Source organism: Nocardiopsis sp. M1B1 (assembly GCF_052466615.1).
The window spans coordinates 5,081,775-5,139,445 of sequence record NZ_CP196194.1; the positions used below are offsets into that span (position 1 = coordinate 5,081,775).

Genomic DNA, 57,671 nt, shown 5'->3' on the forward strand with positions numbered 1-57,671 from the left:
GAGCCGGTTGACCACGATGGCCTGGGCGAGGACGGCGACGGCCACCAGGACCAGGGTCGCTGCGTTCCTCATGAGCGTTCCCCCTTGTCGGGTCGGGGCGGGAGCACGGAGTCGCGCGGGTCCTCCTCGGGACCCCCGACCACGACGCCCACCACGTCCAGGGACGAGAAGTCCACGGCCGGGGCGATACGGGCGAGGCGGCTGAGCGCGCCGGGCGCCACCTGCACCTCCTCGACGGTGCCGACCGGCACGCCGGGCACGAAGGGCGCGCCCTCGTGCGAGCCGAGCGTGACCAGCCGGTCCCCGGCCTCGACCGGCGCCTGGAGGTCGAACAGCTCCAGGGTCAGTTCGGCGTCGGGGCCGCCGGGGACGGTGCCGCCCCGGACCACACCGATCTTGCGCGTGGCCTCCAGGCGGGCGCCGACGGCGGAGTTGACGTCGGTGGCGAGCATGACGGTGGCGGTGCTCGGACCGGCCTCGATCACCTTGCCCACCAGGCCGGAGCCGTTGACCACGGTCATGTCCGGGCGCACGCCGGAGTCGGTGCCGGCGTCGATGGTGACCGTGTCGGCGTAGCCGCGCGCGGTGACGTGGGTGACGGACTGGGCGGGGACGATCTCGTAGCCGCCCAGACCGGCCAGCCCCAGCATCGCGTCGAGCTGCTCGGCGCGCGCCTTGTCGATGCGGGCGGCCCGCAGGTCGTCCTCCAGCTCGGCGTTGGCCTGCTCCAGCTCGGCGACGCGCTCGGACTCGGGGCCGCTGACCAGTCCCTCGTAGAGGCCGGTCACGGGCCCGGTCGCCCAGGTGACGCCCGCGGCGGCGGGCGCGAAGACGAGTTCGCCGCCCGTGCGGGCCACGGAGGTGACGGGGTTGGCGCCGGGACGGGCGTCCAGGACGAGCAGGGCCACCGCCACGGCCACGAGTACGGCGAGGAGCACACGGGATCTGCGCGAGTCGCGGAACATGGGTCACCTCCGCCGTTCGGGGACGAGTACCTGGTGGAGCCGTTCGTAGTTCTCGACGCAGGTGCCCGAGCCGACGGCGACGGAGTCCAGCGCGTTGTCGGCGACGTGGATGGGCATCCCGGTCTCGTGCAGGAGCCTCTCGTCGATCCCGCGGAGCAGCGCTCCGCCGCCGGTGACGGCGATGCCGCGGTCCATGATGTCGCCCGACAGCTCCGGGGGGCACTTGTCCAGGCTGGTGCGGACCGCGTCGACGATGGCGGTGACCGGCTCCTCGATCGCCTGGCGGACGTCGCTCTCGGACAGGACGATGGTCTTGGGCAACCCGCTGACGAGGTCGCGCCCGCGCACCTCGGCGCGGATCTCCTCCGAGCCGGTCGGGTAGGCGGAGCCGATGGCCATCTTCAGCTCCTCGGCCGTGCGCTCCCCGATCATCAGCGAGAACTCCTTCTTGACGAAGGTCGCGATGGCCTGGTCGAGTTCGTCGCCGCCCACGCGGATGGACTGGGAGGTGACGATGCCGCCCATCGAGATCACGGCGACCTCGGTGGTGCCGCCGCCGATGTCCACGACCATGTTCCCGGTGGGCTCGTGGACGGGGAGCCCGGCGCCGATGGCGGCGGCCATGGGCTCCTCGATGATGTAGACCCTGCGCGCGCCGGCCTGGTAGCCCGCCTCCTTGACCGCGCGGTGCTCGACCGAGGTGATGCCGCTGGGCACCGCCACGATCAGGCGCGGCTTGGCGAAGTGGCGCCGACGGTGGATCTTCTGGATGAAGTAGCGCAGCATGCGCTCGGTGATCTCGAAGTCGGCGATGACCCCGTCCTTCAGGGGACGGATGGCCGTGATGTTGGTCGGTGTACGGCCGATCATCTGCTTGGCCTCGATGCCGACAGCGACGATCCGGCCCGTTGAGGTGTTGAGCGCGACCACCGACGGCTCGTTCAGAACGATGCCGCGTCCTCGCACGTACACGAGCGTGTTGGCGGTACCCAGGTCGACGGCCATGTCCCGGCCGAGAAAAGCAAGGTTGTTCGGCATGTAACGTCCTCAGAGGCGCCGTGTCGGACGTGGTTGCCCGGGGCGACCATACGTAGTCGTTCCGGCACGATAGGTGTTGAGTCCCCCGTATCGTAACGGTCAGCACTTAGTCCGTTACGCAAACACACCGAATTGTTGCCCCGTCGGCGGACGAACCGACCGAAGTCGCCCGTGGCCGCGGATCCCACATGCCGAGGGACCCGCGGCCGTGCCGTCTCCCCCTACAGGTCGGGGAAGAAGAGCTTGATCTCGCGCTCGGCGGAGTAGGTGGAGTCCGAGCCGTGCACGATGTTCTGCTGCACCTCCAGCGCGAAGTCGCCGCGGATGGTGCCGGGGGTGGCGGTCACCGGGTCGGTGGCGCCGGCCAGGGCGCGGAACGCCTCCACCGCGCGCTCGCCCTCGACCACCATGGCCACGAGCGGGCCACCGGTGATGAACTCGACGAGCGAGCCGAAGAACGGGCGCTCGGCGTGCTCCTCGTAGTGCGTCTTGGCGGTCTCGGCGTCGAGCGTGCGCAGCTCCATGGCGACCAGCTTCAGGCCCTTGCGCTCGATGCGCGAGATGACCTCGCCGACGATGTTGCGGCGGACGCCGTCCGGCTTGATGAGAACGAGAGTGCGCTCCACGTGCGTGTCAACTCCTCACTGGGGCTCCGCGTGGCGCACGTGGGCACCCGCCCACGGCAGCGGCCGCACGCGGAGGAATCGGGTGATGGGTCACAGGTGCGGGGGCCGCAGGAGGAGGGTTCTCCCCGGGCCGCCCGCCCGGACCTGCGTCACACTATCGCGTTTGGCGCGTGGGCGCGGAGGCCGCGGCGTCCTCGCCCCGCCCGGCGGCCTCCGCCTCGGCGCGGGCCAGGTGGGCGGCCTTCATCTCGTCGGTGCGGCGGCCCATGATGACGCCGGTCACCCACAGGGAGACGAACACCACGGCGATCAGCACCGCCCCGGAGACCAGGAAGGAGGTGAACAGGAAGGCGGCCTGCAGCGCCCAGGCCGCGTAGTGGGCCCAGCGGTGCTTCTGGAGCCCGGAGAGCACGAGGGCGGCGACGGCCATCCCTCCCCACAGGCTCCCGGCCAGGGCCGGGTCCATCCCCTCCAGGGAGATGGCGACGGGAATGAAGAGGCCGATCACGATGACCTCGAACACCAGGATGACGGCGCAGACTACACGCACGGCGGGTTCCCTTCGTAGTAGACCTGGCCCGTCACTCCTGCACACCGCGCAACAGGTGGACGGCGTCACCCGCGGTGACGACCGATCCGGTGACCAGTACACCGGTGCCGCCGAACTCCCCGCCTTCCTCGGCCAGGCCCACGGCCCGGTCGATGGCGTCGTCGAGTCGGGGCTCCACGTGCACGCGGTCCTCACCGAAGACGTGCTGGGCGACGTTGGACAGCCGCTCCGGGTCGAGGGAACGCGGGGAGGAGTTACGGGTGACGACGATCTCGTCGAGCAGTGGTTCGAGGGGTTCGAGAATCCCCTCGACGTCCTTGTCGGCCATGATCGCGACCACTCCGACCAGCCGGGAGAAGGTGAAGGCCTCCTCCACGGCCGCCGCGGTGGCGGTCATTCCGGCCGGGTTGTGCGCCGCGTCGGCGATGATGGTCGGGCTGGTGCGCACGACCTCCATGCGGCCCGGGGAGTCCACTCCCGCGAGGGCCTCGGCGACGATCGCGGGGTCCAGGCCCCCGGCGTCGTCGCCGGAGGAGGCGAACGCCTCGACCGCGGCCACGGCCACGGCGGCGTTCCCGGCCTGGTGCGCCCCGAACAGGGGCAGGAACAGGTTCTCGTAGCTGCCGGTGAGGCCCTTGAGGGCGATCTGCTGGCCGCCGACGGCGATCTCGCGGGAGGTGACGCCGAACTCCAGCCCCTCCCTGGCCACCCGGGCCCCGATCTCCGCGGCGTTGCGGACCAGGGCCTCGGCGGCGGGCAGCGGCTGCTGGGCCAGGACCGCCACGGAGTCGGGCTTGATGATGCCCGCCTTCTCCTCGGCGATGCCCTCCACCGTGTCGGGCAGGTACTCGGTGTGGTCGATCCCGATGGGGGTCACCACGGCGACGTCGCCGTCGATGACGTTGGTGGCGTCCCACCGGCCGCCCATGCCGACCTCGACGACGGCCACGTCCACGGGGGCGTCGGCGAAGACGGCGTAGGCCATCACCGTGAGGATCTCGAAGAACGACAGCGGCGCGTCGTTCATCGAGTCGGCCATCTCGATGTAGGGGCGGATGTCGTCGTAGGCCTCGACGAACCGCTCCTGGGATATGGGCTCCCCGTCGATGACGATGCGTTCGCGCACGGTGCGCAGGTGCGGGCTGGTGTAGCGGCCCACGCGCAGGCCCCGCCCGCGCATGAGCGCGTCGATCATGCGGGCGGTGGAGGTCTTGCCGTTGGTGCCGGTGACGTGGATGGCCCGGAAGTTGCGGTGCGGGTCGCCCAGGAGGTCCAGCAGGGTGCGGACCCGGTCCAGTCGAGGATCGATGTCGGACTCGGGCGCTCGGGAGAGGATCTCCGCGGTCACCTCGGCGTAGCGCCGCTCGGCGCTGGCTTCGCTCACGGTGTCTCGGTGTCTCGTGTGTTCGGGGTGTACACCCGCGCCAGTCTACGCGCCCCCACCTGGGCACGGTCCCCGGGTAAAGGAAGCGGCGGCCTGTGTCGCGCAGACCATACTGGTGCCATGCTCGAACTTGACCCCTTCTTCACCGAGTGGGCGCAGCGCCGCCCCGACCGCCCCCGCGACCGCACTGGAAGCCTGGAGCGTGCCACGGCGCTGATGCGCGTGCTCGGGCTGGACACGCGCCGCCCCCCGGTGCTGGGGGTGGTGGGGTCCAAGGGAAAGGGGAGCACGGCGACGACGGCCGCGGCGGCGCTGTCCTCGGCCGGGCTGCGCACGGTGCTGGTCACCGGGCCGAGCTTCCGCTCCTACCGCGAGCGCGTACGGGTGGACGGGACCTCGGTGTCCGACGCCGAACTGGACGTGTTGGGCGCCCGGATCGACGCCGCCCGACGGGAACTGCCGACGGTGGAGGAGTTCGGCGGCCACCTGGCACCGAGCGGGCTGTTCCTCGTGGCGGGGCTGCTGCGCGCCATCGAGGTGGGCGCCGACGTGTGCGTGCTGGAGGCCGGGATGGGCGGCCACCGCGACGAGCTGCGCCTGGTCGGCCCGGAGGTCGTCGCGCTGGGCAAGGTCTTCGCCGAGCACCTGGGGGTCCTCGGCGACACCGTGGCGCAGATCGCCCGGGAGAAGGCGCGGGTGGCCGGGGAGCGGACCCGCGCGCTGGTGCGGCTGCCGCAGACCGCGGAGGTGGCCGCCGAGGTCGACGCCGCGCTGACCGAGGCCACCGGGGGCCGGGTGCGGGCAGAGGTGGTCGACCCGGACATGCCGGGGGTGGAGCCGCCGCCCGGGCTGCGCCCGCCGGGGCTGTCCGCGGCCTCGGGGGTGCTGGGGGCGGCGGCGGCCGCGCGGATGCTGGACCACCTGGGCCGCCCGCCCCTGGACCGGGAGCGGCTGCACGCCGTGCTGGGTACCGTCCGGCTGCCGGGGAGGCTGTCCCGCCACGCCGTGCCCGCAGGGGCGGGAGGAGCGTCCGGCCGTGTCGGAGGGACGTCCGGCGGCGACCCGGTGGGGGGCGGTACCGTACCGGAGGCCGAGGTGGTCGTGGACTCGGCCATCGACCGCAACGGGGTCGCCGCTGCCCTGGCCCACGCCCGGGGGCTGTGGGGCGGGGTGGACCACGTGCTGCTGTGTCTGCCCGACCACAAGGACGTGTCGGGGGCGGTGGAGGTCCTGGGCGACCTGCCCGTGACCGCCGTGCGCCTGCCCGAGGCCCACCTGCGCTTCGAGCACGTCCTGCCGGGGCACTGGGGCCGCATGGACGCCGCGGACCTGTCCCCCGCGGCCCTGCGCGCGCTCGGCGGACGCGTACTGGCCCTGGGCACGGTCTACTTCACCGGCCGGGTCCTGGAGGCCGTGGACGCCCCCACCGACCGCCTCTTCGGCTGAGACCGCGCGGCCGCGTGGTCCCCGACCGCCCCCGACCGTCCACGTCGTCCACAGGACGGAGGAGGTTCTGGCGGCGCCGGGCGCCGGCGCGGGACACTCGGATACGGGGGGGCCGGGGTTCCCCGGCGCCGGGGCGCGGCTCCCCCGGAATCGAGCCTACGCCGCCGGGCCCCGGCCCGGAAGCGCCCTCCCGTAGCTGTGGAGAACTCCCCCGGATCCGCTCCGCCCCGGCATGCCCTCCCTTCGGGGCCGCCTCCGCCCCGGCGCGTACCTCCCCCGGGGCCCGCTCCGCCACAGCATGCCTTCGGACCCGCCCCGCCCCGGTGTGCACTCCCTTCGGGCCCCTCCGCCCGGCATGCCCTCCTCCATTCGGGGCGGTACGCGGGGCCATGGCACAGGAGACGGGGGCGGTGCCGCGGCACCGCCCCCGCCCGGGTCGCGGGCTCGGGAAGCCCGTCAGCTCCTACCCGCCGTCAGCGCCGTCCCGGCCGGTAGCTCTCCTGGCTCTGCGGGTTGAACTCCTCCATCCGCACCCGCTCGGCCGCGCGCACGCGCGGGTCGTCGATCCGCAGCACGTCCAGGCCGCGTTCGATGTCGGACGAGTACACGTAGCCGTTGTAGTAGTACGTCGACCAGGTGTCGTTGTCCTGCACGCCCTCCTCGACGCGGGAGTCCACGTCGAAGAAGCCGATCTCGCTCGGGGCGCCCGGGTCGTTGAAGTCGATCACCGAGACGCCGCCCTGGTACCACGACTGCACGAAGTAGTCCTGGCCGGGCACCGGGATCAGCGAGCCGTTGTGCGCCACGCACACCTGGTCGCCCTGGTGGCGGTCGATCTTGAAGTAGCTGGAGAACTCCAGCTCCGGCGAGTCGCCGCCGCCCACCTCGTAGATCGCGTTGGCGCCGCGCTGGGGACCGACCTCCTCGGTGCAGGTCGGAGCGCCGCCACCGCCGAGCTCGTCGGTGAACAGCACGGTGCGGGCGTCGTTGGTGAAGGTCGCCGAGTGCCAGAAGGCGAAGTTCTCGTCCTGGACCACCTCGGTGACGACCGGGTTCACCGGGTCGGAGATGTCCATCAGCACGCCGTCGCCCATGCAGGCGCCCGCGGCGATGTCGCGCTCGGCGTAGACGGTGATGTCGTGGCAGCCCTGGGTGGGCAGCAGCAGCCCGTCCTGCTCGTGGTTGCCGCCCTCGGGGAACAGGACCGGCTCGTTGACGACCGCGGCCTCCTCGGGCGCGTCGTGCGGCACCTCGATGACGGAGATCTTGTCGTGCGGGGGCTGGCAGTTCGGGAAGCGCTCCGAGGGCGAGTACGACGACACGTAGATCAGGTCGCTGTCACCGGTCTTGCTCGGCACCAGCGTGTTGGTGTGCGAACCGCAGTCGGTGCGCACCGCCGACACGTACTGCGGGTTGGCCTTGTCGGAGATGTCGAAGATCCGGATGCCCTCGAAACCGTCCGGGTCGGTCACCGGGACGGAGGGGGCGCCGCACTCGGTGCCCGCCCGGGGGTAGTCCACCGAGAAGTAGAGCAGGTCGCCGCTGACCGACACGTCGCCCTGGCCGCCCGGGCACAGGACCTCGGAGACGACCTGTGGCTCCTCCGGCTCGGAGATGTCGTAGATGACGAAGCCGTCGTAGTTGCCGCCGATGGCGTAGTCGCCGCTGAAGGCCAGGTCGGAGTTGACGTTGCGCACGGCCGAGGGCTTGGGCGTGTGGGCGACGTGGGTGATGTTGTCGCTGTGGATGTCTTCGGCTGGCGCCTCGTCCGCCTGGGCGGCGGCCGGGCCGAGGAGCCCGAGGAGCAGGGACGCGGCCGCGGCGGACGCGAGGGCCGCGGTGCGCCGCAGCGCCTTCCTGGCCCGTGGTGCTGCGGGAGGTGCGGGCATGGGTTCTCCTGTGTGCACTAGGGGGTGGGGGTGGACGCGCCGGGGCCGCGGCGTACACGGCCGCGGCCCGGTCGTTCGTCACCCGGCCACGGGCCGGGCGGCGTTGGGGAGGGCGCCCCGGTTCCCCTCGGGGCCCGGGGCGCCCGTGCGGTCAGCGGCCGTTGCCGCGGCCCGGCCGGTACTCGGGCTGGGACTGGGGGTTGAACTCGTCCATCCGCACCTGCTCGGCCACCCGGAACCGGGGGTCCTCCAGCTTCAGGACGTCGAGCCCGCGGGTGATGTCGGAGGAGTAGACGTAGCCGTTGTAGTAGTAGGCCGACCAGGAGCCGCCCAGGACGAGGTTGTCCTCGCTGATCGGGCCGCGGTCGAAGTGGCCGATCTCCCGGGGGTCGGCCGGGTCGTTGAAGTCGATCACCGAGACGCCGCCCTGGTACCAGGACTGTACGAAGTAGTCGCGTCCGGGGACGGGGATCAGCGAGCCGTTGTGCGCGACGCAGTTCTCGGTGTCGGCCTGGTGGCGGGGCAGCTTGTAGTAGCCCTCGAACTCCAGGTCGGGGGAGTCCTGGCCGCCGCCGATGGCGTAGACGGCGTTGGCGCCGCGCTCGGAGCCGATCTCCTCGTTACAGGTGGCGCCGCCGCCTCCGCCGAGTTCGTCGGTGAACAGCACGGTCTGGCCGTTGTTGGTGAAGGTCGCCGAGTGCCAGAACGCGAAGTTGTCGTCCTGGACCACCTCGGTGACGACCGGCGCGGCCGGGTCGGAGATGTCCATCAGCACGCCGTCGCCCATGCAGGCGCCCGCGGCGATGTCGCGCTCGGCGTAGACGGTGATGTCGTGGCAGCCCGCGGTGCCGGTGTTGCCGCCGTCGGGGAAGAGCACCGGGGTGTCGATGACCTTGGCCTCGGACGGTTCGTCGACGGGGATCTCGATGACGGAGATCTTGTCGTGCGGCGGCTGGCAGTTGGGGAAGCGGTCCGAGGGCGAGTAGGAGGAGACGTACACGTACTCGTGCTCGCCGTCCTTGCCCGGCACCAGGGTGTTGGTGTGCGATCCGCAGTCGGTGCGCACCGCCGACACGTACTGCGGGTTGGCCTTGTCGGAGATGTCGAAGATCCGGATGCCCTCGAAACCGTCCGGGTCGGTGGTCGGCACCGAGGGGGCGCCGCACTCGGTGCCCGCCCGGGGGTAGTCCACCGAGAAGTAGAGCAGGTCGCCGCTGACCGACACGTCGCCCTGGCCGCCCGGGCACAGGACCTCGGAGACGACCTGCGGCTCCTCCGGCTCGGAGATGTCGTAGATGACGAAGCCGTTGTAGTTGCCGCCGATGGCGTAGTCGCCGCTGAAGGCGAGGTCGGAGTTGAAGTCACTCATGGCCTCGGTCTTCGGGACGTTGGTCACATGGGTGATGTTGGCACTGGTGTCGGCGTCACTGGCGAACTCGTCGTCCGCCGCGGCCGAGGCCGGGCCGAGGAGTCCGACCATGAGCACCGCCGCTCCGGCGAGGGAGACTCCGGTCAGTCCGCGTCCGGCGCGCCGGGAGGTGGGGGTCGGGGGGGATGACGCCATCCTGTGTACTCCTGATTCTGATTGGAGCGAAACAGGAAGAAGGTACACAGTTCAACATCTATATGTATAGGGGGAGACAAAAGAAACCTTGTTCTTAACACGGTGTCCAGCTGGCCCGATTCGACTACACAAGGCGCCTAACCCCGGGTGCCGCGCGGCGCACCGGAGGGCTCCGGCGCGCCGCGGCCGACGGTTCAGCCGGAGGGCGTGGAGGGCTGCGACTGCGGGTTGAACTCCTCCAGCCGCACCTGCTCGGCCCCCGCCAGGCGGGGGTCGGTGAGCCGGAGCACGTCGAGCCCGCGCCTGATGTCGGAGGAGTAGACGTACCCGTTGTAGTAGTAGGCCGACCACGAGCCCGCCGTCGTCAGGGCGTCGGGGTTCCAGGGGCCGCGGTCGAAGTGGCCGATCTCCTCGGGGGCGGTCGGGTCGTTGAGGTCGATGACCGAGACGCCGCCCTGGTACCAGGACTGCACGAAGTAGTCCTGGCCGGGCACCGGGATCAGCGAGCCATTGTGCGCCACACAGTTCTCAGTTTCGGTCTGATGACGAGGCAGTTTGTAGTAGCTCCGAAATTCGAGCTTCGGCTCCGCCCCGTTCTGGTCCAGCGAGTAGACCGCGTTGGCCCCCCGCTCGGGCCCCGTTCCGGCGTCACAGGTGGCCGCGTGTCCGCCGCCGAGTTCGTCGGTGAAGACCACGGTGCGGGCGTCGTTGGTGAAGGTCGCCGAGTGCCAGAACGCGAAGTTCTCGTCCTGGACCACCTCGGTGACGACCGGGTTCACCGGGTCGGAGATGTCGAGCAGCAGGCCGTCCCCCAGGCAGGCCGCGGCGGCCAGGTCCCGCTCGGGGTAGGCGGTGATGTCGTGGCAGCCGGTGGTGGTCCCGTGGCCGCCGTCCGGCAGCAGCACCGGCTCGCTGACCACCCGGGCCGAGGCAGGGTCCGCCAGCGGCACCTCGACGACGGAGATCCTGTCGTGCGGCGGCTGGCAGTTGGGGAAGTCCTCCGAGGGCGAGTACGAGGAGACGTACACGTAGTCGCGCTCGCCGTCCTCGCCCGGCACCAGGGTGTTGGTGTGCGAACCGCAGTCGGTGCGCACCGCCGACACGTACTGCGGGTTGGCCTTGTCGGAGATGTCGAAGATCCGGATGCCCTCGAAACCGTCCGGGTCGGTGGCCGACACCGAGGCCGCGCCGCACTCGCTGCTGGCACGCGGGTAGTCCACCGAGAGGTAGAGCAGGTCACCGCTGACCGACACGTCGCCCTGGCTCCCGGGGCACACGACCGTGGACACCCGGCTCGGGTTCTCCGGGTCGGAGATGTCGTAGACGACGAAGCCGTCGTAGTTGCCGCCGATGGCGTAGTCGCCGCTGAAGGCCAGGTCGGAGTTGTAGGACGCGGCGCCGTCCAGCCCCTCCGGCCTGGGCAGGTTGGCCACGTGCACGACGCCCCCGCCGGTGCTCACCCCGTCGGCCCTCGCCCCGGGGACGGCCAGGAGGGCGGTGACCAGGAGGGGCGCCGTCCCGAGCGTCCCCCACCGCAGTCCGTTCGCGTGCCTTCGCGTCTCCGACACCACCGCACACCCCCCGGAAATACACAAAGCATCCAACTGGCTACTATGGGTTTTACTCCTCTCCATTGGTAATAACCAGACGAAACGCCGAGAACGGACATACAACACCTCAGAAGGCCAAAAGCATGCAGAAGTCCCCGGGTTGACGGGCGTCCCGGCTCCCGCGTCCAACACCGCGAAGTCGAACGAGATGGCACCGCCCCGGGCCCGGGACTGGACAGAACACCCGTCGAGTGAGTAAGAAAGCCCGCAGGACGTTGCCCCAAGGCACAGTGCCCGCCGGTGCGGCGGCCCCGTCCGCACCCCACCCCATCGGAGGACACCTCGTGCGTCGCCTGGTACTCGCGGCCGGAACCGCTCTCGCCCTGCTCGGAGCCTCAGCCTGTACGGGTGAGGGGGAAGGGCAGGAGCAGGAGTCGGCCAACGTCATCGCCCCCGGCGGGCCCGGGGAGTCGTCCTCCCCCGCCACAGCCGATCAGATCGCCGCCCTCGCCGAGGAGCAGGGCCACAACGAGGCCGACGTCACCTACCTGGTGATGATGATCGAGCACCACTCGCAGGCCCTGGAGATGACCGACCTGGTGCCCGAGCGCCACGAGCGCGAGGACGTCGAGCTCATCGCGGACCGCATCGCCGACGCCCAGGGCCCGGAGATCACCGCCATGGAGAGCTGGCTGGAGGAGAACGTCTTCGGACCGGCCAGGGAGAACCCGGCGCACCAGAACTTCTGCGGGCTGGAGGGGGACGGCACCCACCACGACGAGAGCGGCGACGTGCCCACCTGCGAGCTGGAGGTGGACCACGGCGACATGCCGGGCATGGCCACCGAGGAGGAGCTGGAGCAGTTGGCGGCGGCCGAGGGCGACGAGTTCGACCGCCTCTTCGTGGAGCTGATGACCGCCCACCACGAGGGCGCGGTCACCATGGCCGAGGAGGTGCTGGCCGAGGGCAAGGACCAGACGGTGATGCGCATGGCCAACGACGTGATCGCCGAGCAGAAGGCCGACATCGCGCGCATGGAGCAGGCGCTGGAGTAGGCCGGGCGGTCCCCCGCGCGTCCGTCCCCGCGGGGGCGGATCGCGCCCCCGGACACACGCGAGGGGGCGCCCCTGGTCGGGGCGCCCCCTCGCGTGTGTTGGACCCCGTCCTGCGGGCGGGCCGCCGGAGAGCGGGACGCGGGCCTCAGGAGGGTGCCGCCGGACCCGTCGCGGGCGCGGAGGACGCGGGCGCGCGGGGTCCGGGAGGACGCTGCTAGGCGGACTTCTCCTGGCGGGCCCGGCGCAGCTGGGCACGCGGGACGATGGTGGGGTTGACGTTGTCGATCACGGTCTCCCGCGTAATGATCACCTGACCCACATCCTCACGACTGGGCACCTCATACATCACCGACAACAACACCTCCTCGATAATCGCCCGCAACCCACGCGCACCCGTACCCCGAATAATCCCCTGCTCAGCAATCGCGTTCAAAGCATCCGGCGTGAACTCCAACTCCACACCATCCAACTCGAACAACCGCTGATACTGCTTCACCAACGCATTCCGCGGCTCCGTCAAAATCCGGATCAACGCCTCACGATCCAGATCATGCACACTCGTGATCACCGGCAACCGACCCACGAACTCCGGAATCATCCCGAACTTCAACAGATCCTCCGGCATCACCTCACCGAACAACGCCGAACCACCCAGCTCACCCTTGGGACGCAACACCGCGTTGAACCCCATCCCCTGCTGACCCGTCCGCGACTCGATCAACTTCTCCAACCCCGCGAACGCACCACCACAGATGAACAACACATTCGTCGTATCGATCTGAATGAACTCCTGATGCGGATGCTTCCGCCCACCCTGCGGAGGCACACTCGCCGTCGTCCCCTCCAAGATCTTCAACAACGCCTGCTGCACCCCCTCACCCGACACATCCCGAGTGATCGAGGGATTCTCACTCTTACGCGCGACCTTGTCGACCTCGTCGATGTAGATGATCCCCGTCTCGGCCTTCTTCACGTCATAGTCAGCCGCCTGGATCAACTTGAGCAGGATGTTCTCCACATCCTCGCCCACATACCCCGCCTCCGTCAGCGCCGTCGCGTCCGCGATCGCGAACGGCACGTTCAGAATCCGCGCCAACGTCTGCGCCAACAACGTCTTGCCCGACCCCGTCGGCCCCAACAGCAAGATGTTGGACTTGGCGATCTCCACATCCTCCTCGCCCGGACGATCCCCCTCCGAGCGCACCCGCTTGTAGTGGTTGTACACCGCCACCGACAACGCCTTCTTGGCCTGCTCCTGACCGATCACATACGAGTCCAGGAACTCGTAGATCTCCCGAGGCTTGGGCAGAGAGTCCCAGGTGAGCTCGGTGGCGTCGGCGAGTTCCTCTTCGATGATCTCGTTGCACAGATCAATGCACTCATCGCAGATGTACACGCCGGGGCCGGCGATGAGCTTCTTCACCTGCTTCTGGCTCTTGCCGCAGAACGAGCACTTCAACAGGTCCCCGCCGTCGCCGATGCGTGCCACCCAGCCACTCCTCAAAACTAAGGCCGCCCCGTCGGTGCCGCTCGCGCGGGAAACCGCCCGGAAGTCGAAAATCTTCCGTGACCGTCCACAGCGGTGGTCACGGACGAGGCGATCTGTGTGTCGCTCTCCGTCAGACTAAGCGAAAAACCGGACCGGCTTCACCACCGGGCTCCCCCAGGCGGGTCATGGGCCGGTCCGGCCTGCGCTTCGCCTTCTCCCGGACGCCCTGCCCGGCGCCGCGTCCGCGCGCCAGGTCAGGCCGTCCGGCTGTGCCGCGACCCTACGTTCAGGACTTCAGGGAGGCCTTGCGGTAGGGCAGCACGAAGTCGATGATGCCGTAGTCCTTGGCTTCCTCGGCGGTCAGGATCTTGTCCCGCTCGATGTCCTTGGAGACCTTCTCGACGGAGTGCCCGGTGTGGCGGGCCAGAGTGGTCTCCAGCTGCGTACGGATACGGGTGATCTCGTTCGCCTGGATCTCGATGTCGCTGGCCTGGCCGTGCATGCCCTCGGTCGCGGGCTGGTGGATCAGGATGCGGGCGTTGGGCAGCGCGCCGCGCTTGCCCGCCGTCCCGCCCGCGAGCAGGATCGCGGCGGCCGAGGCGGCCTGGCCGATGCACACCGTCTGGATGTCGGGGCGGACGAACTGCATCGTGTCGTAGATCGCCATGAGGGAGGTGAAGGAGCCGCCCGGCGAGTTGATGTACATCTGGATGTCCCGCTCGGAGTCGAGCTGCTCCAGGGTGATGAGCTGGGCCATCAGGTCGTTGGCCGACGTGTCGTCGATCTGGACGCCGACGAAGATGATCCGCTCCTCGAAGAGCTTGTTGTACGGATTCATCTCCTTGACGCCGTAGGACGTCCGCTCCACGTAGGACGGCAGGACGTAGCGACCCTGGGGGGCCATCGAGGCCGCGCCGCCGATGAGACTGGGGTTGAACTCGGTCATTTCACGCCTTCCACGCACTGCGCCGTTCCTGGGATGAGGTCCGACGGATCAACTCTGGGTTCGGCCCTGGGTCACGTCGAGGGTCCCTTCGAGGACCTCGTCGATGAAGCCGTACTCCTTGGACTCCTGGGCCGTGAACCAGCGGTCGCGGTCGGCGTCCTTCTCGATCTGCTCGACCGTCTGGCCCGTGTGCTCGGAGATCTTCTCGATGAACATCTTCTTCACGTAGAGCAGCTGGTCGGCCAGGATGCGGATGTCGGAGGCGGTGCCACCGATGCCGCCCGACGGCTGGTGCATCATGACGCGGGTGTGCGGCAGCGCGTAGCGCTTGCCCGGCGCTCCGGCGCACAGGAGCATCTGGCCCATGGACGCGGCCATACCGATACCCACGGTGCGCACGTCGTTGGGGATGTACTGCATGACGTCGTAGATCGCCATGCCCGCGGTCACGGAACCGCCGGGCGAGTTGATGTACATGGTGATGTCGCGCTGGCGGTCCTCCGCGGACAGCAGCAGCAGCTCACCCACCAGGCGGTTGGCGATCTCGTCGTCGACCTGCTGGCCGAGGAAGACGATTCGCTGGCGCAACAGGCGCTGAGGCGTCTGCTCAAGCAAAGGGGAAATCTGGGTCTCCGACGTACGGGCGTCGAAACGCGGGGACTCTTCAAAGGTCGACGGCACTCTCGTCACCTGCTCCGGAATCGAAACGGTTGCGATACAGCGACACTAACGCCGCGCGGCACCGCGCTCGTCCGGTTCGCGCCCCTGTTCGCTTTGAGCGCAGGGTGGCACGACCTCCGTACAGGGCGTTCTTCCACAGGCGAACACGACGCGGGCCCCGCCCGACCCGGAGGGTCGGACGGGGCCCGTACGCGCGGAGCCCGGGGTTACCGGGTGCCTACTTGGCTTCCTCGCCCTTGGCCTCGTCAGCCTTGGTGTCGTCGGCCTTGGCCTCGTCGGCCGCGTCCGCGGCGTCGCTCTCGGCGTCGTCCTCGACGGCCTCCAGGGCCTCACCCGCGGCGACGGCGGCGGCCTTGGCGGCCTCCTCCTCGGCGGTCTCCTGCTCGACGACGTTGCCGTCCTCGTCGGTGATCCGGGCACCGGCCAGGACCAGGTCCATGGCCTTGCCGCGGACGACCTCGGTGAAGGCGACGCGGATCTGGTTGGACTCGACCAGGTGCTGGGCCAGCTGGTCCGGGCTCACGCCCATGCGCTGGGCCTGCTCGAAGACGTACTGGCTGAGCTCGCCCTGGTCGGCGCTCAGGTCCTCCTGGATGGCCAGCTGGTCGAGGATGAACCCGGCCTTGACCGCGGAGCGGGCGCCGGTGGTCAGCTCCTCGTCGAACTCCTCCTCGGTCTTCTCCTGCGACTCGAGGTAGGCCTCCTTGGTGAGGCCGCTCTGCGCGAGCTGCTGCTCCAGGCTCTGGCGGCGGCGGGTGATCTCCTCCTCGACGACCGCCTCGGGCAGCGGGATGTCGACGGAGTCGATCAGCTGCTCCAGGGCCTTGTCGCGGGCGGCGGAGAGCTGCTGGAGGCGGCGGACCTCGCCCATGCGGTTGCGCACGTCCGCGCGCAGCTCGTCGATGGTGTCGAACTCCGAGGCCAGCTGGGCGAACTCGTCGTCCAGCTCGGGCAGCTCCTTGACCTTCACGCTGTGCACGGTGACGGTGACGTCCGCCTCCCGGCCCTCGTGCTCACCACCGACGAGGGTGGTGGAGAAGGTGGCCTCGCCACCGGCCTCCATGCCGCGCAGGGTCTCGTCGAGGCCCTCCAGCATGGTGTTGGTGCCGACCTCGTAGGAGTAGCCGCTGACCGCGACGTCCTCGAGCTTCTCGCCGTCGACGGCGGCGGAGAGGTCGATGGACAGGTGGTCGCCGTCCTCGACGGGGCGGTCCGCGCCCACCAGGGTGGAGAAGCGCTCGCGCAGGGTGCCGATCTGCTCGTCGACCTGCTCGTCGGTCACCTCGGCGCTGTCGACGGTGACCTCGATGCCCTTGTAGTTCTCGACCTCGAACTTGGGGCGGACGTCGACCTCGGCCGTGAAGGCGAGCTCGTCGTTGTCCTCCAGCTTGGTGACCTCCACGTCGGGCTGGCCGAGCGCGAAGAGCTCCTCCTTCTGGATGGCTTCGTTGTAGAGCTCCGGAACGGCGTGGTTGACCGCTTCGCTGATCACCGCGCCGCGGCCGACGTAACGGTCGATCAGCCGCGCCGGCGCCTTGCCGGGGCGGAAGCCCTTGATCCGGACCTGCTTGGCGAGCGACTTGTAGGTCACGTCGAAAGCGTGATCGAGCTCCTCGAAGGGCACCTCGATGGTCAGCTTGACCCGGGTGGGGCTCAGCTCCTCGACATCGGTCTTCACGGGGCGGTACTCCTAGGTTTGCCGGCTGGTGTCCGCGTCGGCCCGCAGGCGCACCACACACAACGGCGAAAGGCACGCGCGCACCCCCGGGGTCTTGACGACCGCATCCAGCTGGGGTGCCCTGCGACGGGCTGGGACTTACAGTTTCCTGCTGATCGCACCAAGTCTAGGGCAGATACACAGGGGGCCACGGCGCACGGCCGGAGCCGCTGCCACGGTGGTTTCGTCGGGGTGGCGGGATTCGAACCCGCGGCCTCATGCTCCCAAAGCATGCGCGCTAACCAAGCTGCGCTACACCCCGTGTGCCGAACCAAGGATGGCACTCCTGAAAGGTGTGTGCGACCACGGCTCCGGAGACTGTAGTCTTGTCCCCGTCGGCTCCACGAGTCTAGAGGACGCTCGAAGTCTCCGGTGCCACGCGGGCGTAGTTCAATGGTAGAACACCAGCCTTCCAAGCTGGCCATGCGAGTTCGATTCTCGTCGCCCGCTCCGCTCGGGGCGAGCCGTGTGTCAAGGACACCGGCTCGCTTCGCCATTTCTCCCGGGGGACGACCCCCGAACCCCCGCTCCACCCGGGGCGAGCTGTGCACTTACGTGCCAGCTCGCTTCGCCATTTCTCCCGGGGGACGACCCCCGAATCCCCGCTCCACCCGGGACGAGCCGTGTGTCAAGGACACCGGCTCGCTTCGCCATTTCTCCCGGGGGGCCGACTCCGTCCTCTTGCCCTCCTCGCCTGCCCTTCCTTACTGGGTGGTTTCGGACGTTTTCGGCATTTCTTCGGGTGACTTCTCCAGTGAGGTAGCTCACATTCACGGGCCGCTCCCCCGTCCGAAACCGAACCGTGTTCGGCCGGTGTGCCCCGAGAAGGAATACCCGTCCCGAACGGATACGTTGACCTTTCGGGCGAGCCCGCGGGCGCGATCGGATCCGGGCGCCCTCAGGCCTGCCGAACGGGTGGTGGAATGACGGACACGGAAGCGACGCGGGGACCAGGCACCGCGCTGAGCGCCCACTGGTTCGAGCGTCCCGACCCCCTGGTGCGACCGGCGGTCGTCACCGGGGCCTTCGACGTCCTGCACGTCGGGCACGTCCGCTTCCTGCGCTCCATCGCCGACCGGGGGCTGCCCCTGGTGGTGGGCGTGGAGTCCGACGCTCGCGTGCACGCCTGGAAGGGCCCGGGACGCCCCGTGAACCCCGCGGAGGAGCGCGCCGAGACCGTGGCCGCCCTGGCCTGCGTCACCGGCTCGTTCGTCATCGAGGGGCCGCCCGAGGTCGCCGACTGGGCCTCCTACGCCGAGGTGCTTCGCCCCCTGGCGCCCGCCGCCCTGGCCTACACCGCCGGGGACCGCTACACCCAGGCCAAGATCCGCGGCGCCGACGCCCTCGGCGCGCAGGCCTGGGAGCTGCCCTTCACCCCCGGGCGGTCCACCACCGCGGCCCTGGGACGCCTCGCCCACTCCCTCTAGCACCGGCGCGCACGCCCCCGCCCGGCCCGCCGCGACGGCCGACGGCCCCGCCCGCCCCGTCACGCGCACGGGACCTTCCCCGTCCCCGCGCGACCTGGGAAGCGGCGCACACGCACCGGTGTTGACGCTTGCGTGGCGAATAGGCAAGCAGAACGAGGCTGTTCATGACAATGATGTCCGGCAGGCCCTCCTACAGGGCCCTGGTCAACGACGGGAGCGCGAAGGGGCAGTCACTGCCCCCCGGAATCACCCGACGCATCATCTCCTACGCCCGCCCGCACTGGCGGGTGATCCTGTGCTTCCTGCTGGTGACGACGGTCGGCGCCGGGATCGTGGTCGCCAACCCGCTCCTGCTCAAGGCCATCATCGACCGCGGCATCCTGCCCGGGAACACCGCGCTGGTGGTGTGGCTGGCGCTCGCCGCGGCGGGTCTGGCGGTGTTGGAGAGCGGGCTGACGCTGCTCGGCAGGTGGCTGTCCTCCCGGATCGGTGAGGGGGTCATCTACCAGCTGCGCACGCAGGTGTTCACCCACGTGCAGCGGATGCCGGTGGCCTTCTTCACCCGTACGCAGACGGGATCGCTGATCAGCCGTCTGAACACGGACGTGGTGGGCGCGCAGCGGGCGATCACCTCCGTCCTGCAGTCGGTGGTGTCCAACCTGGTGAGCGCGACCGCGGTGATCGTGACGATGATCGCCCTGTCGTGGCAGGTGACGCTGATCGCGCTGGCCCTGGTCCCGCTGTTCGTCGTCCCCGCCAAGGTGATCGGGCGGCGGCTGGCGCACATCTCCCGCGACGCGATGGACACCAACGCGGACATGAGCTCGCTGATGACCGAGCGGTTCAACGTCGGCGGGGCGATGCTGGTCAAGCTGTACGGACGCCCCGAGGAGGAGTCGTCGGGGTTCGCCCGGCGCGCGGGCCGGGTCCGCGACCTGGGCGTGCGCCAGGCGGTGTTCGGCTCGCTGCTGTTCAGCATGCTGGGACTGATCACGGCGCTGGCCATGGCGATGGTCTACGGGGTCGGCGGCGTGCTGGCGATCGGTGGGGCCTTCGAGGTGGGCACGCTGGTGGCGCTGACCACCCTGCTCGCCCGCCTGTACGGGCCGGTGACGACGCTGTCCAACGTGCACGTGGAGATCATGACCGCGCTGGTCTCCTTCGACCGGGTCTTCGAGGTGCTGGACCTGGAGCCGGGCATCAAGGAGAGCCCCGACGCCCGGGACCTGCCCGGGGGGCGTCTGGGCGTGGAGTTCGACAACGTGTCGTTCCGCTATCCGGCGGCGAAGGAGTCGTCGGTGGCGTCGCTGGAGCTGACGCCGCAGGCGTCGGTGGACGAGGACACCCAGGTGCTGAGCGGGGTGTCGTTCCGGGCGGAGCCGGGGACGATGGTGGCCCTGGTGGGGCCGTCCGGAGCGGGCAAGACGACGCTGACGCACCTGGTGTCGCGCCTGTACGACCCGACCGAGGGCCGGGTGCTAGTCGGCGGGCTGGACCTGCGCGAGGCGACCGGCGACTCGCTGCGCGAGGCGGTCGGCGTGGTCACCCAGGACGCGCAGCTGTTCCACGACACCGTTGGGGCGAACCTGCGGTACGCACGGCCGGAGGCGACCGACGCCGAGCTGGAGGAGGTGCTGCGGATGGCGCGGCTGGGCGCCCTCCTGGACCAACTGCCCAACGGGCTGGACACGATGGTCGGCGACCGGGGGTACCGGCTCTCGGGCGGTGAGAAGCAGCGGCTGGCGATCGCGCGGCTGCTGCTGAAGGCGCCGTCGGTGGTGGTGCTGGACGAGGCGACGGCCCACCTGGACTCCGGGTCCGAGGCTGCCGTGCAGGAGGCGCTGTCCGTGGCGCTGGAGGGCAGGACCTCGCTCGTGATCGCGCACCGGCTGGCGACGGTGCGCGAGGCGGACCAGATCCTGGTGCTGGAGGACGGCCGGATCCTGGAGCGGGGCACGCACGACGAGCTGCTGGACCAGGGCGGGCTGTACACCGCGCTGTACCGGACCCAGTTCGCGCCGCAGGGCCGGTAAGCGCCCGTGCCGGGGACCGGCCCGGTGGGACGGTTTCCGGCACGTCCGGTCGGCCGCCCGCCGGGAGCCTCTCCGGCGCCGGGGCGCGGGGCTGCCGGGGCCCGGGGTCAGTCCCCGCCGGACCCGCCGCCCTTCTTGGACTTCTTGTCCTTGGCTTTCTCGGCCTTCTTGTCGTCCTTCTTGGACTTCTTGCCCTTCTTGGACTTCTCGTCCTTCTTCTTTCCGCCGTCCTTCTTGCGCTCCTTCTTGGCCGCCTTGGAGTGCTTGGGCTTCTTGCGCTTCTTCGGCTTCTTGGCGTCCTTGGAGGTCACGTGGTCGGCCAGGACGGCGGGCAGCGGGGCGATACCGGGCCCGCCCTCGAAGATCCAGTCGTCGACGGCCTCGACCAGCTTGTCCTCGGTGACCTCCCCCAGCCACACCGGGCGGCCTCCGGCGGCCCGCCCCGCCGAGGACGGCTGGACGACCACCACGTTGGCCTGGAAGCAGATACCCAGGCACTTGCTGGTGCGGACGGGAACGCTGCGGCCGGAGTGGTCGTCGATGGCCCTGAGGCGGGCGAGCTGCGCCTTGTGGTCCACCCCGGGGACCTTCTTCTTGGTACCGCAGCAGCAGCCCCGGCACACCGTGAGCTGACAGGGACGTCCTTGGGCCGTGTCCACTCTTCTCCCTTCACGCTCCCGTCGAACCCCAGGAACCGTTAGGTTCGCCTTACCTCATCAGCCTAATCCTTGGCCGGAACCGCCTGACCAGCGGGTACGCCCCCGGGCCCGGGCACCGGCGCGTCCTGGTGTCCGGGCCCGGTGACCACCACGGGACGCCAGGTCTCGGGCAGTCCCACGCCGCCGTCCCGGCCGTTCCACCCCGGCGCCCACACGAACGGCAGCCCGGCGGCGAACAGCGGACCCGGGCGGTCCATGAGCTGCATCCGCACCTGGGGCTCGGTGCAGGCGCCGGAGTTCCCGCAGCGGGCCACCGTCTGACCCGCCCGGACGCGGTCGCCGCGGCGGACCGCCAGCGATCCGCGCTCCAGGTGGCCCAGGAGTACGTAGGCGCCGCCCACGTCGATCACCAGGTGGTTGCCGAGCGGCCCGGCCGGGCCGCGCAGCTCCCGCAAGGTGTTCTCCACGACCGAGCCGAACAGCCACGGCCAGGAGTTGCGGCTGCGGTGGTCGCGCCGACCCCCGTGGGCGGTCACCACCGTCCCGTCGGCGGGCGCGTGGACGGGCTGGCCGAAGGCCGGGAAGTCGCCCGGCGGGCGGCTGAGCGGCCGCCAGCCGATGTCGGGACGGGCGCCCGCGCCGGGTTCGGCGACCAGGCCCAGCGCGTGGGTCTGCCCGTAGGCGTGGCTGCCCTGGCTCGGCACGCTGTCCACGGGGCTGGTGAGCGCCATCCACCTGCCCCGCACGGGCGGTTCCAGCACCCGGGGCTCGCACCGCACGGTGCCCAGCCGCAGGTACACGGCCAGCGCGACGGCGAACAGGACACCGCCCACCCACCAGGAGAGGCCGAGGTAACCGGCGAGGAGGGCGAGGGTGGCCGTCCACATCAGCGGCATGCGGGCCCTGGCGAGCAGCAGCGGCCAGCGGGGGACGGGACGGCCGGAGGGGGCCGGGGAACGGCGCGGGGCGGGTGAGGGCATCCCCCATTGTGGACGCCCCGCCCTCCCCGCGCGAAGACGGGCGCGTTACCTCGGGTTCTCCCCGTCCCGGCGGATCTCCCCGTCCGGCCGGGTCCGCTCGTTGTCCCGAGCGCGCTTGCGCAGGTACTCCGTCGCGGCTCCGGCGCCCCTGTCGATCCTGTCGTCGTGGGCGCCGCCGGTGGCCTTCTTGGCGGCTCTGGCGGCCTTGCCGACCAGGCCCTGGGCGTGTTCGGCGTTGTCGTCGACGGCCTTCTTCAGCCGTTTGAACGCATCTCCGGTACCGGACATGTAATCCTCCCTCGATCCGTCCTGCCCTGTCGCGATACCCGGTTCCCGCCCCGTTCATGCCGGTGGGGCGTCCGGGGCGGGGCCGGATACCAGGTCACAGGCCCAGGACCACGGTGGCGATGGAGAAGTAGATGAGCAGGCCCGTGGCGTCCACGATGGTGGTCACCATCGGCGAGGACACCACCGCCGGGTCCACGCCGACCTTGCGGGCGAACAGCGGCATGGACGAGCCGATGACCGCCGCCCACGTGCACACCGCGATCACCGAGCACGCCACCACCACCGCGACGTCCACGCCCACGAGCAGAGAGCCGATGGCCAGGGCCAGCACGGCCAGGAGAAGTCCCAGCAGCAGGCCGACCCGGGCCTCCTTCCAGATCACCGAGGGCAGGTCGCGCACCCGGACCTCGCCCACGGCCAGGGCGCGCACGATCGCGGTGGCCGACTGGGCTCCGACGTTGCCGCCCGTGCCGATGAGCATCGGCACGAACAGGGCCAGGGCGGTGACCGCCTCCAGCGCCGACTCGAAGGCCTGCATCACGTTGACCGTGAGCGTGGCCGCCACGATGAGCAGCATCAGCCACACCGAGCGCGCGCCGACCAGGCGCAGCACCCCGACGGAGACGTAGTGCTCGCCGACCGGGCTCGCGCCGGACTGGAGGGCCATGTCCTCGGAGTCGGCGGCCTCGATGACCTCCAGGGCGTCGTCGAAGGTCAGCAGACCCACGAAGCGCTCCTCGGAGTCCACCACCGCCAGGGCGACCAGGTTGGCCTCCTGCATCAGGCGGGCGGCGTCCTCGACCGGCTCCGCGGCGCGCACGCGCGGCGCGAACACGTCCACGATGTCCTTGATCAGCCGTTCGTCGTCGCTGACCACCAGGTCGCCCAGCGTCACCGTCCCGACCATGCGGCGGCCGTCGCTGACCACCGGCAGGGTGTAGATGGTCTCGGCGTCGGCCCCCCGCGCCCGCACGACCTCCAGGGCGCGGCCCACCGTGAGGTCGCGGTGCAGGATGACCGTCTCGGGGGTCATGTACCGGCCGACGGAGTCCTCGGGGTAGCCCAGCAGGGCGGCGGTCATCCTGCGTTCGGAGGGGCTGAGCCCGGCCAGGGCGCGGGTGGCGATCTTGGCGGGCGCCTCACCGATGAGACGGGCCCGGTCGTCCGGGTCCATCTCCTCGAGGATCTCGTGGAAGGCCGTGTCGCGCAGCCCGAGCAGGATGGACTGCTGCTGGCCGGGGTCGAGCTCCTCGAAGACCTCCAGCTCGCGGTCCTTGTCCAGGAGCCGGAAGGGGATGATCGCCTCGCTGCCGTCCATGCGGGAGAGTTCGTCGGCGATCTCGTAGGGCCTGTGTTCGGCCAACCAGAGCCGGATACCGGTCAGGTCGTTGTTCTCGACCAGATCGATCAGTTCTTCAGCGCGCTCGCCTTCTGACATGCGAAGCACCCCCTCGCATTCTTCTGCGCCCGGCGGGAAGCACCGCGGGCGGCACCGGATCCTGGGAAAAGCGGTGGGCCGGTGGTTCCACGGCCCCGCTCCGGTCCCGTTGTCACTGGTGTGGTGAACCGTGCGTCGGATGGGTCTTCCGGGGGCGGAAAGGGCGGGCACGGTGATCCGGGGACGTGTACGGTCTGACCGCCGTACGCGGGACGGGGAGCACCCCGACCCTACCCGTCGGAGCGGTCTAAGAGCACACCGGACGCCTCACCAGCGCGCCAGAAACCGCCCGACGGGTCAGTCCCGCCAGAGGACGACCAGGGCGCAGTCGTCGTTCTTGTCCCTGCTGAGAGTGTCCACGATCTCGTCCGCCCCGGTGGCGAAACCGCGCGGGACGAGCTGCTCGGCCGCGCCGAGGAGGCGGTCGATCCCGGCGTCGAGGTCCTCGCCCGGGGTCTCGATGAGGCCGTCGGTGCAGAGCATGATGGCGTCGCCGGGCCGGAGTCTGCCCTCGACGGAGGTGTAGGTCATCTCGGGGATGACGCCGAGGACCACGCCCTTGGCCTCGGTCGTGCTCCACAGCCCGCCGCCGCTGTCGTAGTGCAGCGCGGGCGGGTGTCCGGCGGAGGAGATCTGGTACTCGCCGGTGTCCAGGTCCACGCTCAGGTGCACGGCGGTGACGAAGCCCTCGCCACCGCTGTTACGCATGAGGTAGTCGTTGCAGTGGGCCAGGAAGTCGCGGGTGGGGACGGCCCCGATCAGTCCGCTGAAGGCGCCGGAGAGCAGCAGGGCACGGGTTCCGGCGTCCACGCCCTTGCCGGAGACGTCCACGACGGCCACGTCCAGCCGGTTCTCCCTGCGGATGGAGACGACGAAGTCGCCGCCGAAGGACGAGCCGCCCGCCTGGCGCAGGACGGCGGTGCGCCCCCAGCCCTCGGGCAGCCGGGGCAGCCTGCCCTGGCGGCGCAGGCGGTCGCGCAGGTCCAGCAGCATCATCTCGCCGCTGAGCCCCTGGACGCCGAGGCGCTCGCGCACCCCCGACAGCAGGTAGGACAGCACCGCGGTGACGCCGATGGTGACCAGCAGGCCGGGGCCCACCTGGCCGAAGTCGAGCATGAAGGCCACGAAGACCAGGACGGCGGCGACCACGGCCAGCAGGAAGGCCAGGCTCTTGCGCTTGAGGAGGAGGCCGCCCGCGAGGACGGTGAGGATGGTGGAACTGGGCGGGAACCAGCCGGTGGGACCCCACACGGCGCCGACGCCGATGCCGACGGCCAGGGCGACGAGGGTGATCAGGACGAGCCGGTAACGGAACAGCACCTTGCGCCGGAGCACCGCGACGAGCCGCTGCGCGGTGGAGCGCAGTAGCCGGGTGGTCTTGGCGGTCGGTGTGGGCTTCATGTGTCCCCTGTGTTGCACACCCGCTCACCAGCGGGGGTTCGGTTCTCGGACGGCACGGTCGGGATGGGCGCGGGGGCCGCGTCGCCGCCGGGGGCCGGCGTACGGGGCTGTGTGGGGCACGCCCTGGCCGTGGTGGTCGGAGGTGCCGACCGGAGGGCACCGCCGCGTCGCGGGCAGCGAGGCCCGCAACTGTGCACGAACTGTAGCGCGGGGGGTGTCGCCGTGGCACGTGCAACCAGCAGTGTTCTCCACCCAAACCGAGGATTTGGGTTCAGCCGATAACCGAGCGTGTGGATTCGGGCATCGTTCCGGCGTCCGAAAACCGTTCCGTAAGCCGGGGTGTTCATCCCTCTCGGACGCTCCCGCGCGGTCGGGCTCCCCGCCGCCGGTCGGGTCCGCGCCCCGTCGGCGCGGTCCGCTTCCAGGTTCCCACGGTGCCGCGGCGCGGACCAGGGACTCTCGTCCCCGGCCCGCGCCGGATGTCGCTCAGCGCGTACGGACGCACCCGCGCGCGTCCTCGAAGGGCGCCCGGACAGGGAAGTGCCGCGCGTGGCGTCCGTCGAGGGCGGCGGCCCGCCCCGGCGCGGAGCGCCCCCGGCGGTCGGCGGCGGGCGACGGGCGGGCCGGAGCGAAGCGGAGGTCCCGGGCGTGCACCGCTCAGGGGAGCGGGGGGAGCTCGCCGGTCTCCTCGTAGGCCGTCAGCATCGCGATGCGGCGGGTGTGCCGTTCCTCGTCGCTGTACGGGGTGCTCAGGAAGACCTCCACGAACCGGGTGGCCTCCTGTGCGGAGTGCATCCTGGCGCCGAGGCTGAGCACGTTCGCGTCGTTGTGCTCACGCGCCAGGCGGGCGGTGTCCTCGCTCCAGGCCAGGGCCGCGCGCACGCCCCTGACCTTGTTCGCGGCGATCTGCTCGCCGTTGCCGGAGCCGCCGATGACGACGCCCAGGGAGCCCTTGTCGGAGGCGGCCCCCTCGGCCGCGCGCAGCACGAAGGGCGGGTAGTCGTCAGCGGCGTCGTAGGCGGCGGGCCCGGCGTCGACGACGTCGTGGCCCTGCTCCCTCAGCCAGGAGACGAGGTGTTCTTTGAGCTCGTAGCCCGCATGATCTGATCCAAGGTAAACACGCACGGGTCCAGTCTGGCAGGTCACGGCGGTGACAAGCGCAGCGCCCCGCTCGCCGGGGCGAGGCGGGGCGCGGTGGTACTCGTGTCCCTCAGATGGAGCCGGAGGCCGCAGCGGCGACGCTCAGCCCGAGAACAGCGAAGAGGGCCATCGAGCCGATGGCGATCACGTTGTAGATGACGATCGCCTTGAGGTCCTTGCCGAGAGGACCTGCCTTGGAGACCGCGGGCTTCTTGCTCAACTTCCACCTCGTTAGGGTTCGACCAGGGATATCCCGTCGGAAATTTTTCCACACCACACAACGTGGTTCTCACCGGGGCCGATTCCGCGCGAGGAGCCGCGGGGGCCGTGAGTCCGCGCACACCCGTCGGCGGGTGCGTGCCAACGGTTCGCGCGCCGGGCCCCGCGGGCCCGGCGCGCGTGCGGCGTCACAGTTGGACGGCCTTGACCTCGCAGAACTCCTCCAGGCCGTGGGCGCCCCACTCGCGCCCGTTGCCGGAGCGCTTGTAGCCGCCGAAGGGGGCGCGGGGGTTGAGGGCGCCGCCGTTGACCTCCACCTGTCCGGCCCGCAGGCGCCGGGCCACGGCCAGGCCGCGCTCGGGGTCGCCGGACCACACCGCGGCGTTGAGCCCGTACACGGTGTCGTTGGCGATGGCGACCGCCTCCTCCTCCGTGTCGTAGGGGATCAGGACCAGCACGGGGCCGAAGATCTCCTCTCGGGCGATGCGCATGTCGTTGCTGACGTCGGCGAAGACCGTGGGGCTGACGTAGTAGCCGTTCGGGCGGCCCTCGACCGGTTCGGGGCCGCCGGTGACCAGGCGGGCGCCCTCCTCCACTCCGAGCGCGAGGTAGGAGCGGACCCGCTCCAGCTGGTCGGCGGAGACCAGCGGGCCCATGCGGGTGGCCTCGTCCGCGGGGTCGCCGGGCGCGTACTTGGCCGCGGACTCGGCGGCCAGGGCGACGGCCTCCTCGTAGGAGTCGCGGTGCACGAGCATGCGGGTGAGCGCGTTGCAGCTCTGCCCGGTGTTGCGCATGACGTCGGCGACGCCGCGCTTGACCGCCTTGACCAGGTCGGCGTCGGGAAGGATGACGTTGGGCGACTTGCCGCCCAGCTCCAGGGCGACCTTCTTGACCGTCTCCGCGGCGACCTGGCTGACCCGGGTCCCGGCGCGCGTGGAGCCGGTGAAGGACACCATGTCCACGCGGGGGTGGGCGGCGATGGCCTCTCCGACGACCGGGCCGGTGCCCGACACCAGGTTGAACACGCCCGCGGGCAGGCCCGCCTCGTGGAACACCTCGGTGAGGGCGTAGGCGCTGAGCGGGGCGACCTCGCTGGGCTTGAGGACGACGGTGTTGCCCGCCAGGAGGGCGGGGACGACCTTGAGCACGATCTGGTGGAGCGGGTAGTTCCACGGGGTGATGGCGCCGACCACGCCGACGGGCTCACGCACGATGAGCGAGTTGCCCACCCGCTCACCGCCGAAGTAGCGCTCGCCGGTCTCCTCGACCAGGTCGATGTAGGTCCGGAACATGAGGGCGGGCAGGCCGGCCTGGACCTTGCGGGCGAACACCGCGGGAGCGCCCATGTCCCGGGTGAGCTCCGCGGCGATGTCGTCGACGCGGGCGTTGAACAGTTCCAGGGCCTTGGTCAGGTGGGTGACGCGCTGCCCGGGCGCGAGCGCGGACCAGGCGGGCAGGGCGGCCGCCGCCGCCGCGACCGCGGCGTCGACGTCCTCGGCGGCCCCGGCCGGAACGGTGTCGATGACCTGCTCGGTCGCCGGGTTGACCACGTCCAGTGCCTCACTGGAGGCGGAGTCGCGCCAGGCGCCGTCGATGTAGAGGGATCGCATGGCCCCACTGTCGCAGAACGCGATTCGGGTTGGCCAGCCCGGGACGCGGGGCCGGTGCTTTCCCCGATGCCGGGGGTTTCGCGCCGCCCCCCGCGGAGGGCGGCGGACCGGTGTCCCGCCGGATCAGTCCCAGTGCGGGGGGCGCTCCGCGAGGAGGCGCGCGGTGGAGTCGTCGTCGGAGTCGCCCCAGCCGGGGCCCCTCTCGTCTCCGGTGGTGTCGGGCAGGATGTCGAGGTCGTCGAGGAAGTCGACCCTGCGCTCGTCGTCGGGTCCGGACACGGTCCCCCGCCCCCTTCGCGTTCGTGGCGGCGGGCCCCTGCCCGCCGCCGGTGTTCGCCTCCAGTGTGCACCCGTCCGGGCGCACCGCGGCCGTCCGCCCCGCCGGGCCGGGGCGCGCGCCCCGGCCCGGCCCGGCGGTCGCGGGTCAGTCGAAGACGGGTTCCCGGGTGCGGGTCCGCTTGAGTTCGAAGAACCCGTCGGTCCCGGCGACCAGGAGCACGCCGTCCCAGAGCCTGCCGGCCGCCTCGCCGCGCGGGATCGGCGTGACGACCGGTCCGAAGAAGGCGGTGTCGGCGACCCGGACCACGGGGGTGCCCACGTCCTCGCCGACCAGCTTCATCGCCTCGGCGTGCGAGGCGCGCAGGGCCTCGTCGTAGTCGGTGGACGCGCCCGCCTCGGCCAGGTCCTCGGGCAGTCCGGCCTCGGCCAGCGCGGCGCGGATCGTGTCCGTGGTGCGCGGTTCGCCGCCGTTGTGGAAGCGGGTGCCCAGGGCCGTGTAGAGGCCGCCCAGGACCTCGGGGCCGAAGCGCTGTTCGGCTGCGACGCACACCCGCACCGCCTCCCAGGACCTGTCGATGCTCTCGCGGTAGTCCTCGGGCAGGTCGCGGCCCTCGTTGAGCACGCCCAGGCTCATCACGTGCCAGCGCACGCGGACCGGCCGGACCTTCTCCACCTCGACGAGCCAGCGCGAGGTGATCCAGGCCCACGGGCACGCGGGGTCGAACCACATGTCCGCCTGGACGGTCTCCTGCCCGTCGCCGGGGTCTGGGGTCTGCGTCATCGCTGCTCCTCGGATCGGGAAAAGGTGTGCACACTTCGGGTCGTAGGAGTGCAACCCCGGCTATCGGTTGCGCATTCCGTGCCCGCGCGTGGCAGGATCGGGGCGAGTGGAAGACGACCCCCGGCCCCGACGACGCTCCACCCCAGGCGGCGGACTCGCCGTGGTCGGCAAAGATCCGGCCGGCGGGGACGGCGGCCGTGGAGGGAGCGTGGCGTGGCAGGGAACCTGACACGGGACGAGGCTCGTGAGCGGGCGCGGATTCTCAGCGTCGACTCCTACGCCGTGGAGCTGGACCTGACCACCGGTGCCGAGACCTTCAGGTCCACCACCGTGATCCGGTTCTCCAGCTCGGAGCCCGGGGCGCAGACGTTCGTCGAGCTGGCCGCCCCCGCGATCCGCACGGCGACGCTGAACGGAACCGAACTGGACGCGGCCGGGCTGTTCGACGGCGAGCGCCTCGTCCTTCCCGAGGTGGCCGCGGACAACGAGCTGACGGTCGTCGCCGACGCCGCGTACATGCGCACCGGAGAGGGCCTGCACCGGTTCGTGGACCCGGTCGACGACTCGGTGTACCTGTACACCCAGTTCGAGACGGCCGACGCGCACCGCATGTTCGCGTGCTTCGACCAGCCCGACCTCAAGGCCACCTTCGAGCTGACGGTGTTCGCTCCCCCCTCGTGGGAGGTCGTGTCCAACAGCGCGCCCGACGTGGAGCGCGAGGCCGCGGGCGAGGAGCGGGTGCGCTGGCACTTCCCGGCCACGCCGGTGATGTCCACCTACATCACCGCGCTGATCGCGGGCCCGTACCACGTGGTGCGCGACGAGCACGACGGCATCCCGCTGGGCCTGTACTGCCGCGCCTCGCTGGCCGAGCACCTGGACTCCGACGCCCTGTTCGAGGTCACCAAGCAGGGCTTCGACTTCTTCCACGGCCTGTTCGACCTGCGCTACCCGTTCGGCAAGTACGACCAGCTGTTCGTGCCCGAGTTCAACGCGGGCGCCATGGAGAACGCGGGCGCGGTCACGTTCCTGGAGGACTACGTCTTCCGTTCGAGGGTCACCGACGCCCGCTACGAGCGCCGCGCCGAGACGATCCTGCACGAGATGGCGCACATGTGGTTCGGCGACCTGGTCACCATGCGCTGGTGGGACGACCTGTGGCTGAACGAGTCGTTCGCGACCTACGCCAGCGTGTACTGCCAGGCCAACGCCACCAAGTGGACCGACGCCTGGACGACGTTCGCGAACGTGGAGAAGAGCTGGGCGCTGCGCCAGGACCAGCTGCCCTCCACCCACCCGGTCGCCGCCGACATGGTCGACATCCAGGCGGTCGAGGTCAACTTCGACGGCATCACCTACGCCAAGGGCGCCTCGGTGCTCAAGCAGCTCGCGGCGTACGTGGGCGTGGACGCGTTCTTCGCGGGCGTGCGCGCCTACTTCAAGGAGAACGCGTTCGGCAACACCGAGCTGCGGGACCTGCTCAAGCACCTGGAGGCCGCCTCGGGCCGCGACCTGTCGGGCTGGTCGCGCGACTGGCTGGAGACCACGGGCGTCAACACGATGCGCCCGGAGTTCGAGGTGGACGCCGAGGGCCGCTTCACCTCGTTCACCGTGCTCCAGGAGGCCCCGGCCGACCACCCGACGCTGCGCTCGCACCGCCTGGCGATCGGTCTGTACGACCGCACCGACGAGGGCGTCGTGCGCCGCGAGCGCGTGGAACTGGACGTGCGCGGCGAGCGCACCGAGGTGCCGGAGCTGGTCGGCAGAGCCCGGCCGGACCTGGTGCTGATCAACGACGACGACCTGACCTTCACCAAGGTCCGCCTGGACGAGCGCTCCCTGCGCACCGTGGTGGAGGGCGTCGGCGAGATCCGCGAGTCCCTGCCCCGCGCGCTGGCCTTCGGCGCCGCCTGGGACATGACCCGCGACGGCGAGATGGCCGCCCGCGACTACGTCTCCCTGGTCATCTCCGGGATCAGCGGTGTGGACGACGTCATGGTCGCCCAGACCCTGCTGCGCCAGGCCAACTCGGCCCTGCACATGTACGCCGACCCGGCGTGGCGCCCGTTCGGCTTCGAGCAGCTCTCCGAGCGGCTGCGCGAGCTGCTGACCGCGGCCGAGCCGGGCGGCGACCTGCAGCTGGCCTACGCCAACGCGCTGGCCGCCTCGGCGGTGAGCGACGCCCACCTGTCCCTGGTCCAGGGCCTGCTGGACGGCGCGATCACCGTGGACGGGCTGGTCGTGGACACCGACCTGCGGTGGACGCTGCTGCGCCGCCTGGTCGCGACGGGCAAGGCCGGGGAGGCGGAGATCGCCGCCGAGCTGGAGCGCGACGCCACGGCGGCCGGGCAGCGCAACGCCGCCGGGGCCCGCGCCGCGATCCCCACCGCCGAGGCCAAGGCCGCGGCGTGGGAGCGGATCGTGGGCGAGGAGCTGGCCAACGCCGAGTTCCGCGCGGTCCTGCTGGGCTTCACCGAGCCGGGCCAGGCCGAGCTGTACCGGCCGTACGTGGAGAGGTACTTCGCGCAGCTGGGCCCGGCCTGGGAGAAGTGGACGGGCGAGTTCGCGCAGACCTTCGCCGAGGTGGTGTACCCGAGCGGCCTGGTGGAGGAGGCGACCCTGGAGCGCACGGACGCCTACATCGCCGAGTCCGACCCGGCCCCGGCGCTGCGCCGCCTGCTGGTCGAGGGCCGCGCGGGAGTGGAGCGGGCCCTGCGCGCCCGGGCCACCGACATCGCCGCGGGCGAGCGTCAGTAGTAGAACTCAAGGACCGCGCGCCCGCTCCGCCGTCGCAGGCGGGGCGGGCGCGCGCGTGCGCCGGGCCCCGCCGCGCGCCGTGACCCCGGGGCCGTCCCCGGGCCGACCCCGGGATTCGAGCACGGCGCGGGCTCGGACGCGGGCCGGGCCCCTCGCGTCGCACCGGCGACGGTTCCGGCCGGCCCGCTAGGGGGTGTGGTCCCGCCGGCCGACCGGCCCGAGGGTGCGGCGGATGCGCGCCACCATGCGCGGGTCGGCGAGCAGTTCGTCCACCAGGACCGGCTCGCCCTCGCCGCTGGTGAGCGGGATGCGCCAGTTCGGGTACTCGTCGCTGGTGCCGGGTTGGTTCTGCATGCGCCGCTCCCCCACCACGTCGGTGAGCGCGACCCCGATCATGCGGGCGGGGGTGGCCACCAGGTAGGCGTGCATGGCCGCCACCACGGCGGCCGGGTCGGCCACCGGGTCCACGTCGTCGTCGAGCAGGCCCAGCTCCACCAGGAGCTCGCGCCAGCGCTCCACCCGCGACTCGGCGTCGGCGCGCTCCTCCTCCACGGGGCGGCCGAGCAGTCCCAGCCGGTCGCGCAGCTCCACGTGCTCGGTGGACAGGAACGACGCCACCGGCGGCAGGTCGTGGGTGGCCACCGTGGCCAGACAGTCGGCGCGCCACTCCCCCGGCGGGCGAGGGCGGCCGTCGGCGTCCTGCTCGAACCACAGCACGGAGGTGCCCAGGACCCCGCGGTCGGCGAGGTGTTCGCGCACCCACGGCTCCACGGTGCCCAGGTCCTCCCCGACCACGACGGCGTCCGCCCGGTGGGCGGCCAGGGCGAGCGTGCCCACCATGCCCTCGTGGTCGAACCTGACGTAGGCGCCCTCGGCCGCGGAGGCGCCCTCGGGCACGCACCAGAGCCGGAACATGCCCATGACGTGGTCGATGCGGACCCCGCCCGCGTAGCGGAACGCCTGGGCCAGGATCTGGCGGAACGGTTCGTAGCCGCGTCCGGCCAGGCGCCGGGGGTGCCAGGGCGGCTGGCCCCAGTCCTGCCCCTGCCGGTTGAACTCGTCCGGGGGCGCCCCCACGTGCAGGCCGGGCACGAGCGCGTCCCCGTACATCCACGCGTCCGCGCCGCCCGCCTGCACCCCGATGGCCAGGTCGTGCACGACGCCGACGGCCATCCCGCCGGTCTCGGCGGTGGTCTGCGCCTGGGAGAGCTGCTCGTCGAGGATCCACTGGAGCCAGCGGTGGAACTCCACGGCGGGCCACCGGCGCAAGGCCTCCTCCCCGACCTCGCGGCCGTGGACCCCGCGCAGCCCCTGCGGCCAGGTCCGGTAGTCGGTGCCGTGCCGCTCGGCCAGGGCCGACCAGGTGGCGAACTCGATCAGCGGTCGGCCCTCGCGTTCGAGGTAGGCGCGCAGGGACGCCTCGCGGCCGGGAGCGCGGGGAGCCTCGAAGAGCACCTCCAGGGCGGCGCGCTTGGCCCTCCACACGGAGTCGCGGTCGAGGAGGTCGGCGGTGCGGCCCCGTTCGCGCAGCGGCCGGGCCAGGCGCTGGATGCCCTCGCGCTGGGCGGGGTCGAGCCGGGCGTACTCGGGCACGTCCTCGATGCGGATGTAGAGGGGGCTGGCGTAGCGGCGGCTGACCGGCAGGTAGGGCGAGGGCTCCACCGGGGGCAGCGGCTCGGTGGCGTGCACCGGGTTGATCAGGGCGAAGTCGGCGCCCAGGTCGCGCGCGCTCCAGTCGGCCAGCTCGGCGAGGTCGCGCAGGTCGCCGGTGCCCCAGGAGGCGCGGGAGCGCACGCTGTAGACCTGCGCCATGATGCCCCACAGGCGCGGGTGGTCCCTGAGCGCGCTGGGTTCGATGCGGTCGGGGGCCACGAGCAGGGGCGCGGTGTGCTCGGCGGCGCCGTCGGTGACGCGCAGGGTGTGCACGCCCAGCGGCAGTCCGGGGCCGAAGGGCAGCAGGGAGCCGCCGGAGGTCTCGACGACGCTGTGCGACCCCTCGGGAAGCACGAGGTCGGGCGCCTTGCCCTCGCGGACGACCACCGCGGGCGGCAGCGGGTCCGGCGCCGCCCCTGCGTCCGGGGCCGCCGGGTCCACGCCCAGGGCCGCCAGGACATGGCGGATGGTGTCGGGACTGACCGGGACCCTGCGCCCCCGCCAGTCCTCGTAGGTCGTCGCGACTCCGTGCTGCTCTGCCAACCGCGCCAGCTGAACGTCCCTCACAGAATCCGATCATGCCCTACCAGGGGCTCCGTACACCGGAGGCCGTTCCGGCGTGGGACCAGAACGTGTCCCGGATGCGGGCCGATAACGGCTCCCCGCGCGGCGCGTCCGGACTGTCCAGCACGTACAAACGGGCGCTCTGCACAGGCCGTCAAATCGATCGCCCCGTGTCCTCGACATCTGCATAATCGGGGTGTGCTCGCGAACTACCGACGGCTCTTCGCCGTCCCCCACGTGCTTCCCCTGCTGGCCTGGTCCCTGGCCGCGCGCTTCTACATGCCGGGGCTGATGATCGCGGTCACCTTCCTGGTGGAGGGGTGGACCGGCTCCTACACCCTGGCCGGGCTGGTCGCGGGCGCCTTCACCCTGGGCATCGCGCTGGTGGGACCGCTGCGCGGGCGGATGGCCGACCGGGGCGGAACCGACCGGCTGGTGCTGGTGTGCGGCGTGGTGTTCAGCGCGGGGCTGCTGGGCCTGGTCCTGCTGCCCGAGCGGCTGTGGTGGCTCTCGCTTCCGCTGGCGCTGGGCACCGGGCTGTTCGGCTCCCCTGCCAACCAGATCGTGCGGGCGCTGTGGCCGCGGCTGACGCGCGGCCCCGAACGGCAGGCGATCTACGCGGCCGAGGCGACCACGCAGGAGCTGCTCTTCGTCTTCTCCCCGATCATGACCGCGGGCGTGGTGGCCTTCGCCGGTGCCCGCTGGGCGCTGGTGCTGCTGTCGGTGGTGGCGCTGCTCGGCTCGGTCGGGTTCGCGCTCGGGCTGCGCCGGGCCGGGGTGACCGGTCCCGCGCCGACCGGGGAGGGAGCCGGTGAGGAGCCGCCCGGTCCGCGCCGGAGTCTGCTGCGCAGCCCGGCGCTGGTGGCGCTGTTCCTCATGTGCCTGCTGATGGTCAGCGGGATCATGGGCGTGGACCTGGTGATCGTGGCGTGGGCCAACGAGCTCGGCGCCCCGCAGTACGTGATGGTGCTGGCGTCGGTGTGGGCGCTGGGGTCGCTGGTGGGCGGGGCCATCGCGGGCGCGCTGCGCGGCCGCCCCCACCTGGTGCGCCGCTGCTTCGGCTCGGCGCTGGGCGTGGCGGTGCTGGTGCCGTTCGTGCCGCCGATCGCGCAGCTGCCGACTCCGCTGCTGGTCACACCGCTGCTGTTCCTGTCCGGTATGGCGTTGGCGCCGACCCTGGCCGCGGTCATGGGCCGTCTGGGCGACCTGGCCCCCGCGCGGCGGCGGGCCGAGGCCTTCGGGTGGATGTCCACGGCGCTGGGTGTGGGCGGGGCGGTGGCCGGTCCGCTGTCCGGCGGCCTGATCGACCTCATGGGTATCGCGGGCGGTGTGCTGGGCGCGGCGGTGCTGGTGCTGGTGTCGGCGCTGCTGAGCCTGTTCGTGCCCGAGCCGCCTCCCGAGGCCGTCGAGGAGGCGGACGGCCTCGTCCCGGAGGAGGTCGGGGGGAGCGTGCTGGAGGCCCCGCCGGTGCACGGTGCCGCGGCGGGCGCCGAGGCCGCGTCCGACGACCCCCGCTGAGGCGCGGGCCGCCGGAGCGCGCGCTCCGCACCGGCCCCCGCCAGCGGTGCCGCCGTCAGCGCCGGTGAGGGAACCACCGGGTGGGCGGTCCCGGCCGCCGCACCGGCGTCCGGTCAGCCGGTGCGCAGCGGCGGGACGCGGTGGGCCCAGGGGCGCGCGCGTTCGAGCTGCGCCGACAGCGACAGCAGGGTGCCCTCGCCGCCCATGCGGCCGGTGAGCATGACGCCGATCGGCAGCCCCTCGGGCGACCAGTGCAGGGGGATGCTGACCGAGGGCTGTCCCGAGACGTTGTAGACCGAGGTGAACGGCGCGAACGCGGTCATCCGGCGGAACTCCTCCTCGGGTCCGTCGCCGGTGAAGTGCCCCAGCGGGACCGGGGGCGTGGCCAGCACGGGCGAGAGCACCGCGTCGAGGTGTCCGGTCGCGGCGACGAGGGAGCGGACGCCGCGCTGGAGGCGGGCGCAGGCGGCGATGTAGTCGGGCACGGGCGTGGCGCGGGCCCGCTCGCGCAGCCACTGGTTGAGGGGGCTCAGCTCGGCCTCGCGGGCGGGGTCGACCGGTGTGGCCGAGGCCATCGCCGCCCAGACCACCCCGAAGTCCGCCATGAAGGATCCGCCGAAGTGGGCGTCCCCTGGGGCGGGGACCTCCTCCACCTCGTGTCCCAGGTCGGTCAGGAGGCGGACGGCCTCCTCGTGGGCGGCCAGCACGTGGGGGTGCACGGGGATCCGGGCGGAGCCGGTGGTGGTGTGGCAGCCGATGCGCAGGCGTCCGGGTTCGCGGCCCACGTGGTCGGCGAAGGACTCGCCGGACGGCAGGGGCGGGGCGGTGAAGTGGTCGCCCGGCCCGGAGAAGGCCATGGCGTCCAGCAGGAGGGCGGCGTCCCGGACGCCCCGGGTGAGGGGCCCGGCGGTGGACAGGCCGGCCAGGTCGGGCTTGAGGGGTGCGCCGGAGATCCGGCCGCGGGTGGGCTTGAGGCCGAAGAGCCCGCACGCGCTGGCGGGGATGCGGATCGAGCCGCCGCCGTCGCTGCCCTGGGCGACGGGGGCGAGTCCGGCGGCGACGGCCGCCGCGGCGCCTCCGCTGGAGCCGCCCGGGGACAGGTCGGTGTTCCAGGGGTTGCGGGAGGGCGGGGCGACGGCGTTCTCGGTGTAGCAGCTCGACCCGAACTCGGGGGTGTTGGTCTTTCCCGGCAGGACCGCGCCCGCGGCGCGCAGCCGGGCGACCATGCCGGAGTCGGTCGGGGCGACGGCGTCGCGGAAGACCGGTGAGCCGTGGGTGACGCGGACCCCGGCCACCGGGTCGAGGTCCTTGACGGGCACGGGGAGCCCGAGGAGCGGCGGCAGGGCCTCTGGCGTGTCGGCCATCACCCGGTTCTGCGCGTAACGGGCTTGTTCGAGCGCCTTTTCCGGGGTGACCGTAATGTACGCACCGACGAGGTGGTCATACCTCTCGGTGCGGTCCAGGAAGTGCTCAGTGATCTCAGTAGGCGACAGCTCACGACTGCGGACCATCGCGAGGAGCCGATGGGCCGGAAGGTCATGGATCTGGGTCATGGCGAGTCAGGTTAGCGGGCACACCGCAGGGCACCACCGTGAGGAGGACTCGACTTCTCCAGAGAGACTGACCGAAGGGTAAGCATTCCCTGTCCTGAGGCGGCCGACACGCTTGGGCGCCCAGGAACGGGGTTAGAAAAGTGTGAGAAGTAATGCACTAGGACTCGGATATGGATCGAACTAACCTGTCCGACGTGAAATCGGCTACCAGAGTGAACGGCTCCACTCCATCGTCCGGGGGATCGGACCCCGAAAGGCCCGAATCCCTCTTTTTCCCCAACCAGAGAAAGAAGAAGGACACCTCGGGCGGCAAGGCGGTCTACGGCGCCCTGCGTTCCAACCGCTCCGTCCGCAGGTGGGTGGTACGCGGCGGCGGTGCCGCCGCGGTGGCCGTCCTGGTCGGCCTGCTCACCTCCGACTGGCGGACCGGCGTCACCTTCGGCGTCCTCACCCTGGCCGGGATCATGGTGTACTCCTCCCGGCGCGAGTCGGAGATCCCACGCTGGCGCAAGCCCTCGGCGGCCCAGCGCAAGACCGAGGCGCAGCTCAAGGTGATGAAGCAGCTCGGCTACCGCGTCCTGCACGCGCGCGCGGTGCCCGGCGGCAACGGCCAGATCGACCACTTCATCGTGGGACGGCGGGGCGCGTTCGCCATCGACTCCGAGTCGTGGGACAAGCGGCTGCCGCTGCGCAACAAGCTGGAGAAGCTCTACCACGGGCGGTTCAGCAAGAACGAGCGCATCGACGAGGCCTTGGAGGAGGCCAAGCGGGCGCAGGACCTGATCAGCTCCGAACTGGGGCGCGAGATCAAGGTGCGCGCGTCGCTGGCCATCTACGGCCCCGGCATGCCCTGGGACAGCCACCGGCTGCGGGGCGTGGACATCATCACCGGCACCAAGGTCCGCAAGTGGCTGCGCAGCGGCCGGGACCGCCTGACCGAGAAGGAGATCGAGGAGATCTACCAGGCCGCGATGAAGGCCCTGCCGCCCAGGTACTGAGACGCCCCCACCCCCCTGACACCACCCCGGCCCGGGACGGACCACAGCGCCGTGGCACCCGGGCCCTTCCCGTGTCCAGGGGCTTCCCGCTCCCCCCGCCCCGTCCGCGGCCCGGCCCCCGGACGGCCGCCCCACCACCGGCGTCTCACGATCCGGATGGCCTGTCTTCCACTCCGAGACCAGAGCGGTGCGACGAAGGACTACCATCGAGGGGAAACACCCGTAACGATGGGAGCCCACCCCATGCCAGCCCTACGCTCACGCACCGTCACCCACGGCAGGAACATGGCCGGCGCGCGCGCCCTCATGCGCGCCACCGGTGTAGAGCGCGAGGACTTCGGCAAGCCCATCGTGGCCGTGGCCAACAGCTTCACCGAGTTCGTCCCGGGCCACGTCCACCTGCGCGAGGTGGCCGAGGTCGTCGCGAACGCCGTCCGCGAGGCGGGCGGCGTCCCCCGCGAGTTCAACTCCATCGCCGTGGACGACGGCATCGCCATGGGCCACGGCGGCATGCTCTACTCCCTGCCCAGCCGCGAGCTGATCGCCGACTCGGTCGAGTACATGGTCAACGCGCACTGCGCCGACGCCCTGGTGTGCGTGTCCAACTGCGACAAGATCACCCCGGGCATGCTGCTGGCCGCGCTGCGCCTGAACATCCCCACGGTGTTCGTCTCCGGCGGCCCCATGGAGGCGGGCAAGGTCACGGTGGTCGACGGCACCGCCACCACCGTGCGCAAGCTGGACCTGATCAACCCCATGATCGCCGCCGCCGACGAGAGCGTCTCCCAGGCCGAGCTGGACGAGATGGAGGAGGCCGCCTGCCCGACCTGCGGCTCCTGCTCGGGCATGTTCACCGCCAACTCGATGAACTGCCTCACCGAGGCGATCGGCCTGGCCCTGCCCGGCAACGGCACCGTGCTGGCCACCCACACCGCCCGCCGCGCCCTGTACGAGGACGCCGGACGCCTGGTCGTGGAGGCCGCCAAGCGCTACTACGAGGACGACGACTCCTCCGTCCTGCCGCTGTCCATCGCCACCCCCGAGGCCTTCGGCAACGCCATGGCCCTGGACGTGGCCATGGGCGGCTCCACCAACACGATCCTGCACCTGCTGGCCGCGGCCACCGAGGCGGGCGTCGGCTTCGGTCTGCCCGAGATCGACGCGGTCTCGCGCCGGGTGCCGTGCCTGTGCAAGGTCGCGCCGAACACCGAGAAGTACCACATCGAGGACGTGCACCGGGCGGGCGGCATCCCCTCCATCCTGGGCGAGCTGGCCCGAGGCGGCCTGCTGGACACCTCCCTGCCCACGGTGCACGGCAAGACGGTCGGCGAGTTCATCGCCGAGTGGGACATCGTCTCCGACACCGTCTCGCCCGAGGCCGTGGAGCTGTTCCACGCGGCCCCCGGCGGCAAGCGCACCACGAAGGCCTACTCGCAGGACACCCGCTGGGACACCCTGGACACCGACCGGGAGAAGGGCTGCATCCGCTCCGTCGAGCACGCCTACACCAAGGACGGCGGCCTGGCGGTGCTGTTCGGCAACCTCGCCCCGGACGGCGCGATCGTCAAGACCGCGGGTGTGGAGGAGGAGCTGTGGACCTTCTCCGGACCGGCCAAGGTGTTCGAGTCCCAGGAGGACGCCGTGGACGGCATCCTCAACAAGCGGATCGAGCCCGGTGACGTGGTGGTCATCCGCTACGAGGGCCCCAAGGGCGGCCCGGGCATGCAGGAGATGCTGTACCCGACGAGCTTCCTCAAGGGCCGCGGCCTGGGCAAGGCCTGCGCCCTCATCACCGACGGCCGCTTCTCCGGCGGCACGTCGGGGCTGTCCATCGGCCACGCCTCCCCCGAGGCCGCCGCGGGCGGTGACATCGCGCTGGTGGAGGACGGCGACGTCATCAGCATCGACATCCCCAACCGGGGCATCGTGCTGGAGGTCTCCGCGGAGGAGCTCGACGCGCGCCGCGAGCGCCTGCTCAAGGAGCTGGGGCGCTTCAGGCCGCGCGACCGCCAGCGGCCGGTGACCGCGGCGCTGCGCGCCTACGCGGCCATGGCGACCTCGGCCTCGACCGGCGCCGCGCGCGACGTGTCCCAGGTCGAGAGGTAGGCGGGTCGAGAAGTAGCGGACCGGGGGGTGGGGGCGGTGCGACCGCCCCCGCTCTCAGGAGCAGCAGCCGCCCCCGCAGCACCCTCCACCGGAGGGCGCGGGGGCGGACGCGCGTCCGCCCACCGCCACGGTGGACAGCAGCCGGACCGTGTCGCCGTGCCCCTGGGGGCAGGTCGCCGGGTCACCGGCCCGTGCCATCGGACGGGAGAGCTCGAAGGTGTCGCCGCATTCGCGGCAGCGGAAGTCGTATCTGGGCATGCGGTCAGAATACGGCCGCCCCCGGCGCGTGTGCCATACGACCGCCCTCCGGCGCGTGCACCGGAGGGCGGTCGGAATCGGCGGCGGTGCCGGGTGGGACGCGAGGTCCCGGCTCCGCCGGGTCAGGCGGCCAGGTGGGCCATGTACGGCTCCCACTGGGGGTCGCCGTGGAGGTCACCGTTGATCAGGCGCCAGTGGGGCCCCTTGGGCACCTTGGGGGTCACGTGCAGCTCCCAGCCGAGTTCGTCCAGGAACTTGTCGGCCTTGCGGTGGTTGCACGGTTTGCACGCGGCGACCACGTTCTCCCACACGTGCGCGCCGCCGCGGCTGCGCGGGATGACGTGGTCGATGGTCTCGGCCTTCTTTCCGCAGTAGCCGCAGGTGTGCCTGTCGCGCCGCATGAGGGCGACCCTGGTGAGGGGCACTCTGCGGCTGTAGGGGACGCTGATGTAGCGTCGGAGCCGGATGACCGACGGCACGTCGTAGGAGCGTGTCGCCGAGTGCAGTATCGCGCCCGCGTCGTCCTGGTGGACGACCTCCGCCTTCTCCCGCAGGACGAGCAGGATCGCCCTGCGCAGGGGCAGTGTCGTCAGTGGTTCGAAGCTGGCGTTGAGCAGCAGCACGTGGCGGCGGGCGGTGCCTGTGCCACCCTCCCGGCTGCTTCGGGCGCTCATCGCGTCGCCCCAGCCGTCGTCTGTGACGGCCGTGTTTCCTCCCCGGCCAGCCGATCGGCCAGCCAGGAGACCTCCCTGTGCACCGATCCGAGGATCGATGGTTCCGTACGCCTTGCCACACGGACCTCCCGGTGGTCCCGCCGAGTTGCGTCCCGCATTCAGTTTGCGTGGTCGGACCGCTCCGGCGCCACCCCAATTTGCGCTGGGCCGCCCAGAAACCGCGTGTTCCACCTTTTCTCGGCTCCATTGTGCGCTGGCGGCGCTCCTTTTCACACTGGCGCCGCGCCGGGCACACCCGGGTGGATGGCGGTGGATAGGGTGCGAAGTATGCGTGAACTCCGCTACCCCCAGGCCGCACGGCTGGACATCATCGAGAACCTGCACGGCCACACGGTCGGTGACCCCTACCGGTGGTTGGAGGACGGCGATTCGGCGCAGACCAAGGAGTGGGCTGCCGCGGAGGACGCCCTGTACACCGAGGTCTCATCGCGGTTCACCACACGGGACTGGTTCGCCGACCGGGTGCGGTCCCTGCTGGGCGCCGGAAGCGTCGGGGCGCCCGTGTGGCGGGGCGATCGCCGTTTCTTCGTCCGTCGCGCCGCCGGACAGGAGCACGGCGTGCTCTACGTCCAGGACGGCGACGGCCCCGAGCGGGTGCTCGTGGACCCCGGGGCGCTCGACCCCCAGGGTCTGACCACGCTGGACGCCTGGAAGCCCGACCACTCCGGCGCGCTCCTGGCCTACCAGCTCTCCGAGGGCGGCGACGAGGAGTCGGTGCTGCGCGTCGTGGACGTGGCCGGCGGCGACCTGGTGGACGGGCCCGTCGAGCGGGTCCGGTACAGCCCGATCGCCTGGCTGCCCGACTCCTCCGCCTACTACTACGTGCGCCGGCTCCCCCGGGACCAGGTGCCCGAGGGCGAGGAGAACTACCACCGCCGCGTCTACCTGCACCGCCTGGGCACCCCCGCCGAACAGGACACCCTGGTCTTCGGTGAGGGCCGCGACAAGACCGAGTACTTCACCCCGGTCGTGAGCCGGGACGGGCGCTGGCTGGTGCTGCTCGCCAACCGCGGCACCTCGGCGGCCACCGACGCCTGGATCGCCGACCTGTCCGACGGGAACCTGGACGCGCCGCGTCTGGTCCCCTTCCAGGAGGGCGTGGACGCGTCCCTGTACCCGCACGTGGGCCGGGACGGGCGCCTGTACCTGTTCACCGACCGGGACGCCCCGCGCGGACGCCTGTGCGTGGCCGACCCCGCCGACCCCGGCTACGGGAACTGGACCACCCTGGTCCCGGAGGACCCCGAGGCGGTGCTGGAGGGGTACGCGGTCCTGGACGGCCCCGGGATGGAGCGGCCCGAGCTGCTGGTCCTGCGCAGCCGCCACGCCGTCAGCGAGATCACCCGGCACGACCTGGCCACCGGCGAGCCGCTGGGCGGGCTGGACATGCCCGGTCTGGGCACCGTGGCCGGGCTGGTCGAACGCCCCGAGGGCGGGCACGAGGCGTGGTTCGGCTACACCGACAACACCCACCCCTCGTCGGTGTACCGCTACGACGCGCTCTCGGGCGAGGTGTCGCAGTGGGCCGACGCCCCCGGTGACATCGACCTGCCCGACGTGCGGGTGGAGCAGGTCACCTACACCTCCCGCGACGGCACGGCCGTGCGCATGCTGGTGGTCTCGCCCCAGGCTCCCGCCGAAGGACCGCGGCCGACCATCCTGTACGGCTACGGGGGCTTTCGCATCTCCCTCACGCCCGCCTACTCGGCGGTGGCGCTGGCCTGGGTGCGCGCGGGCGGCGTGTACGCCGTCGCCAACCTGCGCGGCGGGCTGGAGGAGGGCGAGGAGTGGCACCGGGCGGGCATGTTCGCCGACAAGCAGAACGTCTTCGACGACTGCGCGGCGGCGGCCGAGCACCTGATCGCCACCGGGGTGACGGACCCCGAGCACCTGGCCGTCATGGGCGGCAGCAACGGCGGGCTGCTGGTGGGGGCCATGGTCACGCAGCGGCCGGACCTGTTCACCGCCGCGGTCTGCTCGGCCCCGCTGCTGGACATGGTCCGCTACGAGCGGTTCGGACTGGGCCAGCTGTGGAACGTGGAGTACGGCACCGCCGACGACCCCGAGCAGCTGGGGTGGCTGCTGGGCTACTCGCCCTACCACAACGTGCGTGAGGGCACCCGCTACCCGGCGACGCTGTTCACCGTGTTCGACAACGACACCCGCGTGGACCCGCTGCACGCGCGCAAGCTGTGCGCGATGATGCAGCACGCCACGGCGGCCGCGCCCGAGGAGCGGCCGATCCTGCTGCGCCGGGAGTCGGAGGTGGGCCACAGCTCGCGGTCGGTGAGCCGCAGCGTGGCGCTCAACTCCGAGCAGTTGGCCTTCCTCGCCCACCACCTGGGGCTCCGCGTGGGCTGAGACGCCCTCCCCGGTGCCCGCCCCGCGAGAGCAACAACACAGGGGCCGGGCACCGGGGGACGCCCGTTCCTCCGCCAGGCGTTGAGACAATCGGGAGGAACCGCTCCCCCAGGAGAACAGCGCGAGAGGATCCGGACGTGACACAGACCGAGACCGGAGCCGCCGACACCCGGACGGCCGAGCCCCGCAGGCACGTGCACCTCGCGCAGGTCCGCTACGCCGACCTCGACCCGCAGCACCACGTCAACAACGTGCGGATGCTGACCTACCTGGAGGACGCCCGGGTGTCCTTCCTCCGCTACGGCGGCGCCGTCGAGGGCGACGAGGTCTTCGGCGCCATGGTGGTGGCCCGCCAGGAGGCGGACTACGTGGCCCCGCTGCTGCCCCGCTCCGAGCCGGTGCGCGTGGAGCTGTGGGTGACCGAGGTGCGCAACGCCAGCTTCACGCTGGCCTACGAGATCCGGGACGAGACCACGGTGTACCTGCGGGCCAGGACGGTGCTGGTCGGCTTCGACGTGCCCACCCAGCGCGCCCGGCGGCTCGACGAGGTCGAGCGCGCCTTCCTCGCCGACTACGCCTGAGCGCCGCGGGGACCGGGCGGCCCGGTCCCGGCGGCCGTGTCGCCTCGGATCACTTCAGGGAGATGGTGACGGCCTCGCCGTCGTCCCCGTCGTCGCCCTTGGCCGACACCGAGACCCGGGTGGGGTTGGCGACCTCGGGGGCGGTGGTCTCCTCGGGCACGTTGACCATGCTGTGCGCGGCCATGACCATGTACTCCCAGAGCTGGCGCTCCAGGACCTCGTGCAGCTCCAGGGAGTCCACGGCGGCACGCATGTGCGCGAGCCACAGGTCGCGCTCGGCGGCGCCGATGCGGAACGGCACGTGCCGCATGCGCAGCCGGGGGTGGCCCCGCTGCTCGTTGTAGGTGCGGGGGCCGCCCCAGTACTGGATGAGGAACAGGCGCAGGCGCTCCTCGGCGGGGCCGAGGTCCTCCTCGGGGTACATGGGCCGCAGCACGGGGTCGTCGGCCACCCCCTCGTAGAAGCGGCGGACCAGGCGGGTGAAGGTCTCCTCACCGCCCACGGCCTCGTAGAACGTCATCTGCACGGGCTCGTCGCCCGCGCTCTGCTGGGAATCGCGCGCGGAAGTCATCGCCACCAGGGTATGCGACCGCCCCGGCCCGGACGAGTCGTCCGGGCGGAGAGCGCGAGGGCCCGCGGCCGGATCGGGGATCCTGCCGCGGGCCCTGGGAACCGCTCGGCGCGGGGCGCTCGGCCCCGGCCGGTCAGTCGCGGGTGAGCTTGCGGTGGGTGACCGCGTGCGGGCGCGCGGCGTCGGGGCCCAGGCGCTCGACCTTGTTCTTCTCGTAGGACTCGAAGTTGCCCTCGAACCAGTACCAGTTGGCGTCGCCCTCCCACGCCAGGATGTGCGTGGCGACGCGGTCGAGGAACCAGCGGTCGTGGGAGGTGATCACGGCGCAGCCGGGGAAGTCCAGCAGCGCGTTCTCCAGCGAGCCGAGGGTCTCCACGTCCAGGTCGTTGGTGGGCTCGTCCAGGAGCAGCAGGTTGCCGCCCTGCTTGAGGGTGAGCGCCAGGTTCACGCGGTTGCGCTCACCGCCGGAGAGCACACCGGACGGCTTCTGCTGGTCGGAGCCCTTGAAACCGAACGCGGCGACGTAGGCGCGGCTGGGGATCTCGACCTTGCCGACCTGGATGAAGGTCTCGCCGTCGGAGACGGTCTCCCAGACGTTCTTGGTGTCGTCGATGCGGCCGCGGTACTGGTCGACGTAGGAGATCTCGACGGTCTCGCCGACGTTGATCCTGCCCTGGTCGGGGGTCTCCTCGCCGACGATCATCTTGAACAGCGTCGTCTTGCCGACGCCGTTGGGGCCGATGACGCCGACGATGCCGTTGGGCGGCAGCGAGAAGCTCAGGTCCTCGATGAGCACGCGGTCGTCGAAGCCCTTGGTGAGGTTCTTGACCTCGACCACGGTGTTGCCCAGACGCGGGCCCGGCGGGATCTGGATCTCCTCGAAGTCCAGCTTGCGGGTCTTGTCGGCCTCGGCGGCCATCTCCTCGTAGCGCTGGAGGCGGGCCTTGCTCTTGGTCTGGCGGGCCTTGGCGTTGGAGCGGACCCACTCCAGCTCGTCCTTGAGCCGCTTGGCCTTCTTGGCGTCCTTCTGCCCCTCGACCTTCAGGCGGGCCTGCTTGGTCTCCAGGTAGACGCTGTAGTTGCCCTCGTAGGGGTAGAACTGGCCCCGGTCCAGCTCCAGGATCCACGTGGCGACGTGGTCCAGGAAGTACCGGTCGTGTGTGATCGCGATGATGGTGCCCGGGTACTTGGCCAGGTGCTGCTCCAGCCAGTTCACGCTCTCGGCGTCCAGGTGGTTGGTGGGCTCGTCGAGCAGCAGCAGGTCGGGCTGCTCCAGGAGGAGCTTGCACAGGGCCACGCGGCGCTTCTCGCCACCGGAGAGCTGGGTGACGGAGGCGTCGCCGGGCGGGCAGCGCAGCGCGTCCATCGCCTGCTCCAGCTGGCTGTCCAGGTCCCAGGCGCCCCGGTGGTCGAGCTGCTCCTGGAGCTTGCCCATCTCCTCGAGCAGATCGTCGGAGTAGTCCGTCGCCATCTGCTCGGCGATCTCGTTGAAGCGGGTCAGCATCGCCTTGGTCTCGGCGACGCCGTCCTCGACGTTCTCCAGGACGGTCTTGTCCGGGTCGAGGTGGGGTTCCTGCGCGAGCAGACCGACGGTGAAACCGGGCATGAGCCTCGCCTCGCCGTTGGACGGCTGCTCGATGCCGGCCATGATCTTCAGAAGCGTCGACTTACCCGCACCGTTGGGGCCCACGACGCCGATCTTGGCTCCGGGCAGGAACGACCCCGAAACGTTGTCCAGGACGACCTTGTCGCCGTGCGCCTTGCGCACGTTGTTCATGGTGTAGATGTACTCCGGCATGAGTCCAAGCCTAGGGTGTCGCGGCCAATGCCCCCGCCATGGACCGGGCCCACGGGAGCCGGTTCCGGGCGGCGGTCGCGGCCCGGACCCGCCCCGCGGGGGCCGCGCCCCCTCACTCCCGCGGCCGTTTGCTCCTCGCCCGCAGCCAGCGGGGCGTGAACTCCCGCCAGCGCTCCACGGGCAGCCCCCAGGCCAGGGCCCGGCTCATCAGCACCGCCATGGAGTAGCCGGGGTCGGCGTCCAGGGCCACCTCCAGCGCCGCGGCGGCCAGGGGCTCGTCCCCGCGCTGCCAGGCCGCGACCGCCAGCAGCGAGGCGGGCGCCGCGCGCTGGTGCCGGGGCAGGTGGCGGGTGACCCGGGCCCACAGTTCCTGGTGGGCGGGGGCCGCCTCCGCGGTGATGCGCGCCCACGCCTCGTCGCGCACCCGGATCTCGCCGAGGTAGACCCCCAGCCAGGCCAGTCCCTCCCGGTCGGTGACGCCCCGGCCCTCCCGTTCGGCCCGCACCGCCGCGAGCACGGCGCTCAGGCCGCGATCGGTGAGCGAGCCCCGCATCCCCTGCTCCAGGAGCCGCCGGGCGCGCGCCTGCACCTCTCCGGCGACCGCGTCCATCGCGGCGCGTTCGGGGCCGTGCACGGGCCGCAGCACCTCCCGCACCCGCTCGATCTCGGCCGTGACCTCCGAGAGCGGCTGGACCGGGACGATCCCGTGCAGGACCGCGCTGGCCGGGACGGTGGAGCTGTCCACGTTGACCACCGTCCCCTCCACCGGACAGCAGTCGGCCCTGGCACAGGTGTAGGACCAGTAGCGGCCGCCGGTGACCCGAAGGGCGTCGACGACGGCCAGGCCGCGGCTCCGCGCGGCGGACAGGATCCTGTCGACGTGGGGCGTGACCCGTTCGGGCGGCCCGTAGGCCACGACCACCAGGGAGGTGCAGCCCTCCGCGGCGGCCATGTCCACGGGGACGACCGCGCGCTCCAGCGGGTCGCCGGCGGCGGCCAGGCGGTCCAGGTCGCCGCAGAACGCCGAGTGCACGCCCTTGTCGCGCACGGCGAGGACCACGATCCCCGGATCGGGCGGCGTCCCCACCAGGTAGGGCAGGGTCGCGATGATGTCGGTCGGGTTGGTGAGGGTGAGGGCGGTGCCCGCCGCGGCGGGGCCGGTCCGCCCCGGCCCGCCGGGGCTCCGGGGCGGGGGGACGGGAGCGCTGCCGCCCCGGGAGCGCCCGGGCGAGGTCGGACGGTCGGACTGGGCGGGACGGTCGGGGTCCGGTGCGGAGTCGAGGGGGCGCCGGGGGTCGGAGGGGCCGAGGGAGTGGTGCGGCTGGTCAGAGTGCATATCTTCACGGTGCGTGATCCGACGGTTCGGGCGCAACGTCCTTCTTGGCGCTGTGGACAACTCCGTCAGACCGCGAAGCCGCAGTTCAGGGAAGTTCGGTGTGCTCGGTGGGGTCCGTGTGCTCCTTGTGACCGGAGATCTCCCCTCCCCGGGGCCCCGGGATCTTGCCGCCGCTCCCGGGGCGCCCGGCGGGCAGGCACACTCGGTTGCGGCCGGTCTCCTTGGCCCGGTAGAGCGCGAGGTCGGCCGCGGTGAGCAGCTCCACCAGGTCGTTGCCGTGGTCGCCGATGACGGCCGCGCCGATCGAGATGGTGATGGACACCGGCACGTCGTCCACCGCGATCTCCATGCGTCCCACCTGCGAGCGCAGGCGTTCGGCGGCCCGCCAGGCCTCGGCGGTGTCGGAACCGGGCAGCAGCACCACGAACTCCTCTCCGCCGAACCGGCCGAGCAGGTCGGACTGGCGCAGCTGCTGGGCGATGGTGGTGGCGACGCCCAGCAGCACCTGGTCGCCGAACAGGTGCCCGTGGTTGTCGTTGACCCTCTTGAAGTGGTCGATGTCGATGATCAACACCGCCGCCCTGCCCCGCGAGGAGCGGGCCCTGGCGATCTCCACCGACGCCTCCTGCTCCCAGGTGGGGGCGTTGAGCAGTCCGGTCTTGGGATCGGTCCGCGCGGCCATCTGGAGCTGCTGGTACATCAGGCTGCGCTGGAGCAGCAGCACCGGGGGGACCGCGATGAACAGCAGGAACAGCGACAGGTGGGCGAGGATGGCGACGGTGACGCCGACACATAACTCGACGGCGTCCACGATGAGGGCCTCGCGGTCCCACATGGGCCGCAGGGTGTGCCCGGGGCCGCTGCTGATCCGCGCGGCCACCGCGACGAGCAGGTTGTTGAGGACGGTGAAGCCCGTGCAGCACAGCACGGCGACGAGCACGCCGGGGCCCGTGGTCAGGTACTCGTGCGCGCCGGGGGTGCCGCCGAGCCCGTCGACGAGGCCGCCGCCCCAGATCGAGTGCCAGGTCACCGAGGCCAGGAACCCGGACAGGGCGATGGAGGCGGCGTTGAACACCCGCCGGTGGAGCAGCGCCCGGCGCGTGCGGTACTGGAGCATCAGGAAGACGGGCACCGGCAGGATCAGCGCGTACAGCGGCGGCAGCAGGAGGACCGCCGGGAACCACCAGGCCCCCAGGAAGTCCCGGTTGATCCCGGCCGGCGTGCCGAGGCGGCGGCCCGCCTCCACGCAGAGCACGGCGCCCGCCAGCAGCGCGACCAGGGTGACCACGTCCATCACCGCGGGGGCGGTCAGCGCCACCGCGCCTCCGAACAGGAACAGCGTCGCGGACACGAGCAGCGCCATGTAGACGACCAGCCCGCGGGGCTGCTGGAGGATCGGCCAGCGCGGACGTTCGTCCTCGGGACGCCCGGCCGGCGCGATCGGCTTCTCAGAGATGCTCACCGTTGCGCCTCCCTCCTCACATCGCTCTCCACCGTCCGACTCCTACACCCGCCTCTGATGGGTCCACCGCCTCCCACGGTTCTCCCTTCGACGGGGTTGTTTCGCCGCGCGTTCCCTTACGGTGCCAGTCGGTTACGACAACGGGGCGTCGGGGCCCGACGACGGTGCGGCTCGCCAGTCCCGCGACACGCTCCACTTTACATTACGTTGGGTAATAACTTAATTGCTGATTGTGTGATCGCCGTGGGTAACGGGCCTGCGGCCGGGGCACCCGGTTTTCACGGGGTTGGGCTCAGCGGTGATCTAGGGCATCCTGCCGTAGGGACCCTCCACGGTAGCCACTGTGTGGCACGGCGTGTCGACCGCCTGACACCCCGAACACCCGGGCTCCCACGGCACTCACTACAAGGAGCACACATGTACAACGGCACTGTCTGGGTCTAGAACCCGTTACAGCTGAGTGAAGATCACCGGGGACGGGCGGCGCGGTGCCGCCCTTCCCCGGCCTCGGAAACGCGGTGGGGCTCCGGCCCGGGCGTCGGCGCCCGTCCGGCCCCGGGGTCAGTCCGCCGTACTGGCCACCTCGTAGGCCGCCCGGAACGCCCGGTACCTGGCCAGTTCGGCCTCCAGCGGCTCCACCACGCGCAGTCCGGTGATCTCCCGGACCCGGGCGGAGGCCGTGCGCTCCACGTCCTCGCGGCGCTGGACCGCGGCCACCTCGACGAGGTTGCCGCAGCCCACCCCGGTCAGCCACCCCACCAGCAGGGCCGCGACCACCAGGACGCCGGAGTAGGCGGCGAACACCGGGTCGTCGAACACCGCCAGGCCGGTGATGCCGCCGCCCAGCCAGCTCGACAGGGTCACGACGGCCCAGGCCAGCCCCAGGCCCGCGACCGCGAGCAGCGCGTACTGGGCCGCGCGGGCGACCTTCCACCACGACGGGCTCCGGTCGGGATCGCCGACCGCTCCGGCCACGGCCTGCCCCAGTTCGGCGGGCAGCTCGGGGACGGCGCCGCGGGCCACGGCGCGCATGCGGCGGCGCCACAGCGGGGGCATGCCCTCCGAGACACTGTCGGCGGCCTCCCCCAGCGCGGTCTCCAGCTCGGCCTCGTGCGCGTCCACCGGGCCGCCCACACCGCTCCCGCTGTCGCGGCGCAGGAAGTCCAACTGGACCGCGGCGAGCGGGTCCTTGCCCAACCGCAGCGAGCGGCGGGCCACCGGCCAGCCGACCTGGCGTCTGCCGCGCCGGACGTCGTTGGTCTCGGTGACGTCGGCGACCGCCGCCACACCGGCCGCGTTGGCCAGCCCCTCCTGGACGCGGGCGCGCACCTGGGCCGGGACCGCCTCGGGCACCGCGCCCTCGCCGTGGAACTCGCCGAAGGGCTCGACCACCTGGTCCAGGTCGGCGGCCAGCCGGTCCACCAGCGCGCGCCGCTCGCTCACCGTCTCGGCGAGGAACTCGCGCAGGTCGCGGATGCCCTGGCCGGTGAGCGTGGACGTGGTGATCACCCGCGGGTGCACCCCCGACTCCGTCTCCAGCAGGCGGCGCAGGTCGGTGAGCAGTTCCTCCAGCTCGTCGGGCTCGACCTTGTCGACCTGGTTGAGGACGGCGACGGTGACCGCGCCGTGCCCGGCCATCTGGGCCAGGTAGCGGTGGTGCACCGCGGCGTCGGCGTACTTCTGCGGGTCGAGCACCCACACCAGCAGGTCGACCGAGCCGATGAGGCGGTCGGCCTCGGCGGTGTGCATGCTGCGGACCGAGTCGTGGTCGGGCAGGTCGAGCAGGACCAGGCCGGTCAGCTCGGAGCTGCCCGTGTCCAGGACGCTGGTGCGCGAGTGGCGGTAGCGGGTCGGGACGCCCAGCCAGCCCAGGAGGGCGTCGGCCCCCTCGTGGCCCCACACGCAGGCGTGCGCCTTGGAGGTGGTGGGCCGGGTGACGCCGGTCTGCGACAGCTGGAGCCCGCACAGGGCGTTGAACAGCGAGGACTTGCCGCTGCCGGTGCCGCCCGCCAGGGCGACCACGGTGTGGTCGCCCGACAGCCGCAGCCGGGCCCCGGCGTGGTCGAGCAGTTGGGTGGACCGGGCGACGAGTTCCTGCGGCAGGTCGTCGCGGCCCAGTTCGGTGAGGGTGGACAGCGCGTCCAGGCGCTCGATCAGCTCGGCCCGGGTGGTGGAGCGGGTGGAGTGCCAGGTGTCGTGGGTGGTGGGACGGTACTCCTCGTCCTCCTCCGCGTCGGCGGCGGTGTCGGCGCCCACGGCGCGGAAGGCCCCGGAGACCGCGGAGGGGCCCGGGACGCGGCGGGGCAGCGGTTCGTGCCCCTCCGGGGCTTCGGATCCGGCCGGCGCGGGCTCCTCGGACGCCTCGTGCCCGCCCTGGTCCGGGGAGGCCTCCCGGGCACGGTGCGGCGCCCGGTCCTCGTCCCGGTCCCCGGACCGCTGGTCCACGACCGGGAAGGCGCCGGTGGCGCGCCCGGCGATACGGGTGTCGTCGGCCGCCTCGGCGAGGCTGCCGACCCATCCGGCGAGCCCGTCGGGGTCCTCGTGGCGGTTCTCGTCGGGGCGGCGGTCCCCCTCGCGCTCCCGGTCCGCGAGGGACCGCGCGTGGCGTCCGGAGCGCCGCTGCGCGGCGGGGGACGGCGCCGGGTCCTCCGGCTCCGCGTCCGCGCCGCGGGGGGCGCCCTGGTCGCTCTGGACGCCCCTGTGCGGGGCTCCGGCGCCCGAGGGGTCGGGGTATGCCGCGATGCCGTCGTAGGCGGGGTCCTCGGAGCCCGCCTCGGACACGGCGTGGTCGGGGTGCTCGGGGACCGGCACGGTGTACCCGCGCCAGGGCCCGGACGCCGCGTCGCCGCGGGGGCGCCCGTCGTCACCGGCGCCGGGCGCGCTCCGTCCGTTCTCGCGGTCCTCGTCCTCGGCGCGACCGTGCGCACCGGGCTCCCCGTACGCCTGCGCGGGGTTCCATTGAGTCGTCATCGTGCAATCTCAAGGTTGTACGTGGCCTGGTAGAGCTGGACGGCGGTGTCCTCGGACGGGATGGCGGCAGACGCCAGGGCGCTGTCGAAGGGCACGCGCTCGCGGTCGAGCAGTCCCTGGACGCGCTGGCGCAGGTCGTCCCGTGCCGCTGCGCCAATGCTACGCAGTGACTGGGCGCCGAACAGCCCCTTGAGCAGGCGCTGCGGGGAAGGGCCGGAGGCCTCGGCCGCGTGGGCGCCGCCTCCGGAGCGGGACCGCTCGTAACCGAGCAGGTCGATGATCAGGACCAGGGCGACGACGTCGTGGTCGAAGGTGACGAACCGCGCCACGGAGCGCTTGGTGGCGCCGCTGGCGGTGGTCATCTCGACGACGCCGCGCTGCCACTCGGCGATCTCCTGGCGGATCTGCTGTGAGAGCAGGCCGGTGCCGGGCTGGTTGAGGGCCTTGGAGGCGAGGTCGCCGCCGCCGGGGACCTCGCGCCACCTGCGCTCGACCTCGTCGGAGGCGCGTTCGCAGGTGGAGACCACCAGGGCCTCCAGGCCGTCGCGGACGGCGCGCTCCAGGGCGCCGACCCGCTGGCCGCGCTCGGCCTGTTCGGCGCGGCCGCCCTTGCGCGTGCGCCTGCCGCGCGGGCGCAGGCTCCTGGTGAGCTCTCCCCCGGCCGCGACCTCCTGCCAACGGGCGAGCAGCGATCCGCGCAGCAGGGAGCCGTCGGACAGGCTGGTGTCGACGCGGTCGCGGGCGGCGGCGTAGGAGTCGTCGACGGCGGCGGTGAGAGTGCGCCCGGTCTCGATCTGCGTCTCCACCTGGCGGGCCAGTTCGGGCACCCGCGTCCGGAAGCTGTCGATGACGCCGATGAAGGTGCGCCGTGAGACGCGGTCGCGCTGCTCGGCCTCTCCCGCGACCTCCGCCAGGTAGTCGCGGATGTGGTCGGCGACGTTGGAGGTGAAGCGCTCGCCTCGGATCTGGTCGGTCTCGGGGATGGCGAACCGGGCGGCCGCGCCCAGCCCGTTGGCCTCCAGCATCGCGCCGAAGTGGTCCAGGAGCTGGCGCCTGCCCCTGCGCGGCACCCGGGAGAGCACGACGGCCAGGGAGGTGTCGCGGTCGCGGGCGACCTGGAGGAACTCCCACACGCGCGCGTCGGCGTAGCGGCTGCTGGTGGTGACGAACACCCACAGGTCGGCGGCGTCGAGGAACTTGGCCGCGAACTCGTGGTGCGCGGCGACGGCGGAGTCGACGTCGGGGGTGTCGAGCAGGGCCACGCCCGGGGGCATGGCCTCGGTGGCGGCGAGCACGAGCATGCCGTCCTTGCCCGGCATGGCCAGGCCCTGCTGGCGCACGCGCGGCAGGGAGGGGATGAAGGAGGCCTCGCTGAACCAGTCGACGTCGGCGGGGTTGCAGGCCAGGACGGGGCTGTTGGTGGTGGGGCGGCGCACGCCCGTGGTGGTGACCTGTTCGCCGACCAGGCTGTTGACCAGGGTGGACTTGCCCGCTCCGGTGGATCCGGCGACCGCGATCAGCAGCGGGATGTCGGGGCGGCGGACCCGGGGCAGGACGTAGTCGGAGAGCTGGGCGAGCACGTCCGCCTGGAGTGCGCGGCCCTCCTCGTCACTGGGCAGGCCCTCGGCGAACTCCAGGTCCCGGATGTGCTTGCGCAGTGCTTCCAGGACCTGTTCGAAGTGGTTCTCTTCGGGTTGGGGGGCGCGGTGTTTGGCCGGTCCGGCGGCGAGCGGCACGGTGGGCCCCCGTCGGGCGCCGACGGCCGCGCTGTCGGCCTCGCGCGCGGGTGCGGAGCCCTGGGCGGGCTGTTCGGAGGTGGCGGCCGGTCCGGTTCCGAACCGGTCCGGAGCGCCGGGACCGTTGGTCCCCGGTGCGGCCGACGGCCGGGTCATGATCGGTGTGCCCTCCTCATCGGTGCTGACGGTCCCCGCCGCAGAGCGACGTACGCCGCGGGCGGAGGTCTCACTGGAGATCGCGCCCGGTCGCCAGTCGACGGGTCTCGAACTGGTTTCCCGTGTGCAGTATGTCAAGATCCCGCGCTGTTTTGACCACTTCTCCGATGATCAGTACCGCGGGGGGCCGCACTCCGGCCGATCGGGCCGCGGCGGCGATGGTGGCCAGCGTACCCGTGACGGTCCGCTGCCCCGGCAGCGTGGCCTCCTGTACCACCGCCGCGGGGGTGTCGGCGGATCTGCCGTGGGAGACGAGGGCCTCGGCGATCGCCTCGATCCGCTCCACCCCCATGAGGACGACGACGGTACCGCCCGCGCGGGCCAGTCCGGCCCAGTCGACCGTGGAGCGCTCGTCGCCGGGGGGCACGTGCGCGGAGACGATGTGCAGGTCCTGGGCCACGCCGCGGTGGGTGGCGGGGATGCCCGCGCTGGCCGGGGCGGCGAGCGCGCTGGTCACACCGGGCACGGCGATGACGGGGATCCCCGCGGCGGCGCAGGCGGCGGCCTCCTCGCCGCCGCGGCCGAAGAGGAAGGAGTCGCCGCCCTTGAGCCGCACCACGAACTTCCCGCGTCCGGCGCGGTCGACCAGGGTCGCGTTGATCTCCTCCTGGGTCATGGAGCGGCCGTAGGGAATCTTGGCGGCGTCGACGATCTCGACGTCGGCGGGCAGGCGGTCCAGGAGGGAGGTGGGGGCGAGCCGGTCGACCACCACCACGTCGGCCTGGGAGAGGAGCTGCTGTCCCCGCACCGTGATCAGGCCGGGGTCGCCGGGGCCGCCTCCCACGAGGGCGACGCCGCGCAGGCGCTCGCGTCCGCGGCGGGCGTCGAGGGTGCCGTCGGCGAGGCCGTCGACGACGGCGTCGCGCAGTCCGGCCGAGCGGCGGGGGTCTCCGGAGGCGACGACGCCCACGGTGACCCCGGCCGCGCTGCCGCTGGCGGGTGTCCAGGCGGAGGAGGCGTGGCGGTCGTCGGCGCGCACGCACCACACGCGGGCGTTCTCGGCCTCCTCGGCGACGGCGGCGTTGACGGCGGGGTCGTCGGTGGCGGCGTGCACGAGCCAGTGGGCGGGGGCGTCCGGACCCGCGACGTCGCCGGGGGCGTAGGGGCGCCGGTGCCAGGTGAGGCGTCCGGCCGAGGCGAGGTCCTCCAGGGCCGCCGAGGCCTCGGGGGAGACCAGGGTGACGCGGGCCCCCGCCTCGATGAGCACGGGGACGCGCCGCTGGGCGACCCTGCCCCCTCCGACGACGAGGACGTCGCGTCCCCGCATGCGCAAACCAAGGAGATAGGTCATGTGTCGCGCCCCTTCGGTCGTCCGTGCCGGTCCCCGGCGACGACGGCGGGGTGCTGGCGCAGGAGGACCGCCAGCCGCCGGCGATAGTTCGGCGATTGCTCCAAAAGTACCTTGTCAAAGAGGTATTACGCGGGTGTAAACGGGTGCCGCACCGGGGGTGTGAGCCCGCCCGCACCGGGGGTCGGTGCGGGCGGGGGACGGTGGGCCGCTCCAGGTCAGGAGGCCGTGGAGACGCCCGCGTCGTCGAAGGTGGCGACGTCGCGCAGGACGCGCGCCGCGCTCTGGAGCAGCGGCAGCGCCAGCAGCGCTCCGGAGCCCTCGCCCAGGCGCATCTCCAGGTCGACCAGGGGGCGCAGCCCCAGGTGCTCCAGGGCCAGGCTGTGCCCGGGCTCGCTGGAGCGGTGCCCGGCGAAGCAGGCGCTGAGGGCGTCCGGGGAGATCGCGGCGGCGGCCAGGGCGGCCGATCCGGCGATGACCCCGTCCAGCAGCACCGGAACGCGCAGGGCGGCGCCGCCGAGCACGAACCCCGCCAGGGCGGCGTGCTCCAGGCCGCCCAGGGCGGCCAGGGTGCCGATGGGGTCGGCCGGGTCGACGGGGTTCGCGGCCAGGGCGCGGCGCACCACGTCGACCTTGTGGGCGTAGACGGCGTCGTCCACGCCGGTGCCCCGCCCGGTGGCGTGCGCGGGGTCGGCTCCGGTGAAGGCGCACACCAGGGCGGCGGCCGGGGTGGTGTTGGCGATGCCCATGTCACCGGTGACCAGGCAGCGGTTGCCCGCGGAGACCAGGTCGCGGGCGACCTCGATGCCGCATTCCAGGGCCTGGAGGGCCTGCTCGCGGGTGAGCGCGGGCCCCTGGGTGAGATCGGCGGTGCCGTGCGCGACCTTGCGGGCCAGCAGGCCGGGGGCGCCGGGCAGGTCCGCGGCCACGCCGACGTCCACGACGGTGACCTCGGCGCCGACCTGGGCGGCGAAGGCGTTGACGACGGCGCCGCCCTCCAGGAAGTTGTGCACCATCTGGGCGGTGACCTCCTGGGGCCAGTGGGTCACCCCCTGGGCGTGCACGCCGTGGTCGCCCGCGAACACGGCGACGGCGGCCGGGTCGGGAATCGGCGGCGGGCACTGTCCGAAGATCCCGGCCAGCTGGACCGAGACCTCCTCCAGGAAGCCGAGGGAGCCGAGCGGCTTGGTCATCCGGTCCTGACGGTCCCTGGCCTCCTCCATCGCGCGTGTGTCCAGGGCTCCGACGGCGGTGATGGTCTCCTCCAGCAGGCTCGTGGGGCTCTGGCCGGGCAGACCGCGGCGGCCGTAGCGGTCGTGGTGCACCGCCCAGGACAGGGGGCGCTCCCCGGCCCAGCCGGAGAGGGTGAGCTCGGACTCGGCGGGGAACTCCTCCACGTAGCCGACGCACAGGTAGGCGGCCAGGTCCAGGTGGGCGGGGAGTTCGAGGGCGCGGGCGACGTCGCGCTCGTCGACGAAGGTGAGCCAGCCGACGCCCAGGCCCTCGGCGCGCGCGGCGATCCAGAGGTTCTCCACGGCGAGCGCCGCGGCGTGGTCGGCGCTCAGGGGGCGGGCGTGGCGGCCCCGGGCGTGGCGTCCTCCCCGTGTGGGGTCGACGGTGACGGCGATGTTCAGGGGCGAGTCGAGGACCGCCTCGGCCTTGAGCCCGGCGAAGGCGCGGGCGCGGACGCCCGGCGGAGCGTGGGCGTGGTCCTCGCGCTCGGCCGCGGCGAGGTCGCCCACGCGGGCGCGCAGGCCGGGGTCCTGGATGACCAGGAAGTCCCAGGGCTGGGAGTCGCCGACGCTGGGCGCCTGGTGGGCGGCCTCCAGGACGCGGGTGAGCACGTCGTGGGGCACGGGGTCGGGCCGAAAGCCCGTCCGGACGTCGCGGCGTTCGCGGATGGCCCGGTAGACGGCGGCGCGCTCGGCCTCGCCGTAGGCGTGGACGGAGCCGTCGCCGGCCCGCTCGGGGGCCGGGGCGGCGGGCGCGGCCACGGGTTCGGGAGCGAGTTGGACGGGAGGCCCGGTGGGCCTCGGCAGGGGCGCGGCTGGTTCGT

45 protein-coding genes and 2 tRNA genes (2 of these 47 cut by a window edge) are annotated in these 57,671 nt (G+C 72.1%); 11 read left to right on the top strand and 36 right to left on the bottom strand.

Annotated elements, in window-relative coordinates; translation table 11 throughout:
• The 6 genes from mreD to ACSTA4_RS22085 form a co-directional block, all read right to left on the bottom strand.
• Window positions 1-72, bottom strand: partial view of a rod shape-determining protein MreD gene (gene mreD / locus ACSTA4_RS22060; RefSeq protein ID WP_444960846.1) — the 5' end (the start) only. Its footprint begins 489 nt before the window's first position; only the first 72 of its 561 coding nucleotides appear in the window; its start codon is at window positions 70-72; the stop codon falls past the left edge of the window.
• The gene (gene mreC, locus ACSTA4_RS22065; protein ID WP_444960847.1) at window positions 69-965 is read right to left on the bottom strand and encodes a rod shape-determining protein MreC; all 897 of its coding nucleotides are present in this window, start codon (window positions 963-965) and stop codon (window positions 69-71) included. The genes mreD and mreC overlap by 4 nt, the downstream gene beginning before the upstream one ends.
• Window positions 966-968: 3 nt before the next feature.
• Window positions 969-2,003: a rod shape-determining protein gene (locus ACSTA4_RS22070; protein ID WP_013154400.1), complete on the bottom strand. Its 1,035-nt coding sequence runs from the start codon at window positions 2,001-2,003 to the stop codon at window positions 969-971.
• 221 nt (window positions 2,004-2,224) lie between these two features.
• A complete protein-coding gene (gene ndk, locus ACSTA4_RS22075) occupies window positions 2,225-2,629 on the bottom strand; it encodes a nucleoside-diphosphate kinase (protein WP_013154401.1) in 405 nt (134 codons plus the stop codon).
• 154 nt (window positions 2,630-2,783) lie between these two features.
• A complete protein-coding gene (locus ACSTA4_RS22080) occupies window positions 2,784-3,179 on the bottom strand; it encodes a DUF4233 domain-containing protein (RefSeq protein WP_444960848.1) in 396 nt (131 codons plus the stop codon).
• 31 nt (window positions 3,180-3,210) lie between these two features.
• On the bottom strand, window positions 3,211-4,563 hold the full coding sequence (locus tag ACSTA4_RS22085) for a bifunctional folylpolyglutamate synthase/dihydrofolate synthase (protein WP_444960849.1): 1,353 nt from the start codon (window positions 4,561-4,563) through the stop codon (window positions 3,211-3,213).
• A gap of 120 nt (window positions 4,564-4,683) precedes the next feature.
• On the opposite strand from ACSTA4_RS22085, the gene ACSTA4_RS22090 reads away from it, so the two are divergent.
• Window positions 4,684-6,009, top strand: coding sequence for a hypothetical protein (locus ACSTA4_RS22090; protein ID WP_444960850.1), 1,326 nt, complete (start codon window positions 4,684-4,686; stop codon window positions 6,007-6,009).
• Window positions 6,010-6,482: 473 nt separating this feature from the next.
• Here the strand turns inward: ACSTA4_RS22090 and ACSTA4_RS22095 are convergent, their stop codons facing one another.
• From ACSTA4_RS22095 to ACSTA4_RS22105, 3 genes are all read right to left on the bottom strand, one after another.
• On the bottom strand, window positions 6,483-7,898 hold the full coding sequence (locus ACSTA4_RS22095) for an LVIVD repeat-containing protein (protein ID WP_444960851.1): 1,416 nt from the start codon (window positions 7,896-7,898) through the stop codon (window positions 6,483-6,485).
• Window positions 7,899-8,049: 151 nt separating this feature from the next.
• Window positions 8,050-9,462, bottom strand: a complete 1,413-nt coding sequence (locus ACSTA4_RS22100; protein WP_444960852.1) for a hypothetical protein — start codon at window positions 9,460-9,462, stop codon at window positions 8,050-8,052.
• A 194-nt stretch (window positions 9,463-9,656) separates the two neighbouring features.
• Window positions 9,657-11,033 carry an LVIVD repeat-containing protein gene (locus ACSTA4_RS22105; protein WP_444960853.1) on the bottom strand — a complete coding sequence of 459 codons (1,377 nt, stop codon included), beginning with the start codon at window positions 11,031-11,033 and terminating at the stop codon, window positions 9,657-9,659.
• 323 nt (window positions 11,034-11,356) lie between these two features.
• Between ACSTA4_RS22105 and ACSTA4_RS22110 the strand changes: the two genes are divergently transcribed.
• Complete coding sequence (locus tag ACSTA4_RS22110) at window positions 11,357-12,067, top strand: DUF305 domain-containing protein (RefSeq protein ID WP_444960854.1); 711 nt, start codon at window positions 11,357-11,359, stop codon at window positions 12,065-12,067.
• Window positions 12,068-12,281: 214 nt separating this feature from the next.
• Here ACSTA4_RS22110 and clpX read toward each other — a convergent pair whose 3' ends face one another.
• The 5 genes from clpX to ACSTA4_RS22135 all read right to left on the bottom strand — a co-directional run bounded on the left by clpX (window position 12,282) and on the right by ACSTA4_RS22135 (window position 17,162).
• On the bottom strand, window positions 12,282-13,556 hold the full coding sequence (gene clpX, locus ACSTA4_RS22115; protein ID WP_013154409.1) for an ATP-dependent Clp protease ATP-binding subunit ClpX: 1,275 nt from the start codon (window positions 13,554-13,556) through the stop codon (window positions 12,282-12,284).
• 286 nt (window positions 13,557-13,842) lie between these two features.
• A complete protein-coding gene (locus ACSTA4_RS22120) occupies window positions 13,843-14,502 on the bottom strand; it encodes an ATP-dependent Clp protease proteolytic subunit (RefSeq protein ID WP_047872141.1) in 660 nt (219 codons plus the stop codon).
• Window positions 14,503-14,550: 48 nt separating this feature from the next.
• Window positions 14,551-15,183 carry a ClpP family protease gene (locus tag ACSTA4_RS22125; RefSeq protein ID WP_082768643.1) on the bottom strand — a complete coding sequence of 211 codons (633 nt, stop codon included), beginning with the start codon at window positions 15,181-15,183 and terminating at the stop codon, window positions 14,551-14,553.
• A 217-nt stretch (window positions 15,184-15,400) separates the two neighbouring features.
• On the bottom strand, window positions 15,401-16,861 hold the full coding sequence (tig, locus tag ACSTA4_RS22130; protein WP_444960855.1) for a trigger factor: 1,461 nt from the start codon (window positions 16,859-16,861) through the stop codon (window positions 15,401-15,403).
• Window positions 16,862-17,087: 226 nt separating this feature from the next.
• A tRNA-Pro gene (locus ACSTA4_RS22135) sits at window positions 17,088-17,162 on the bottom strand.
• A gap of 117 nt (window positions 17,163-17,279) precedes the next feature.
• Here ACSTA4_RS22135 and ACSTA4_RS22140 point away from each other — a divergent pair.
• The 3 genes from ACSTA4_RS22140 to ACSTA4_RS22150 all read left to right on the top strand — a co-directional run bounded on the left by ACSTA4_RS22140 (window position 17,280) and on the right by ACSTA4_RS22150 (window position 20,360).
• Window positions 17,280-17,350 (top strand) — tRNA-Gly (locus tag ACSTA4_RS22140).
• A gap of 473 nt (window positions 17,351-17,823) precedes the next feature.
• Window positions 17,824-18,327, top strand: coding sequence for an adenylyltransferase/cytidyltransferase family protein (locus tag ACSTA4_RS22145; RefSeq protein ID WP_212643229.1), 504 nt, complete (start codon window positions 17,824-17,826; stop codon window positions 18,325-18,327).
• A 170-nt stretch (window positions 18,328-18,497) separates the two neighbouring features.
• Entirely contained in the window at window positions 18,498-20,360 is a 1,863-nt protein-coding gene (locus ACSTA4_RS22150; protein WP_444964242.1) for an ABC transporter ATP-binding protein, read from the top strand.
• 107 nt (window positions 20,361-20,467) lie between these two features.
• Here ACSTA4_RS22150 and ACSTA4_RS22155 read toward each other — a convergent pair whose 3' ends face one another.
• From ACSTA4_RS22155 to ACSTA4_RS22200, 10 genes are all read right to left on the bottom strand, one after another.
• Window positions 20,468-20,938 carry a (2Fe-2S) ferredoxin domain-containing protein gene (locus ACSTA4_RS22155; RefSeq protein WP_444960856.1) on the bottom strand — a complete coding sequence of 157 codons (471 nt, stop codon included), beginning with the start codon at window positions 20,936-20,938 and terminating at the stop codon, window positions 20,468-20,470.
• A 143-nt stretch (window positions 20,939-21,081) separates the two neighbouring features.
• The gene (locus tag ACSTA4_RS22160; RefSeq protein ID WP_444960857.1) at window positions 21,082-21,999 is read right to left on the bottom strand and encodes a M23 family metallopeptidase; all 918 of its coding nucleotides are present in this window, start codon (window positions 21,997-21,999) and stop codon (window positions 21,082-21,084) included.
• A gap of 45 nt (window positions 22,000-22,044) precedes the next feature.
• Entirely contained in the window at window positions 22,045-22,287 is a 243-nt protein-coding gene (locus tag ACSTA4_RS22165; RefSeq protein WP_444960858.1) for an Rv0909 family putative TA system antitoxin, read from the bottom strand.
• 94 nt (window positions 22,288-22,381) lie between these two features.
• Complete coding sequence (mgtE, locus tag ACSTA4_RS22170) at window positions 22,382-23,725, bottom strand: magnesium transporter (RefSeq protein WP_274974308.1); 1,344 nt, start codon at window positions 23,723-23,725, stop codon at window positions 22,382-22,384.
• A 297-nt stretch (window positions 23,726-24,022) separates the two neighbouring features.
• On the bottom strand, window positions 24,023-25,126 hold the full coding sequence (locus ACSTA4_RS22175; RefSeq protein WP_444960859.1) for a PP2C family protein-serine/threonine phosphatase: 1,104 nt from the start codon (window positions 25,124-25,126) through the stop codon (window positions 24,023-24,025).
• Between the two features lie 657 nt (window positions 25,127-25,783).
• Window positions 25,784-26,251 carry a ribose-5-phosphate isomerase gene (locus ACSTA4_RS22180; protein WP_444960860.1) on the bottom strand — a complete coding sequence of 156 codons (468 nt, stop codon included), beginning with the start codon at window positions 26,249-26,251 and terminating at the stop codon, window positions 25,784-25,786.
• An 85-nt stretch (window positions 26,252-26,336) separates the two neighbouring features.
• A complete protein-coding gene (locus tag ACSTA4_RS22185; RefSeq protein WP_165435955.1) occupies window positions 26,337-26,486 on the bottom strand; it encodes a hypothetical protein in 150 nt (49 codons plus the stop codon).
• Between the two features lie 187 nt (window positions 26,487-26,673).
• Window positions 26,674-28,095, bottom strand: a complete 1,422-nt coding sequence (locus ACSTA4_RS22190) for an aldehyde dehydrogenase family protein (protein ID WP_444960861.1) — start codon at window positions 28,093-28,095, stop codon at window positions 26,674-26,676.
• A 123-nt stretch (window positions 28,096-28,218) separates the two neighbouring features.
• A complete protein-coding gene (locus ACSTA4_RS22195) occupies window positions 28,219-28,374 on the bottom strand; it encodes a hypothetical protein (protein ID WP_013154423.1) in 156 nt (51 codons plus the stop codon).
• A 145-nt stretch (window positions 28,375-28,519) separates the two neighbouring features.
• Window positions 28,520-29,155 (bottom strand): mycothiol-dependent nitroreductase Rv2466c family protein, encoded by a 636-nt coding sequence (locus ACSTA4_RS22200; RefSeq protein WP_444960862.1) that lies wholly within the window; start codon window positions 29,153-29,155, stop codon window positions 28,520-28,522.
• A gap of 213 nt (window positions 29,156-29,368) precedes the next feature.
• Between ACSTA4_RS22200 and pepN the strand changes: the two genes are divergently transcribed.
• On the top strand, window positions 29,369-31,912 hold the full coding sequence (pepN, locus tag ACSTA4_RS22205) for an aminopeptidase N (RefSeq protein WP_444960863.1): 2,544 nt from the start codon (window positions 29,369-29,371) through the stop codon (window positions 31,910-31,912).
• Window positions 31,913-32,098: 186 nt separating this feature from the next.
• Here the strand turns inward: pepN and malQ are convergent, their stop codons facing one another.
• Window positions 32,099-34,132: a 4-alpha-glucanotransferase gene (gene malQ, locus ACSTA4_RS22210; protein WP_444960864.1), complete on the bottom strand. Its 2,034-nt coding sequence runs from the start codon at window positions 34,130-34,132 to the stop codon at window positions 32,099-32,101.
• A gap of 195 nt (window positions 34,133-34,327) precedes the next feature.
• Here malQ and ACSTA4_RS22215 point away from each other — a divergent pair, with 195 nt between their 5' ends.
• A complete protein-coding gene (locus ACSTA4_RS22215; protein WP_444960865.1) occupies window positions 34,328-35,647 on the top strand; it encodes an MFS transporter in 1,320 nt (439 codons plus the stop codon).
• A gap of 113 nt (window positions 35,648-35,760) precedes the next feature.
• Here ACSTA4_RS22215 and ACSTA4_RS22220 read toward each other — a convergent pair whose 3' ends face one another.
• Complete coding sequence (locus ACSTA4_RS22220; RefSeq protein ID WP_444960866.1) at window positions 35,761-37,200, bottom strand: amidase; 1,440 nt, start codon at window positions 37,198-37,200, stop codon at window positions 35,761-35,763.
• Window positions 37,201-37,412: 212 nt separating this feature from the next.
• Here ACSTA4_RS22220 and ACSTA4_RS22225 point away from each other — a divergent pair, with 212 nt between their 5' ends.
• Entirely contained in the window at window positions 37,413-38,198 is a 786-nt protein-coding gene (locus ACSTA4_RS22225; protein WP_444964243.1) for a nuclease-related domain-containing protein, read from the top strand.
• 243 nt (window positions 38,199-38,441) lie between these two features.
• Window positions 38,442-40,304 carry a dihydroxy-acid dehydratase gene (gene ilvD, locus ACSTA4_RS22230; RefSeq protein ID WP_268742181.1) on the top strand — a complete coding sequence of 621 codons (1,863 nt, stop codon included), beginning with the start codon at window positions 38,442-38,444 and terminating at the stop codon, window positions 40,302-40,304.
• A gap of 54 nt (window positions 40,305-40,358) precedes the next feature.
• Here ilvD and ACSTA4_RS22235 read toward each other — a convergent pair whose 3' ends face one another.
• Window positions 40,359-40,562, bottom strand: coding sequence for an FmdB family zinc ribbon protein (locus ACSTA4_RS22235; protein WP_017566030.1), 204 nt, complete (start codon window positions 40,560-40,562; stop codon window positions 40,359-40,361).
• Window positions 40,563-40,684: 122 nt separating this feature from the next.
• Window positions 40,685-41,185 (bottom strand): HNH endonuclease, encoded by a 501-nt coding sequence (locus ACSTA4_RS22240; RefSeq protein ID WP_019611059.1) that lies wholly within the window; start codon window positions 41,183-41,185, stop codon window positions 40,685-40,687.
• A gap of 378 nt (window positions 41,186-41,563) precedes the next feature.
• On the opposite strand from ACSTA4_RS22240, the gene ACSTA4_RS22245 reads away from it, so the two are divergent.
• Window positions 41,564-43,657, top strand: a complete 2,094-nt coding sequence (locus ACSTA4_RS22245; protein WP_444960867.1) for a prolyl oligopeptidase family serine peptidase — start codon at window positions 41,564-41,566, stop codon at window positions 43,655-43,657.
• A 137-nt stretch (window positions 43,658-43,794) separates the two neighbouring features.
• A complete protein-coding gene (locus ACSTA4_RS22250) occupies window positions 43,795-44,238 on the top strand; it encodes an acyl-CoA thioesterase (RefSeq protein WP_248771553.1) in 444 nt (147 codons plus the stop codon).
• A 49-nt stretch (window positions 44,239-44,287) separates the two neighbouring features.
• Here ACSTA4_RS22250 and ACSTA4_RS22255 read toward each other — a convergent pair whose 3' ends face one another.
• The 8 genes from ACSTA4_RS22255 to cobT all read right to left on the bottom strand — a co-directional run.
• Window positions 44,288-44,809, bottom strand: a complete 522-nt coding sequence (locus ACSTA4_RS22255; RefSeq protein WP_444960868.1) for a globin — start codon at window positions 44,807-44,809, stop codon at window positions 44,288-44,290.
• A gap of 133 nt (window positions 44,810-44,942) precedes the next feature.
• The gene (ettA, locus tag ACSTA4_RS22260; RefSeq protein ID WP_248771555.1) at window positions 44,943-46,607 is read right to left on the bottom strand and encodes an energy-dependent translational throttle protein EttA; all 1,665 of its coding nucleotides are present in this window, start codon (window positions 46,605-46,607) and stop codon (window positions 44,943-44,945) included.
• A 112-nt stretch (window positions 46,608-46,719) separates the two neighbouring features.
• Window positions 46,720-47,943 (bottom strand): DUF4192 domain-containing protein, encoded by a 1,224-nt coding sequence (locus ACSTA4_RS22265; protein ID WP_444960869.1) that lies wholly within the window; start codon window positions 47,941-47,943, stop codon window positions 46,720-46,722.
• A gap of 85 nt (window positions 47,944-48,028) precedes the next feature.
• Window positions 48,029-49,405 (bottom strand): GGDEF domain-containing protein, encoded by a 1,377-nt coding sequence (locus ACSTA4_RS22270; protein WP_416022965.1) that lies wholly within the window; start codon window positions 49,403-49,405, stop codon window positions 48,029-48,031.
• 561 nt (window positions 49,406-49,966) lie between these two features.
• Window positions 49,967-52,375 (bottom strand): GTPase, encoded by a 2,409-nt coding sequence (locus ACSTA4_RS22275; protein ID WP_444960870.1) that lies wholly within the window; start codon window positions 52,373-52,375, stop codon window positions 49,967-49,969.
• Window positions 52,372-54,267, bottom strand: a complete 1,896-nt coding sequence (locus ACSTA4_RS22280; protein ID WP_444960871.1) for a dynamin family protein — start codon at window positions 54,265-54,267, stop codon at window positions 52,372-52,374. Before ACSTA4_RS22280 ends, ACSTA4_RS22275 begins: the two co-directional genes overlap by 4 nt.
• A gap of 70 nt (window positions 54,268-54,337) precedes the next feature.
• The gene (gene cobA / locus ACSTA4_RS22285) at window positions 54,338-55,618 is read right to left on the bottom strand and encodes a uroporphyrinogen-III C-methyltransferase (protein WP_248771559.1); all 1,281 of its coding nucleotides are present in this window, start codon (window positions 55,616-55,618) and stop codon (window positions 54,338-54,340) included.
• 215 nt (window positions 55,619-55,833) lie between these two features.
• A protein-coding gene (gene cobT, locus ACSTA4_RS22290; protein WP_444960872.1) for a nicotinate-nucleotide--dimethylbenzimidazole phosphoribosyltransferase crosses the window boundary here: on the bottom strand, window positions 55,834-57,671 show its 3' portion. The gene runs 1,078 nt beyond the window's last position; only the last 1,838 of its 2,916 coding nucleotides appear in the window; the start codon falls outside the window, past its right edge; the stop codon is at window positions 55,834-55,836.

What these genes read in the sequence shown, in the direction of transcription:
- mreC (WP_444960847.1), bottom strand. Translation starts at nt 965, where the DNA reads ATGTTCCGCGACTCGCGCAGATCCCGTGTGCTCCTCGCCGTACTCGTG.
- ACSTA4_RS22070 (WP_013154400.1), bottom strand. Translation starts at nt 2,003, where the DNA reads ATGCCGAACAACCTTGCTTTTCTCGGCCGGGACATGGCCGTCGACCTG.
- ACSTA4_RS22090 (WP_444960850.1), top strand. Translation starts at nt 4,684, where the DNA reads ATGCTCGAACTTGACCCCTTCTTCACCGAGTGGGCGCAGCGCCGCCCC.
- ACSTA4_RS22095 (WP_444960851.1), bottom strand. Translation starts at nt 7,898, where the DNA reads ATGCCCGCACCTCCCGCAGCACCACGGGCCAGGAAGGCGCTGCGGCGC.
- ACSTA4_RS22100 (WP_444960852.1), bottom strand. Translation starts at nt 9,462, where the DNA reads ATGGCGTCATCCCCCCCGACCCCCACCTCCCGGCGCGCCGGACGCGGA.
- ACSTA4_RS22120 (WP_047872141.1), bottom strand. Translation starts at nt 14,502, where the DNA reads ATGACCGAGTTCAACCCCAGTCTCATCGGCGGCGCGGCCTCGATGGCC.
- ACSTA4_RS22145 (WP_212643229.1), top strand. Translation starts at nt 17,824, where the DNA reads ATGACGGACACGGAAGCGACGCGGGGACCAGGCACCGCGCTGAGCGCC.
- ACSTA4_RS22150 (WP_444964242.1), top strand. Translation starts at nt 18,498, where the DNA reads ATGATGTCCGGCAGGCCCTCCTACAGGGCCCTGGTCAACGACGGGAGC.
- ACSTA4_RS22160 (WP_444960857.1), bottom strand. Translation starts at nt 21,999, where the DNA reads ATGCCCTCACCCGCCCCGCGCCGTTCCCCGGCCCCCTCCGGCCGTCCC.
- ACSTA4_RS22165 (WP_444960858.1), bottom strand. Translation starts at nt 22,287, where the DNA reads ATGTCCGGTACCGGAGATGCGTTCAAACGGCTGAAGAAGGCCGTCGAC.
- mgtE (WP_274974308.1), bottom strand. Translation starts at nt 23,725, where the DNA reads ATGTCAGAAGGCGAGCGCGCTGAAGAACTGATCGATCTGGTCGAGAAC.
- ACSTA4_RS22175 (WP_444960859.1), bottom strand. Translation starts at nt 25,126, where the DNA reads ATGAAGCCCACACCGACCGCCAAGACCACCCGGCTACTGCGCTCCACC.
- ACSTA4_RS22190 (WP_444960861.1), bottom strand. Translation starts at nt 28,095, where the DNA reads ATGCGATCCCTCTACATCGACGGCGCCTGGCGCGACTCCGCCTCCAGT.
- ACSTA4_RS22200 (WP_444960862.1), bottom strand. Translation starts at nt 29,155, where the DNA reads ATGACGCAGACCCCAGACCCCGGCGACGGGCAGGAGACCGTCCAGGCG.
- ACSTA4_RS22220 (WP_444960866.1), bottom strand. Translation starts at nt 37,200, where the DNA reads ATGACCCAGATCCATGACCTTCCGGCCCATCGGCTCCTCGCGATGGTC.
- ilvD (WP_268742181.1), top strand. Translation starts at nt 38,442, where the DNA reads ATGCCAGCCCTACGCTCACGCACCGTCACCCACGGCAGGAACATGGCC.
- ACSTA4_RS22235 (WP_017566030.1), bottom strand. Translation starts at nt 40,562, where the DNA reads ATGCCCAGATACGACTTCCGCTGCCGCGAATGCGGCGACACCTTCGAG.
- ACSTA4_RS22245 (WP_444960867.1), top strand. Translation starts at nt 41,564, where the DNA reads ATGCGTGAACTCCGCTACCCCCAGGCCGCACGGCTGGACATCATCGAG.
- ACSTA4_RS22255 (WP_444960868.1), bottom strand. Translation starts at nt 44,809, where the DNA reads ATGACTTCCGCGCGCGATTCCCAGCAGAGCGCGGGCGACGAGCCCGTG.
- ettA (WP_248771555.1), bottom strand. Translation starts at nt 46,607, where the DNA reads ATGCCGGAGTACATCTACACCATGAACAACGTGCGCAAGGCGCACGGC.
- ACSTA4_RS22265 (WP_444960869.1), bottom strand. Translation starts at nt 47,943, where the DNA reads ATGCACTCTGACCAGCCGCACCACTCCCTCGGCCCCTCCGACCCCCGG.
- ACSTA4_RS22275 (WP_444960870.1), bottom strand. Translation starts at nt 52,375, where the DNA reads ATGACGACTCAATGGAACCCCGCGCAGGCGTACGGGGAGCCCGGTGCG.
- ACSTA4_RS22280 (WP_444960871.1), bottom strand. Translation starts at nt 54,267, where the DNA reads ATGACCCGGCCGTCGGCCGCACCGGGGACCAACGGTCCCGGCGCTCCG.
- cobA (WP_248771559.1), bottom strand. Translation starts at nt 55,618, where the DNA reads ATGACCTATCTCCTTGGTTTGCGCATGCGGGGACGCGACGTCCTCGTC.